At 38.7% G+C, this 57,671-nt stretch carries 57 protein-coding genes and 1 pseudogene (1 of these 58 running past the window's edge); 32 read left to right on the top strand and 26 right to left on the bottom strand.

Annotation, left to right across the window (positions count from 1 at the left end; all coding sequences use genetic code 11):
- Positions 1 to 287 carry the beginning of a hypothetical protein gene (locus AC5KOD_RS19225; RefSeq protein ID WP_496916213.1) on the bottom strand. 454 nt of this gene lie to the left of the window's left edge, so 287 of the gene's 741 nt are visible here — the first part of the coding sequence; its start codon is at positions 285 to 287; the stop codon falls past the left edge of the window.
- A gap of 102 nt (positions 288 to 389) precedes the next feature.
- Positions 390 to 752 (bottom strand): hypothetical protein, encoded by a 363-nt coding sequence (locus AC5KOD_RS19220; RefSeq protein WP_496916212.1) that lies wholly within the window; start codon positions 750 to 752, stop codon positions 390 to 392.
- Between the two features lie 171 nt (positions 753 to 923).
- Here AC5KOD_RS19220 and AC5KOD_RS19215 point away from each other — a divergent pair, with 171 nt between their 5' ends.
- From AC5KOD_RS19215 to AC5KOD_RS19160, 12 genes are all read left to right on the top strand, one after another.
- On the top strand, positions 924 to 1,232 hold the full coding sequence (locus AC5KOD_RS19215; protein WP_496916211.1) for a helix-turn-helix domain-containing protein: 309 nt from the start codon (positions 924 to 926) through the stop codon (positions 1,230 to 1,232).
- A 394-nt stretch (positions 1,233 to 1,626) separates the two neighbouring features.
- Positions 1,627 to 2,196 carry an antirestriction protein ArdA gene (locus AC5KOD_RS19210; protein WP_496916210.1) on the top strand — a complete coding sequence of 190 codons (570 nt, stop codon included), beginning with the start codon at positions 1,627 to 1,629 and terminating at the stop codon, positions 2,194 to 2,196.
- A gap of 269 nt (positions 2,197 to 2,465) precedes the next feature.
- A complete protein-coding gene (locus AC5KOD_RS19205) occupies positions 2,466 to 3,482 on the top strand; it encodes a DNA-binding protein (RefSeq protein WP_496916209.1) in 1,017 nt (338 codons plus the stop codon).
- A 1-nt stretch (position 3,483) separates the two neighbouring features.
- Positions 3,484 to 3,951: a type II toxin-antitoxin system death-on-curing family toxin gene (locus AC5KOD_RS19200; protein ID WP_496916208.1), complete on the top strand. Its 468-nt coding sequence runs from the start codon at positions 3,484 to 3,486 to the stop codon at positions 3,949 to 3,951.
- 362 nt (positions 3,952 to 4,313) lie between these two features.
- The gene (locus AC5KOD_RS19195) at positions 4,314 to 4,442 is read left to right on the top strand and encodes a hypothetical protein (RefSeq protein ID WP_496916207.1); all 129 of its coding nucleotides are present in this window, start codon (positions 4,314 to 4,316) and stop codon (positions 4,440 to 4,442) included.
- 275 nt (positions 4,443 to 4,717) lie between these two features.
- Entirely contained in the window at positions 4,718 to 5,617 is a 900-nt protein-coding gene (locus AC5KOD_RS19190; RefSeq protein ID WP_496916206.1) for a metallophosphoesterase, read from the top strand.
- A 100-nt stretch (positions 5,618 to 5,717) separates the two neighbouring features.
- Positions 5,718 to 6,749: a tRNA 2-selenouridine(34) synthase MnmH gene (mnmH, locus tag AC5KOD_RS19185; protein WP_496916205.1), complete on the top strand. Its 1,032-nt coding sequence runs from the start codon at positions 5,718 to 5,720 to the stop codon at positions 6,747 to 6,749.
- Positions 6,750 to 6,889: 140 nt separating this feature from the next.
- Positions 6,890 to 7,216, top strand: a complete 327-nt coding sequence (locus AC5KOD_RS19180; RefSeq protein ID WP_496916204.1) for a nitrous oxide-stimulated promoter family protein — start codon at positions 6,890 to 6,892, stop codon at positions 7,214 to 7,216.
- Positions 7,213 to 7,620, top strand: a complete 408-nt coding sequence (locus AC5KOD_RS19175) for a YbaN family protein (protein WP_496916203.1) — start codon at positions 7,213 to 7,215, stop codon at positions 7,618 to 7,620. Before AC5KOD_RS19180 ends, AC5KOD_RS19175 begins: the two co-directional genes overlap by 4 nt.
- Positions 7,613 to 9,331 (top strand): ABC transporter ATP-binding protein/permease, encoded by a 1,719-nt coding sequence (locus AC5KOD_RS19170; RefSeq protein ID WP_496916202.1) that lies wholly within the window; start codon positions 7,613 to 7,615, stop codon positions 9,329 to 9,331. The genes AC5KOD_RS19175 and AC5KOD_RS19170 overlap by 8 nt, the downstream gene beginning before the upstream one ends.
- Position 9,332: 1 nt before the next feature.
- On the top strand, positions 9,333 to 10,982 hold the full coding sequence (locus AC5KOD_RS19165; RefSeq protein ID WP_496916201.1) for an amino acid ABC transporter ATP-binding/permease protein: 1,650 nt from the start codon (positions 9,333 to 9,335) through the stop codon (positions 10,980 to 10,982).
- 43 nt (positions 10,983 to 11,025) lie between these two features.
- Entirely contained in the window at positions 11,026 to 11,502 is a 477-nt protein-coding gene (locus AC5KOD_RS19160; protein ID WP_496916200.1) for an HIT family protein, read from the top strand.
- 52 nt (positions 11,503 to 11,554) lie between these two features.
- On the opposite strand, the gene licT is transcribed toward AC5KOD_RS19160, so the two are convergent.
- The 3 genes from licT to AC5KOD_RS19145 all read right to left on the bottom strand — a co-directional run bounded on the left by licT (position 11,555) and on the right by AC5KOD_RS19145 (position 15,823).
- On the bottom strand, positions 11,555 to 12,406 hold the full coding sequence (gene licT / locus AC5KOD_RS19155) for a BglG family transcription antiterminator LicT (RefSeq protein ID WP_496916199.1): 852 nt from the start codon (positions 12,404 to 12,406) through the stop codon (positions 11,555 to 11,557).
- 75 nt (positions 12,407 to 12,481) lie between these two features.
- Entirely contained in the window at positions 12,482 to 13,924 is a 1,443-nt protein-coding gene (locus AC5KOD_RS19150) for a glycoside hydrolase family 1 protein (protein ID WP_496916198.1), read from the bottom strand.
- Positions 13,925 to 13,948: 24 nt separating this feature from the next.
- Positions 13,949 to 15,823, bottom strand: a complete 1,875-nt coding sequence (locus AC5KOD_RS19145) for a beta-glucoside-specific PTS transporter subunit IIABC (RefSeq protein WP_496916197.1) — start codon at positions 15,821 to 15,823, stop codon at positions 13,949 to 13,951.
- A gap of 524 nt (positions 15,824 to 16,347) precedes the next feature.
- On the opposite strand from AC5KOD_RS19145, the gene AC5KOD_RS19140 reads away from it, so the two are divergent.
- Positions 16,348 to 16,578 (top strand): helix-turn-helix transcriptional regulator, encoded by a 231-nt coding sequence (locus AC5KOD_RS19140; protein WP_496916196.1) that lies wholly within the window; start codon positions 16,348 to 16,350, stop codon positions 16,576 to 16,578.
- 339 nt (positions 16,579 to 16,917) lie between these two features.
- Positions 16,918 to 18,138 (top strand): cation:proton antiporter, encoded by a 1,221-nt coding sequence (locus AC5KOD_RS19135; protein WP_496916195.1) that lies wholly within the window; start codon positions 16,918 to 16,920, stop codon positions 18,136 to 18,138.
- Between the two features lie 180 nt (positions 18,139 to 18,318).
- On the opposite strand, the gene AC5KOD_RS19130 is transcribed toward AC5KOD_RS19135, so the two are convergent.
- From AC5KOD_RS19130 to AC5KOD_RS19120, 3 genes are all read right to left on the bottom strand, one after another.
- The gene (locus AC5KOD_RS19130; RefSeq protein WP_496916194.1) at positions 18,319 to 18,525 is read right to left on the bottom strand and encodes a PspC domain-containing protein; all 207 of its coding nucleotides are present in this window, start codon (positions 18,523 to 18,525) and stop codon (positions 18,319 to 18,321) included.
- A 148-nt stretch (positions 18,526 to 18,673) separates the two neighbouring features.
- Positions 18,674 to 19,009, bottom strand: a complete 336-nt coding sequence (locus AC5KOD_RS19125; protein WP_496916193.1) for a hypothetical protein — start codon at positions 19,007 to 19,009, stop codon at positions 18,674 to 18,676.
- Positions 19,010 to 19,018: 9 nt separating this feature from the next.
- A complete protein-coding gene (locus tag AC5KOD_RS19120) occupies positions 19,019 to 19,291 on the bottom strand; it encodes a hypothetical protein (RefSeq protein ID WP_496916192.1) in 273 nt (90 codons plus the stop codon).
- Between the two features lie 224 nt (positions 19,292 to 19,515).
- Between AC5KOD_RS19120 and AC5KOD_RS19115 the strand changes: the two genes are divergently transcribed.
- From AC5KOD_RS19115 to AC5KOD_RS19100, 4 genes are read left to right on the top strand one after another with little or no spacing between them, the layout of a single operon-like run.
- Entirely contained in the window at positions 19,516 to 20,598 is a 1,083-nt protein-coding gene (locus tag AC5KOD_RS19115) for a FecCD family ABC transporter permease (protein WP_496916191.1), read from the top strand.
- A 3-nt stretch (positions 20,599 to 20,601) separates the two neighbouring features.
- On the top strand, positions 20,602 to 21,366 hold the full coding sequence (locus tag AC5KOD_RS19110) for an ABC transporter ATP-binding protein (RefSeq protein WP_496916190.1): 765 nt from the start codon (positions 20,602 to 20,604) through the stop codon (positions 21,364 to 21,366).
- 32 nt (positions 21,367 to 21,398) lie between these two features.
- A complete protein-coding gene (locus AC5KOD_RS19105) occupies positions 21,399 to 22,418 on the top strand; it encodes an ABC transporter substrate-binding protein (protein ID WP_496916189.1) in 1,020 nt (339 codons plus the stop codon).
- Between the two features lie 56 nt (positions 22,419 to 22,474).
- Complete coding sequence (locus AC5KOD_RS19100; RefSeq protein ID WP_496916188.1) at positions 22,475 to 22,813, top strand: nucleotide pyrophosphohydrolase; 339 nt, start codon at positions 22,475 to 22,477, stop codon at positions 22,811 to 22,813.
- Positions 22,814 to 22,859: 46 nt separating this feature from the next.
- Here the strand turns inward: AC5KOD_RS19100 and AC5KOD_RS19095 are convergent, their stop codons facing one another.
- The 10 genes from AC5KOD_RS19095 to iolA form a co-directional block, all read right to left on the bottom strand.
- On the bottom strand, positions 22,860 to 23,270 hold the full coding sequence (locus AC5KOD_RS19095) for a hypothetical protein (protein ID WP_496916187.1): 411 nt from the start codon (positions 23,268 to 23,270) through the stop codon (positions 22,860 to 22,862).
- Positions 23,267 to 23,710: a LytTR family DNA-binding domain-containing protein gene (locus AC5KOD_RS19090; RefSeq protein ID WP_496916186.1), complete on the bottom strand. Its 444-nt coding sequence runs from the start codon at positions 23,708 to 23,710 to the stop codon at positions 23,267 to 23,269. Before AC5KOD_RS19090 ends, AC5KOD_RS19095 begins: the two co-directional genes overlap by 4 nt.
- Positions 23,711 to 23,917: 207 nt before the next feature.
- Positions 23,918 to 24,772, bottom strand: coding sequence for a class II fructose-1,6-bisphosphate aldolase (gene fba, locus AC5KOD_RS19085; RefSeq protein WP_496916185.1), 855 nt, complete (start codon positions 24,770 to 24,772; stop codon positions 23,918 to 23,920).
- Positions 24,773 to 24,791: 19 nt separating this feature from the next.
- Positions 24,792 to 25,805, bottom strand: a complete 1,014-nt coding sequence (iolG, locus tag AC5KOD_RS19080) for an inositol 2-dehydrogenase (RefSeq protein ID WP_496916184.1) — start codon at positions 25,803 to 25,805, stop codon at positions 24,792 to 24,794.
- A gap of 38 nt (positions 25,806 to 25,843) precedes the next feature.
- On the bottom strand, positions 25,844 to 26,737 hold the full coding sequence (gene iolE, locus AC5KOD_RS19075) for a myo-inosose-2 dehydratase (RefSeq protein WP_496916183.1): 894 nt from the start codon (positions 26,735 to 26,737) through the stop codon (positions 25,844 to 25,846).
- Positions 26,738 to 26,761: 24 nt separating this feature from the next.
- A complete protein-coding gene (iolG, locus tag AC5KOD_RS19070; RefSeq protein ID WP_496916182.1) occupies positions 26,762 to 27,784 on the bottom strand; it encodes an inositol 2-dehydrogenase in 1,023 nt (340 codons plus the stop codon).
- A 31-nt stretch (positions 27,785 to 27,815) separates the two neighbouring features.
- On the bottom strand, positions 27,816 to 29,732 hold the full coding sequence (iolD, locus tag AC5KOD_RS19065; protein WP_496916181.1) for a 3D-(3,5/4)-trihydroxycyclohexane-1,2-dione acylhydrolase (decyclizing): 1,917 nt from the start codon (positions 29,730 to 29,732) through the stop codon (positions 27,816 to 27,818).
- Positions 29,733 to 29,777: 45 nt separating this feature from the next.
- A complete protein-coding gene (iolC, locus tag AC5KOD_RS19060; RefSeq protein ID WP_496916180.1) occupies positions 29,778 to 30,746 on the bottom strand; it encodes a 5-dehydro-2-deoxygluconokinase in 969 nt (322 codons plus the stop codon).
- A 23-nt stretch (positions 30,747 to 30,769) separates the two neighbouring features.
- Positions 30,770 to 31,591, bottom strand: coding sequence for a 5-deoxy-glucuronate isomerase (iolB, locus tag AC5KOD_RS19055; RefSeq protein ID WP_496916179.1), 822 nt, complete (start codon positions 31,589 to 31,591; stop codon positions 30,770 to 30,772).
- A gap of 74 nt (positions 31,592 to 31,665) precedes the next feature.
- Entirely contained in the window at positions 31,666 to 33,126 is a 1,461-nt protein-coding gene (gene iolA / locus AC5KOD_RS19050; protein ID WP_496916178.1) for a methylmalonate-semialdehyde dehydrogenase, read from the bottom strand.
- Between the two features lie 351 nt (positions 33,127 to 33,477).
- On the opposite strand from iolA, the gene AC5KOD_RS19045 reads away from it, so the two are divergent.
- The 7 genes from AC5KOD_RS19045 (at position 33,478) to fumC (ending at position 41,347) form a co-directional block, all read left to right on the top strand.
- Positions 33,478 to 34,233: a DeoR/GlpR family DNA-binding transcription regulator gene (locus tag AC5KOD_RS19045; RefSeq protein WP_496916177.1), complete on the top strand. Its 756-nt coding sequence runs from the start codon at positions 33,478 to 33,480 to the stop codon at positions 34,231 to 34,233.
- Between the two features lie 306 nt (positions 34,234 to 34,539).
- Positions 34,540 to 35,496, top strand: coding sequence for a substrate-binding domain-containing protein (locus AC5KOD_RS19040; RefSeq protein WP_496916176.1), 957 nt, complete (start codon positions 34,540 to 34,542; stop codon positions 35,494 to 35,496).
- A gap of 34 nt (positions 35,497 to 35,530) precedes the next feature.
- Positions 35,531 to 37,042, top strand: coding sequence for a sugar ABC transporter ATP-binding protein (locus AC5KOD_RS19035; protein WP_496916175.1), 1,512 nt, complete (start codon positions 35,531 to 35,533; stop codon positions 37,040 to 37,042).
- A 29-nt stretch (positions 37,043 to 37,071) separates the two neighbouring features.
- Positions 37,072 to 38,088, top strand: a complete 1,017-nt coding sequence (locus AC5KOD_RS19030; RefSeq protein ID WP_496916174.1) for an ABC transporter permease — start codon at positions 37,072 to 37,074, stop codon at positions 38,086 to 38,088.
- A gap of 103 nt (positions 38,089 to 38,191) precedes the next feature.
- Entirely contained in the window at positions 38,192 to 38,575 is a 384-nt protein-coding gene (locus tag AC5KOD_RS19025; RefSeq protein ID WP_496916288.1) for a tautomerase family protein, read from the top strand.
- A 211-nt stretch (positions 38,576 to 38,786) separates the two neighbouring features.
- Entirely contained in the window at positions 38,787 to 39,980 is a 1,194-nt protein-coding gene (locus tag AC5KOD_RS19020; protein ID WP_496916173.1) for an NAD(P)-dependent malic enzyme, read from the top strand.
- A complete protein-coding gene (fumC, locus tag AC5KOD_RS19015; protein WP_496916172.1) occupies positions 39,980 to 41,347 on the top strand; it encodes a class II fumarate hydratase in 1,368 nt (455 codons plus the stop codon). The genes AC5KOD_RS19020 and fumC overlap by 1 nt, the downstream gene beginning before the upstream one ends.
- A gap of 89 nt (positions 41,348 to 41,436) precedes the next feature.
- Here fumC and nagE read toward each other — a convergent pair.
- From nagE to AC5KOD_RS19000, 3 genes and pseudogenes are all read right to left on the bottom strand, one after another.
- Positions 41,437 to 43,468, bottom strand: a pseudogene (gene nagE / locus AC5KOD_RS19010) (N-acetylglucosamine-specific PTS transporter subunit IIBC).
- A gap of 92 nt (positions 43,469 to 43,560) precedes the next feature.
- On the bottom strand, positions 43,561 to 44,406 hold the full coding sequence (locus AC5KOD_RS19005; RefSeq protein WP_496916171.1) for a PRD domain-containing protein: 846 nt from the start codon (positions 44,404 to 44,406) through the stop codon (positions 43,561 to 43,563).
- 335 nt (positions 44,407 to 44,741) lie between these two features.
- Entirely contained in the window at positions 44,742 to 45,191 is a 450-nt protein-coding gene (locus AC5KOD_RS19000; RefSeq protein WP_496916170.1) for a GNAT family N-acetyltransferase, read from the bottom strand.
- 92 nt (positions 45,192 to 45,283) lie between these two features.
- On the opposite strand from AC5KOD_RS19000, the gene AC5KOD_RS18995 reads away from it, so the two are divergent.
- Both AC5KOD_RS18995 and murB read left to right on the top strand, forming a co-directional pair.
- Positions 45,284 to 46,240, top strand: coding sequence for a TraB/GumN family protein (locus tag AC5KOD_RS18995; RefSeq protein ID WP_496916169.1), 957 nt, complete (start codon positions 45,284 to 45,286; stop codon positions 46,238 to 46,240).
- Positions 46,241 to 46,344: 104 nt separating this feature from the next.
- A complete protein-coding gene (gene murB, locus AC5KOD_RS18990) occupies positions 46,345 to 47,250 on the top strand; it encodes a UDP-N-acetylmuramate dehydrogenase (protein ID WP_496916168.1) in 906 nt (301 codons plus the stop codon).
- 54 nt (positions 47,251 to 47,304) lie between these two features.
- Here murB and chbG read toward each other — a convergent pair whose 3' ends face one another.
- From chbG to AC5KOD_RS18975, 3 genes are all read right to left on the bottom strand, one after another.
- The gene (chbG, locus tag AC5KOD_RS18985; protein WP_496916167.1) at positions 47,305 to 48,060 is read right to left on the bottom strand and encodes a chitin disaccharide deacetylase; all 756 of its coding nucleotides are present in this window, start codon (positions 48,058 to 48,060) and stop codon (positions 47,305 to 47,307) included.
- Positions 48,061 to 48,085: 25 nt separating this feature from the next.
- Complete coding sequence (locus AC5KOD_RS18980; protein ID WP_496916166.1) at positions 48,086 to 48,694, bottom strand: ECF transporter S component; 609 nt, start codon at positions 48,692 to 48,694, stop codon at positions 48,086 to 48,088.
- A gap of 93 nt (positions 48,695 to 48,787) precedes the next feature.
- Positions 48,788 to 49,798, bottom strand: coding sequence for a YhdH/YhfP family quinone oxidoreductase (locus tag AC5KOD_RS18975; RefSeq protein WP_496916165.1), 1,011 nt, complete (start codon positions 49,796 to 49,798; stop codon positions 48,788 to 48,790).
- 246 nt (positions 49,799 to 50,044) lie between these two features.
- Between AC5KOD_RS18975 and AC5KOD_RS18970 the strand changes: the two genes are divergently transcribed.
- From AC5KOD_RS18970 to AC5KOD_RS18950, 5 genes are all read left to right on the top strand, one after another.
- Positions 50,045 to 50,587 carry a helix-turn-helix domain-containing protein gene (locus tag AC5KOD_RS18970; protein WP_496916164.1) on the top strand — a complete coding sequence of 181 codons (543 nt, stop codon included), beginning with the start codon at positions 50,045 to 50,047 and terminating at the stop codon, positions 50,585 to 50,587.
- Between the two features lie 76 nt (positions 50,588 to 50,663).
- Entirely contained in the window at positions 50,664 to 51,755 is a 1,092-nt protein-coding gene (locus AC5KOD_RS18965; RefSeq protein ID WP_496916163.1) for an ABC transporter ATP-binding protein, read from the top strand.
- A gap of 7 nt (positions 51,756 to 51,762) precedes the next feature.
- Positions 51,763 to 52,572, top strand: a complete 810-nt coding sequence (locus AC5KOD_RS18960; RefSeq protein ID WP_496916162.1) for an ABC transporter permease — start codon at positions 51,763 to 51,765, stop codon at positions 52,570 to 52,572.
- Entirely contained in the window at positions 52,569 to 53,396 is an 828-nt protein-coding gene (locus AC5KOD_RS18955) for an ABC transporter permease (protein WP_496916161.1), read from the top strand. The genes AC5KOD_RS18960 and AC5KOD_RS18955 overlap by 4 nt, the downstream gene beginning before the upstream one ends.
- Positions 53,393 to 54,466, top strand: a complete 1,074-nt coding sequence (locus AC5KOD_RS18950; protein ID WP_496916160.1) for an ABC transporter substrate-binding protein — start codon at positions 53,393 to 53,395, stop codon at positions 54,464 to 54,466. The genes AC5KOD_RS18955 and AC5KOD_RS18950 overlap by 4 nt, the downstream gene beginning before the upstream one ends.
- 381 nt (positions 54,467 to 54,847) lie before the next feature.
- Here AC5KOD_RS18950 and AC5KOD_RS18945 read toward each other — a convergent pair whose 3' ends face one another.
- Positions 54,848 to 55,267 carry a MerR family transcriptional regulator gene (locus AC5KOD_RS18945; RefSeq protein ID WP_496916159.1) on the bottom strand — a complete coding sequence of 140 codons (420 nt, stop codon included), beginning with the start codon at positions 55,265 to 55,267 and terminating at the stop codon, positions 54,848 to 54,850.
- Positions 55,268 to 55,288: 21 nt separating this feature from the next.
- Positions 55,289 to 56,740: an isochorismatase family protein gene (locus AC5KOD_RS18940; RefSeq protein WP_496916158.1), complete on the bottom strand. Its 1,452-nt coding sequence runs from the start codon at positions 56,738 to 56,740 to the stop codon at positions 55,289 to 55,291.
- Between the last annotated feature and the right edge of the window lie 931 nt (positions 56,741 to 57,671).

Genomic DNA, 57,671 nt, shown 5'->3' with positions numbered 1-57,671 from the left:
TCATGAGCTTGGTTAACTTTTTGATTTAGTTTGATAGCTTGTTTCCCGTTTTTTCTTAAAATATAAGCAATAATAAAAAGAATGATTGCTGAAATGAATGAGCGTGCAAGCATAAAAATACCTGCTACAATACAACCCCTCTTAATCCACTTAAATAATGTTTGTGTTTCCGCTGTTTCTTTTTTCGCATTTTCATAACTATTAAAAGCTTCAATTCCTTGTTCCCAGTTCTCAAAAATAGGTTGTTCTGTAAAATCAAATAAATTCCATTTTTTTGGCAGTTCCACTGTGTAATTCCTCCAACATAATTTTTTTATAGATAAATAGTGTTCAAATGTTCCTTAATTGATGAATAGATGGCTTTAAACTAAAAGTTGTTTTCCGTCATGTTATTTTTTCTCTTTAGTAAATTTAATATTTTTGAGTAATGAACCTGCTTTACTAGTTGAAGACTTAATAGTGAATGATTTTTTGTCTTTTGAAAGTTCGGCTAGTGTAGTTGTTTCATCAGAATGAGTTATTTTTAATTCATTATCACTAATTTTATATGTTGCTTCATTCGTTTCATTTCCCTTATCATCAACCTCAGTTACTTTGTTTCCATTAAACCTTAAAGTTGCAGTTGATTCTGTAAAAAAAAGATTAATTTTACCAGTATAATCTCCATTTAATTTATTTGCGCCACAAGCTGATAATACGATTGTTAAACTGAATAGTAATAAAATTATTGCTCCACTCTTTTTCATTTTCATTTCTTTTTTCCTCCCAATTTATTTCTGTTTGTGCAATACCCACTAATTATAATTATAACGTCTTAGGATTCATGTGTCTATATTTCTTTTTATAAAAGGATTTATACGTTCTAACCGGATGAAGGAAATACCTTTAAACTTGAGTAAGAGAATAAAGGAGTGTGATAATGAGTGAAGTTGGAACTAGAGATAGCTAAACGTATTAGAGAGCTTCGTATTGCTAAAAATATGACACAAGAACAATTAGCTGAAAAAATAGGAGTTGATGTTTCCTTTTTAGGTAGAATTGAGAGAGGGAAATCAGCAAATATTCAAATAAACACGTTAGAGAAAATTATTCATGCTCTAGATGAAGGCTACCTTAGCTTTTTTTCTTTTGATGATACAGCGAATAGGGAAATGGTTCTTCTTCGTGAATTATCATTGTCAAAAAACAAAGATGAGTTGCTAGATATTATTGAAAAAATGATTAAATTATAAAGCAAATACCTGTTTGAAGCCGTCAATTCTGACGGTTTTTTATTTGGGCAAACAACAGGCAAAGAGCATTATTTTTCCAAACTTAACTTCATTTAGTGAAAGGTTCATTTTGCTTTTTCGCTTGGTCTAAGCAATCTAGCAATAACCTTTTTTCACTGCAAGGGTCGGGCAAGCCACTCAAATTTTTAAATTTGCCCCTTTCCGTTACAAAAGAACATTGCTTTGTCAATTGCACCGACGCGAAAAAGCAAAATGAACCACCATTTCAAAATTGAAACGAGATTTTTGAAAACTAAATTAAAAAAGCAAGTTCGTAAAGAATGCTTCTTTACAATCTGCACCTCGGCTCTAAACAAAATGGAATGGTTCAAAAAATAATAAGGAGTGGTCAACTATGACTCAACTAGTAACGGAACAAATGATGATGGCGTATGATGGAAAAAGAATGGGAGGAAAAAGTGATTATTGGATATATCTTACTAATTTAAAAGTGTATAATGAAGGATATTTAGTTGGTGTATATCTTCACTTTCCATTTTCTGATGAAGATTTAGAACAGGCATACAAACAAATTTTAGTTGGAAGTGAATTTGTGGATGAGTTTGGTTGTTCATATGAGGAATATTTTATCAGTGATTACGATACACCATTTAAAGTGGAGGAATATAGTTTTCCGCAAAAGTTATCAGAAACATATGAGAGCTTGAGGGCTTATGAGGACTATCCGAGAAATGTTCTTGAGGTAATAGCAGAATATGAAGGGTGTAAACCTAGCATATTTGAATTAGATGATAATGTAATGATGTCAAATGATGAGAAGCTAGGTTATGTTCTAATAGATGAAGCATTGATTACTGTTCCAGAACATCTAAGGAATTATCTTGATTATGAAGCTGTTGGACGAGATTATCAGTTAAACACGGTAAGTGCATTTGTTGATAATTATTTCATTGAATTTTTATAAAGTTGAAAGGCTGACTCATGCGTGGGTCAGTTTTTTTGATTGGGAATGGATTAAAATTTGGAGAAACACAATAAATAGTGGACATAGGATAAGTATTTTGAGAGTTACTTTAATTTATAAAATTTTTTGATATAATGGAATGAGTAATGTTTCAAACGATACGGAGAAACATATTAAAGTATACTGACCGACATTTTTGTCGGTCAGTTCAATTGAAATACTGCTAAATCAAGATTTTATAAACTTAAAACATGAAAAGAGATGAGAGAATGAGTAATGATTTGACAGAATCTTATTTAGATAGACAAAATATATTAAATAATAAGTTAGCGATTAATGAAGCTGAAAACATATATAAAATTAAAGGAGTAATGTTTCAAGGCGTACAAAGGTATTCTAATCAACAAATAGCCGATTTTTTTGATGTTGATTTAAGAACTATTGAGAGAATAATAGAGTTTAATAGAGATGAATTAGAATCTAATGGATTGACGGTTTTGAAAGGTAAGAGTTTAGCAGATTTTAAGAATAAAGTTTTGATTGAAGAGGATACAGATATTTCTATAGGTTCAAACTCACGCAGCTTTTCAATATCAACTTTTAGAACTATTCTAAATTTTTCAATGTTAATAAAAAACAGCGAGAAAGCACAATTAGTTAGGTCTAAAATTTTAGATATAGTTTTAGAAGTTTTAACCAATAAAACCGGTGGGAATATAAAGTATATAAATCAACGAGATTGTTCCTACTTAGATAGAGCTTTTTCTGAGGAATCAGAAAGGAAAAAGTTTACAGGAGCACTGAATGAATATGTTGATATGAATCAATATAAATATGCATTTTTCACAGATGAAATATATAAGCTAATATTTAGAGAAAATACAAAAGAATATAGAGAGATACTTTCATTAGCTAAGAAAGATAATGCTCGTGCTACAATGTATAGTGAGGTTTTATTAATAGTTGCTAGCTATGAGGCAGGTATTGCTTATGAGATTAAAAAAAATAGCGATAGATTAGGAAGAAAACTAACTAAACAAGAGACTATAGATATAGTTAAAGAATTTGCAGAGCACCCTTCGCAAAAGCCTTTAATAGAAGATGCAAGGTTAAAAATGGCAAGTAGAGACCATGGTTTCAGGAAAGCATATCATGATAAACTGTCAGAATATATCAAACCTATTTCAGAAGATGATTATGAAAAATTCCTTGGTGAACAGAGTAAAGCATTGGAAAAACAAATAGAAGAACATCGGGATATTTTCGAAAGATTGAAGGACAAATAGTATGGTTGAAGAGTATAATTATGTTGATATCGAACATGCAATTAAAACACATGATATGCTTCTAGCAAAGACTGGAGGCTTATCAGGTATCAAAGAAAAAGGATTGTTAGACAGTTCGTTACACCATATTCAAAATGATATGTACTATCCAACCTTTGAAGAAAAAATTACACATTTGATGTTTTCAATTGCGAAAAATCATGCCTTTATGGATGGAAATAAAAGAACATCAATATCATTAGGAGCATATTTTTTATTGATTAATGGCTACCCTAGTTGGATAGTTAGTAAATTTATTATAGATATGGAAGATTTAATTCTATTATTAGTTGAAGATATTTTATCTAAGGAGCAATTCGGAGAATTTTTAGCTTTAATTATTAGTGAGAATCCTATTCCGGATAAACTTCAGTTGTTATTAATAAATTCATTAACAGAGTTACAAAAAAGAGAAAAAGAACGTAGTTAGGCTATTTGAACGTTTACTATTTAAAGGGAATTCACTTAGCTAAACGGAATATAAATAACACCTATGACTCGCAGAATTTTAGTGTAAAATCCCCACCTTTGGGGTGAAACTTATTCAAATTGTATGAAATCCAGTGAATGGCGAGGGAAAGAAAACCCTTCGTATTACAGTGTTTTGAAACGTCATGAAACTAAGCATGACCAAACCAGGTCTTAAGAAAGCCCGTAAAGCTTCTCAATTCTCTAAGCGTTAAGAAACTTTATACAACTACTTGGACGTTTCGCACGATGTTGCGAAGCGTCTTTTTAATTGAAAGAAAAACAGCTGGTTTCGCAAGACTTGCTACAAAGGTGGGATGATGGATGAACTCAAAAGAGAAGATGTTAGAGATAATTAAAAATAAACAATCGGGCGGTCGCTCAAAACAGATGGATACACCAAAAAATGATCGTAAGAACATGCGTAAAGGACCAAAAATTTATAATAAATAGAGAAAAAATACTTAATTAGTTTGAGACATTTAAATGTTCTTTTTTGAATGAGTTTTGTGTAGCCATTCTAATTAGAAATTTATGTGTTTCTTTTTTTATCACACGTAAAGAATAGAGCTGATGGTCAGTATTGGTTATTTTGTGTGGTTTCGTTTATAATCTAAGGAAATGTCTCAAGGTCATGAGAACTATTTTTCTGTATTATTTGTTGCTATTTTTAGTAGATGTTATAGAGACGATAGCCATTGATCAAAGTAAGAAATGGAGGGGATATCATGAACAAATTAGCGGTTATCAGTGATTTACATGTGGATATAAATCAACTAGGAGAGGGAGAGCTATCTTTGTTAGTTGAAGTGCTGCAGGCAGAAGGGGTTGCCCATGTACATTTAGCTGGTGATGTTGCAAATAAGCTTGAGCGAGTGCTACATACCGTTGCTTTTATTGAATCTCATAATATTTCTGTGACGTATAATTTTGGCAATCATGAGATGCCTAGTTTGGAGACGGAGCAAGAGATGGAAGGTTATCCAGAGTCTCATTTTTTGAACCAAACGACAATGACGTTGAATGAAGATGTGGTTCTATTAGCGTTTAATGGTTGGTATGACTATAGTTTTGCGCTAGAAGATGATCATAAAAAAATTATAGCTGCTAAAAATCTGTATTGGTATGATCGGTTCATTCACCGAGCCCAGGATGATGTCAGAACTCAAGAGATTATCTTGAAAAAGCTGGAGAAAGTTCTGGATCAACTACAAATTCAAGAGAAGCAGGTGATTATTGCAACTCATTTTGTTCCTAAACGAGAATTTATTGTTTACCAAAAAGGGACATACGAACGGTGGAATCAATTGAATGCTTTTCTTGGTTCTGAAAGAACAGGGGAGTTGTTTGATCGCTATGATCATATTAAACAGGTAGTGTTTGGGCATACTCATCGTCGGTTTTCGGATCAGGTGTTAAACGGCACCCGCTATAGTTGTCATCCTTTTGGTTATTATTTTGAATGGCAGTTGACGCGAGAGTTTGTGTTAAGTCATAAGTTAATGAAGTCTTTTAATCCGATGAAAGTTCGTGGGGTGCTCAAAACATGTAAGTCAGAGTTTGAAGCGTATCGCAATGAGCATCTTAAGGATGAGTTTGCCCGAGGTATGACTATTATCACGTATTAAATAGGAGCAAGAAAGCAAAAATAATAGAGAAATCTGTTTTAAATTGGCGTATGATAGAAGAAGGTACATCAAATGAACTTAACAAGAAAGTGATGAAGAAATGAAACCAACTAAAAGCTATGAGGAGATATTGAATGAGAGTTCAAGTAAAAATATCCGCTTTGTAGATGTTCGTAGTCCGAGAGAATATAAACAATCGACGATTCCGGGAGCAGTTAATTTACCTATTTTGGATGATAAGACACGGGAAGCTATTGGTATTTTATATGTAAATGGGCAGATAGATGAGGCTAAACGATGCGGGATGGAGTGGGCAGCTAGTCAATTGCCGATGATGTATGAACAGTATCAGGCGCTTTTAGAAGCGTATGATGAACTAGTTATTTTTTGCAGTCGTGGAGGAATGCGTTCAAATTCTATTTATTCATTATTAAAGGCTTTAGGAATGCGTGTTAGTCGACTTCGAGGAGGGTACAAAGCCTATCGACATTATGTTATAGAGCATATAGATGACCAGTTAACAAAGGTGAACTTTATTACTTTATATGGCTTATCTGGAAGTGGTAAGACAGATATTTTAAAAGAACTGGCTAAACAAGGTGCTAAGGTATTGGATCTCGAAGCGTGTGCTAATCACAGAGGGTCTTTATTAGGGGGTGTTGGCTTAACTGAACCTCATACTCAAAAAATGTTTGAGAGTTTGCTTGTTGAGATAAGTCGTGAATGGCAAGAGGGTGAGACCGTTTTTATAGAGGGTGAAAGTAAGCGGATTGGTAAAGTAATGATGCCACCGAGTTTATATACAGCTATTCAAAAGGGGCAAAAAGTATTCATCGAAGCGAGTTTAGATCAGCGGATAGCGCAAATTCATCATGATTATATAGAGACATCAAATTTGGAGGAATTAACCACGACTCTTGGATTTTTAAATCGAGTCATCAAGCCAGAGCGTGTGGCTCTTATGCAGGATCAGCTCGAAGCAGGTCAGGCTGAGGCGGTTATAGAAAGATTACTTGTTTCATATTATGATCCCCAGTATCAATTCCATCAAACACACTATGACAATGTTTTTATTAATAACAACTGTCAGCACACAGCAACGGCAATTTTAAATTGGCATAAAGAGAATTAAATATATTATTACCATCTATTTGATCAAAGATGATTAGATAGGTGGTTTATTTTTAGGTTGATTAGCAATGAGAATCATTCTCAAATGCATCTTTTTGTGATATAATAAACAAGTGATTATTAACGGAGGTTAGCTATAAGATGAGGCAGAAAAATACAGGACCGATTATTCAGCAAGAAATTAGATTAATTGCTGGAATGATTCAGTTATATTACCGAAAACAAGGAGAGCAGGCAGCAATAGCGGAAGAAAAAATGCTAAATTATGCTCGAAAACGCCTAGAGGTTTGTCGATTTGGTGAAGCGAAGCCTACCTGTCAGCACTGTCCTATTCACTGTTACCAACGAGATTACCGAGAACAAATGAAAGTGATTATGCGTTTTTCTGGACCTAGAATTTTGTTTATCCATCCAGTTTTGTGCATCAAACATGCCTATCGAGGCTTTACAAGGAGGACGCAACAATGAAGAAAACCTTATACATTAGTTTAGGAGCATTAGCATTTGCTTTGGGTACTATCGGGATATTTGTCCCATTCTTACCAACAACGGTATTTTATTTGTTAACTGGTTTTTTCTGGTTAAGAAGCTCAGAAAAATTGCATACGGCATTTATTCAATCAGAGACGTACCACAAATATGTGGACGAGCCTTTGGTAAAAAAGAAAATGACCACAAAAAGCATGGTGAAAATGTTTATTGTGATGTTTATTGTTTTTTTGATTCCATGTTTATTAGTCGATAACATGATTATGCGTGTGACAATGGCGATGGTTTATGTGGCGCATGTTATCTTTTTGACATGGTATTTGAAAGGGAAGAAAGCAACGGCAGCTAAAGAGATGGTTGAGTTAGGGGAGCCAAATGATTGATAAGCGTTTATTTCAATTGATTGAAAAACGGTCATTGGTGCTGCTAGTGGCGGCAAGAGTAGTGAGTTTAAGTTTGTCTATTGGATTGTGGTTAGCTTTTGCACAACAATTAGCGGCTTATTTAGATGGAGAGAGTGTTAATTCGTGGCTCTTAATAGTAACGGTTTTTATAGCCTTATTTGGTAAAACATTATTAACGAAATTAGTCGAAAAACAAACGTATCAAGCTTCTGCAGATCTACGAATCGCTATGCGTCGAGCAGTGATGGAAAAAGCCTTTCGTTTAGGAAATAATCAAGGCCAGCTTTCGGGAGCTACTCTTACTCAATTAGCTGTGGACGGGATAGAACAATTGGAGATTTATTATGCACGCTTTTTACCTCAATTATTTTATTGTTTGATTGCTTCTTTGATGATATTTGTTTCCTTAGTTGGGTTTGCTTGGCAGCCAGCAGTTGTTTTGTTGGTTTGTATGCCAATTATTCCTACAGTCATCATGGCTGTTATGAAAGTTGCCAAACGAATTTTGGGGCGATATTGGTCAGACTATACAAATCTTGGAGCGAAGTTTCATGAAAATCTGAGCGGACTGAGTGTGCTTAAAGCCTATCATCAGGATGGTGAAAAACAAGATGAGATTGCGACCGATGCAGAGAAATTTCGTAAGGCAACGATGAGTTTATTGTCTATGCAACTCAACTCAATTACGATTATGGATATTATTTCCTACAGTGGTGCGGCTCTGGGGATTGGTTTGGCATTAATTGCGTATGCTAATGGAAGTATTAGCACGGTTGGGGTGTTGATGTTCCTTTTATTAAGTGCGGAGTTTTTTATTCCAATGCGTCAACTAGGATCATTGTTTCATGTGGCTATGAATGGTATCAGTGCTTGTGGTAAGTTATTTGCTTATTTGGAGCTACCTGAGCAAATCTATGGGACACAGACTTCTTTGTCAGAACCTCTGAATCAGATAGAGGTAAAAGAGTTAGATTATCATTATGAGGAGGGACAAGCGGCTGTTTTAAAACAGGTTTCAGCTATTTTTAGTAAGGGAAGTTTTTCAGCATTAGTCGGGAAGTCGGGTTCTGGTAAGAGTACGTTTGTTCGTGTTTTGTTGCACCAGTTATCAGGTTACCATGGAACTATTCTATGGAATCAAGTGCCGCTGACATCGCTTAGTGGTGATTTAATTCGACAACAAGGACTGTTAGTCGATAATCATGGGTATCTCTATCCTGAGAGTATTCGATACAATTTGATATTAGGTAATTCGGAGGCGAGTGAGGCCGATTTATGGCAAGTGTTGGAGCAAGTGAGTTTAAAGGAGTTTGTAGCAGGCTTACCAAAACAATTAGACGATGTCTTGCTAGAAAATGGTGCTAATTTATCTGGTGGTCAACGTCAACGCTTGTTGTTAGCTCGTGCGTTACTTAGACAAGCTACTGTTTACGTGTTTGATGAAATTACCTCTGGTGTTGATTTAGTTAGTGAAGAAATCATTTTGACAGTGTTACAGCAGCTAGCTAGAGAAAAAATTGTCCTATTCATCTCTCATCGGTTGTATAATGTTTTGAAGGCGGATCAAGTTCTTGTTTTTGATGGAGGAAGCTTGGTTGAAACAGGAACTCCGACAGAGTTGCAGAAAAATTCGACTTATTTTAAGAATTATTTTCTTGAAGAAGAGCAATTGTTAAAGGGAGGGAGATAGGATGATGCAGTGGCGGATTATTCGTTGGTTATTGTCTTTTGTTCGACCTTTAAGGGGGCGGATGACCTTAGCTATTCTTTTAGGAATTATTAGTAATTTATCAGTAATCGCTATCTCGTTAATGGGGGGGCATGGTGTCTTAGCTATTTTGCAGAAAGATTCTGTCAATCCTCGACAGATACTGCTTTTGATGATTGGCTGTGGAGTACTACGTGGGATTGCCCGCTATTGTGAGCAATATTTGAATCATGATATCGCTTTTCGGTTGTTAGCGTTGATTCGCGAGCAAATATTTGCTACCTTAAGGAAATTGGGGCCAGCTCGTTTATCTGGTAAAAAAAGTGGGGAATTAATCGCTGCTATTACAACAGATGTTGAAGCGTTAGAAGTCTTTTTTGCGCATACAGTATCTCCTGTTTTTATCGCAATTGGGACAACACTAGTAACAGTAGGCTATTTAGCTAGCTACCATTTGGGGCTAGGATTACTATTGTTGTTAGGTCAATTGCTTGTGGGAGTTGTTTTACCAGTTCTTAGTTATCGTCGTTATCAGCAATTAGGATCTGCTTATCAAAAAGATTTTATCACATTAAATCAGTATGTTATGGAGGATATTGCGAGTTTGTCAGATATTTTTCAATATCATCTGGAAGACCAACGTTTGTCGCAATTAGCAGATGGCGGCCGACACTTAAATAAGCAGTATCGGAAACGACTCAAACAGGGAAGTGATTTGCAAATTTTTAGCGAAATCGTTCTAGTTGCTACTGCAGCAAGTGTTCTTTTGTTAGGTAACTTTCTTGAGTTACCTCTAGAGACTGTTTTGATTGGAACGATTCTTAGTTTGAGTTCATTTGGGTCAGTTTTAGCTTTAAATGGACTGGGAAATGCGCTAGTAACTACATTAGCAAGTGGTCAACGTTTATATGATTTGACTCAGGAACAGCCATCAGTGTCTTTTGCTGAGAGTCAGACACAGGTGTCTGATTTTACTGAGTTATCATTGGCGGCTGTCGCCTTTGCTCATACCAATCAGCCACTGTTATTATCTAATTTGACCTTGAATATTGAGAGAGGCCAATGGCTAGGGATAGGCGGACAGAGTGGAAGTGGTAAGAGTACGTTAGTAAAGTTATTAATGCGATACTGGGACCCTGATCGCGGCAAAATCACTTTAAATCAACTTGCGCTGCCCATGATTCAGGAAAAATCTCTTCACCATCTGGAAGGAGTTATGGAACAGAGTACCTTTGTTTTTGAAGAAACGATTGCTAACAATATACGTCTTGGACGAAAAGAAGCCTCTCAAGAACAACTTGAGGCGGCAGCACGTCAGGCTTCTATTCATGAGTGGATTCAGGGATTACCAGAGGGTTATGAAACAGTGATTGGTGGCCAAGCGCGTACTATTTCCGATGGTGAGCGTCAGCGGTTAGGCTTAGCCCGATTATTTTTGCATGATGCTTCGTTGTTGTTACTGGATGAACCAACGAGTAACCTAGATTATGTTAATGAGCAAGCGATTCTTACTAGTTTACGCAATGGGTTGACTGATAAAACAGTTTTAGTTATTTCTCACAGAGAAACGACTCTCGCTTTAGCGAAGGACCGGTATTATTTGGAAAAAGGTAAGTTAACTAAAGTGCCTTAACACTTAATTTTGTTTGTTGTTGACTAAATGAGGGGGATTAAATATGTGTTCATGTGAAATTTGTCTAAGGATTTCCAAGATAAAAGCAGATCAAAATCCATGTTTTGTGATGGAATTAACGACAGGTTACGTGGTTTTTGGCGATCACCAACGATTTAAAGGTTATACCTTATTTCTCAGCAAAAGTCATGTTAGAGAGGTCTATGACTTAGGTCCAGGCATAAGAAATCAACATTTAATGGAAATGAGCCTAGTGGCAGAAGCTGTAGGAAGTGTGTTTGAAGCAGAGAAGATGAATTATGAATCTTTAGGTAATGGTATTGCTCATTTGCATTGGCATCTATACCCGAGACGAAAGAATGATATGCCTATCCCTGGACCAGTTTGGTGGATTGGAAAAGAAGAATTGTATCATGAGGACTGGTTGATTACGCCAGAATTTATTGCGATGTATCGTGATAAACTAATAGCTAAAATAAATCACTTGAGTGCGGAGCTTGCACCAGTTAATCCAGAATAATAATAAATCCCGCCACTTTTGTCGTTACTACGAAAAGTGGCGGGATTTATTATTAAGATTTTTGAGTATCCGAATCAAGTACGACTCGATTAATATGGATCACTAAATAGATCATTTCGGATTCTTTGACTTCAAGTGTTCGACTATCTTCTAAATAACTCTTGATACGTAACCCACACTTGAACGCTTTCGGATATTTACTTTGGACAAGTTCATAAAGAAAATCATCCTTTTCTTCATAGCTTTTATCCGTTAAAATTCGCTGTACGAAGTATTGTAGATGAGTGACCATTCGAGTGTAGCTAAGACTGGTCTCATCAAAGAGAATTCCGAAAAATTTACTGATAATACTAAGAATATCTCGAACGATTTCGGTACTTTTCATGGTGATTGCTAACCCATCAGGCGTGGCCATATTATTGGCGAGATGAAGCGCAATAAATGCTGCTTCACTTTCTGGGAAAGCAAGACCAAATCGGTTTTCAATCATGGTTAAAGCTTGTAGTGCTAATTTGTATTCTTTGGGATAAAATCGTTTAATTTCAAATAACAGGGGATTTGGAATGAAAATCCCTTCCCTTGCGCGTTCAATAGTGTAATGTAAATGATCAGTAAAGCTCAAGTAGATCGTATTAGAAAAGGGTCGTCCTAAAGCTTCCTCAGCTAATAAAATAATTTCTTTTGACAGCTCAATTTCCTCTAGGTCAATGTCTTGAATTAATTTCTTTAGCTGGAAACTTTCATCAGATTTTTCGAGAGTGAAAATTTTTTCAATAAGCTTCTCGTCAAGCTCGTCACCTTTCTGTTTTTGAAAAGCTAAGCCATGACCCATAGCGATGACTTCTTCCGCTAATTCATTGCGAGAGAGCACAATGTTATTATTATAAACTTTTTCAATAATCACGTAAATGGCTCCCTCGTCATCGTTTTTTTATGTTGTAATCTTATAATACTATATCTGTCAGTGTTTTGATATTATCTAAGCCAAATTTTCGCCATTTGTTGCAATCACTTGCTGATACCAGTTAAATGATTTCTTTTTATAGCGGTTGCCAGTTCCTTCGATGTTATCATCAAGATCCACATAGATAAAGCCATAACGCTTAGACATTTCACCTGTCGAGGCACTAACTAAATCAATACAGCCCCAAGGTGTGTAGCCCATTAAGTCAACACCGTCCTCAATTGCATGAGCCATTTCTTCAATGTGACTTCGTAAATAATCAATTCGGTAATCATCTGCTACATAGAAGTTGTCATCCACTTCGTCAATTGCTCCTAACCCATTCTCCACAATAAAGAGCGGAACTTGGTAACGACCATAAAGCTCATTTAAGGCAATTCTCAGTCCAGCTGGGTCAATTTGCCAGCCCCATTCGCTAGCTTCTAGGAACGGATTTTTGACACCACTTAAAAGGTTTCCCATTGATTTTGCTGCCTCAGGATCAGTTGCATTGACCACACTAGACATATAGTAACTAAAGCCGATATAGTCAACTGGGAATGCCTTGAGTAAGTCTAAATCACCATCTTCCATCTTAATAGACTCAATTCCGTACTTAGTGTGGAGTCGTTTAGTATAGGCCGGATATTCTCCGCGCACTTGGACATCAGCACAGAAGAAATTCATTTCTTGGTTCAATTCTAGATTTGCTTGTTGGTTGATAGGGTCAGTGTCCCAAGCATAAGAAGTACCGTAAATAATCATGCAACCCATTTTAATCTCAGGATTGACTTTTTTAGCAAGTTTAACAGCGAGACTACTTGCTAAAAATTGATGATGGAAGGCTTGAAAAATCACTTGTTTATCATTGCCACCAGTTGCTGGAATAATGCCTTGGCTTAATGCTGGAAAATGAAAAGCGGAGTTAATTTCATTGAAGGTCATCCAATAAGTTACTTTTTCCCCAAAACGAGTCAAAACAGCCCCTGCAAATTTTTCATACAAGCCAACAAGTCGACGATCTTGCCAGCCACCAAATTCTTTTGCTAAGTAAAGAGGCATTTCATAATGAGAGATAGTGATCACAGGCTCAATTCCATAACTTAAACACTCATCAACAATCGCTTCATAAAAGGCTAAGCCTACTTCATTTGGCTGCTCCTCTGTTCCAAGAGGGAAAATCCGAGTCCATGCAATTGAGAATCGGTAAGATTTAAAGCCCATTTCAGCAAATAGCGTAATATCTTCTTTGTAGCGATGGTAATGGTCAATTCCTTTATGATTTGGATAGGTATAAGTTGTTTCATCAATCGTCCAATCGAAATCTGAACTACTTAAGACTTCGAATCTCTTTTTACCTCCGGGCATGGCGTCGGCTACGGATAAGCCTTTACCGTCAACATCAAAAGCACCTTCCAATTGATTGGCAGCTGTTGCACCACCCCATAAAAAGCCTGCTGGAAATTTGTTTGTATGCATCTGAAAACACTCCTTTTTGTTAGATTATTTGATGATAGTTAAGCAATCTTCGCCAGTAATAATATCCTGTTGATCTAAGTCTAAAACATCTAAATAGTCATTAGCATTCGTGACAACAATCGGTGTAATGACAGGTTTACCTGCATTTTTAATGGCATCAATATCGAATTTAACTAATAAATCTCCCGCTTTAACACCGTCACCTTGAGCAACAAATTTTTCAAAACCTTGTCCTTCAAGCTCCACCGTATCCATGCCAATATGCATTAAAACTTCAATACCTGAGTTAGTTGTTAGTCCCACTGCATGACCTGTTGGGAAAATAGTAGTAATCGTACCATCAGCTGGTGCTCGTAATTCCCCGAGGCTAGGCTCGACGGCAATTCCTTTGCCTAGGGCACCAGAAGCGAAAACTTCATCAGGCACATCAGTCAATTTGACAATAGTCCCTGTTAGCGGACTGATTAATAATTCTGATTGTTGAGCAGCCGTGGTAGCTTGAGTTGTGTTCGTTACAGTTTGTTTCGTTTCAGGTAGTCCTTCATCAAAGCCAAGAACTAATGTGAGAACGAAGGCAATGACAATCGCTGCAAGAGCTCCAATAGCAGCAATAGCGACACTTGATTCTACTCCATCTATTGTGCTGATAAAACCAGGTAAGCTAAGAACACTGACTAATCCAAAGCTAAAGTTTTTGACTTGGGCAGCTGCAATAATAGCTCCCCCAACGGCCCCACCGATACAAGCAGAAATAAATGGTTTTTTAAGTGGAAGAGTTACCCCATAAACAGTTGGTTCAGTAATTCCAAAAATTGCTGTTAAGGCACCAGAACCTGCTAAGGCTTTACGTTTAGGATCTTTTGCTCGAATCATAACAGCAAGTGATGCACCAGCTTGAGCTACAACAGCTGCCAGTAACATCGGTACCATAGTATCGTAGTTTAACTCAGAGAGGTTTTGCATCATGATCGGTACAAAGCCCCAGTGCATTCCGAACATGACGAAAACTTGCCACATGCTACCCATAACCAACCCGGCAATCATTGGGCTGAAATTGTAGATACCGTTATAAAGACCACCTAAACCATTTCCAATAATTGTTCCAATTGGACCAAGTACGACAAAGGTTAAAGGAACCATAAGAGTGATAGTTAATAAAGGGACTAGGATAATGCTTAGGAAATCTGGAGAGATTTTTTTCGCTATTTTTTCAACATAAGCTTGAACAGCTACAGCTAAAATAATTGGAATAACAGTTGATAAATAACCACCACTGCCAATAATCACTGGAATTCCAAAGAAATTTAGTCCGCCAGCAGCTGCAGCGGCGTTGATTTCAGGGTGAACTAGTGCAGCCGCAATTGCTAAAGCAATATAGGGATTCGTTTTGAATTTCTTAGCAGAAGTAAAAGCTAACGCAATAGGTAAGTATTGGAAAAAACCGTCTGCTGCTGCAAATAAAATTTTATATGTGCCAGATTCAATTGAAATCCAACCAGCAACGGCAGCTAAGGTTAAGAACCCTTTTAATACCCCAACACCTGCCATAGCACCCAAAAATGGCGTGAAAATACTTGAAATGATATCAATCAAACGGTTGAAAATATTACCATCTTTAGCAGAGTCAGAAGAATCACTTCCTCCATCGCCCAAACCAGAGAGATCGGTTAACTCAGTGTAAACATCGTTAACATGACTGCCAATAACGACTTGATATTGGCCTCCACTTTGCACAACTTGAATCACCCCATCATGGTTTTTGATTGCCTCAGTTTTTGCAACTGACTCGTCTTTTAGTTTGAAACGCAAGCGAGTTGCACAATGGACAACACTAGTGACATTCTCTTTTCCGCCGACTAAATTTAAGACATCTTTAGCTAATTCTCTGTTTTTATTCATTTTTATTTCCTCCTGGCGATTAATTTCCAACAAAAAAAACCTAAACTGAAAGAAAGTCTCCATAGCCAGAGTCCTCACAAAAGAGCACACGGGTCCTATCGATAAATTTCTGTCAATTTAGGTTTTGCCTGCCGAACAGTTACAATCCTTAATTTACATTCTCATTGTAGCACATTTATTTCATTTGTAAACACTTACGTTTGATTTTTATTGGATTGAGTAAAAAGAGCTATCAACTGTATTTAGTAGGATTAGTTTAGTTATAGAAGGGCTGATTGTAGTTGTGTTAAGCAAATGAGACGGAATTATGTGGTAATAAAGATTAAATCGCGGGTAAAAAGTAATGGCGCTAATTGACAAAATGTCTCACAAATAACGAGTAAAGATATTAAGTTAAGAACTAGATAATTGAAATTTTTTGCGTATGTGAGTATCTATCGTCACTTAAAATTAGATAAAAGTAAATTTTTTTTTACTTTTGTCTTAATTTAGTTTATAATGGGTGAAGTAAGGAGATGAAATGAGTGAAGAGAAATCTTGGAGATTCGATTAAGAATCGTGTGTACGAATACAGAGTCTTACGTAGAATGTCGCAACAGGCATTGGCTGAGGCTGTAGGCGTCTCCAAACAAACCATTTTCTTAATGGAAAAAAATGACTGTTCGCCATCGCTGATATTGGCGTTTCGGCTTGCCCGTTATTTTGATGTTGATGTGACAGATATATTTAGTTATGTAGATGAAGAAGTGGTGTAGGTCTTGTTCTTACATAATTAAGTATCCGTTTGTTTATCAACAAGTCTAATGTAAATTATAGTGTGATAGTCACGAACAAGATGGTCATCTGATGGTCATTCATACTTAACTGCTCAACTGTTTGGTTCCAGTAGGAATATCAAAACTCGCGACTCTTAATATGAACGAATAAGAGCATACCATCTATTTTTTTAACTTTTTTTCTCATTATTTTTGTCATCAAGGGCTTTTCTTCAATTAAATGTTTACCAAGTGCTAACTTCATCCTTCTTCTAATTATGTTTTTTAGTGATTAGTATCCAATCTCCCTTACAATCCAATTATGGAAAGGAAGAGTTTATGGAATTTTTATTAACACTTGCGCTGATTTTGATTTTGACTAAATTAGCGGATAGCTTAGCTATCAAAATTGGTTTACCTTCAGTTTTAGGCAGTTTACTTGTCGGAATTGTGGTTGGACCAGCTGTTTTTGGTATTGTACAGCAAAGTGAAGGCATTCATTTATTTGCCGACATCGGGGTAATTCTTTTAATGTTCCTAGCAGGACTAGAATGTGATTTAAAAACCCTTAAAAAATACTTTACTCCTTCATTGATTGTCGGTTTACTAGGAGTGTTTGTCCCATTTGGCACATTTTTTGTTGCCTCAAATATTCTTGGTTTTTCGACCATGTCCTCGTTGTTCATTGGGCTTATTTTTGGCGCCACCTCTCTAAGTATTACGATTCAAGTATTGAAAGAGTTACATTTCGTTAAAACAAAAGAAGGAGCCTTGATTGTTGGGGCGGCCGTGTTAGATGATATTATTGTCATTATCTTGCTAAATATTGTGTTGAATAGTTCAGTTTCAGCAGGTGAAAGTAAGTCATTGTGGGTTATTTTATTTAGCAATGTCCTGTTCTTCATTATCATCTACGCTATTCACAAGCTGATTTTGCCACCTGTCTTGAAGCTATTTAAGCGTATGAAAGCTCCAGAACGTAATTTAGGCCTAGGTCTAGCGCTTTGTTTTGGTCTGAGTTATTTAGCTTATGCTATTGGGATGTCAGATATTATTGGCGCCTTTTTCGCAGGTGTAATCATCTCACAAACCAACATTGGTCATATGTTAGAGCGTAAGGTTGAAAGCTTGACCTTGTCATTGTTTGCCCCTGTTTTCTTTGTAAGTATTGGGTTAAATGTGAGTTTTTCAAGCTTTAGTTCAAATGTTGTGCTAATTCTTGTTTTTAGTCTGTTAGCTGTTTTAACCAAATTTGTTGGAGGCTATGTGGGGGCTAGAGCAAGCCGTTTTGATCGGGACAGTAGTTCAATCGTTGGAATAAGTTTAGTGTCTCGTGGGGAAATGGCTTTGATTTTGGTAAGTCTAGGATTAGAAAGTAACCTGATTTCATTAGACATCTATGGTGCTTTAGTTCTAGTCGTGATTATTAGTACTATCATTGCGCCAGTTTTATTGAAGGCACAAATCCAACGAGTAACAGCCAAGCGAGAAGCGAATGGAGTGCCATCTACCTCTCTTGAGGAGAACACACCGGAGCCGGAAGCAAGTTCAACTATGTAGAGATCTCATGAAAAGCAGTATGCTTTACGTCCTTAGCTCATTATGCGTAACGATATAAGGAGATAAAACATCGAATTTGGAGATATCGGGGTTGTTTGTAGAGGGCGTACGTCTCTAAAAGTACCATCGAATGACTAAAAAGAGCCCCTTTTCTATTTTAGAAAAGGGCTCTTTTTTTGATTATGCACTAACAGTATCTATTTGGTTTTCTTTTGGCATAAAGAGAGCGAATAGGATATAGGTACCTAATCCTATACCGAAGCATAGGAAAGCTGTTGCAAAAGCCACTCTAACAAGTACTGGGTCAATATTGAAGTAGTGACCAATACCACCACAAACCCCATTAATTTTTTTCTCATTTCCATTTGCTTTGACTAATTTTTTCATAATTAACAACCTCCGTATTGAGTTATTTATTTTTAAGGGGATTCCCTTTGACACTTATTACTATACCGAGGAAGGGTTAATAGTTTCTTAATCGATTTCTTAAATGATTATTAAGTCCTGAAAAAAGTAGAGGGCAGTGTTTTCTGAGCTACCAGTGGTCGAGAGTGACATAAAGGGATTGCCCAGGCGATAATTGGTTAATTGTTGTGTTATTGATTGTTAAAAAATTGGTAACTCGAATGCTAACAGAATGGATGCTTTCATTTTTCTCTAAACTAAACAAAAGTAGATGATCGGCTCTTATGGGAGGAATCATAGCACAACCAATGGGAATATTTTTACTTGTAAATGACCAGGCATGATAAGCAACATCATCAATGAATTTATTGTCAGCTGAAAGTCGCCTGAATTTTTTTGTATGTTTGGCTAAGTAGTTAGGCGCAAAAAAAGCGTCTCCAACAGCTATTTTTTGTATGAATTTCATTATTATTTTCTAGGCTTGCATGGCAAATGCCATTAAAAATGAAGTGGGATTTCTAATGGTCATTTTGTCGATGACTAATTGGTTATGCTTGCTGAAATGGCCAAAACAAGCAATTTCAGTCTGACCATTTTCAATGAATAATAGCTGCTGAGCCAGTTCCTTTTTAGTGACAATACAATTAATTTGTTCTTCTGATGTATTAAGAGTAAAACGAACGAGCATTTCTGGAAAGGTTTTAATTACTCTGATTTTATCAACGAGGCCAATCTGATTAGTTTTCATATCCTCACTCCTTTATTGTTTTTAATTATACGAACATACGTTCTTTTTGTCAACTGTTAAAGTGAAGAATGTTTTATTCTTACTAAGCAAGAGCCTTCTTTCAGAAAATTAAAAGAAAATGAGAAAATTACCAATTTTAGATTGTGTTATTTTATACTTTACTTTATAATTGAGAATGATTATCAGTATCAATTGATACTCATGAGAAAACGTGGGGGAAACGTATGAAAAAGAGTCAGCAAACAAGGTTTTTGCAAAAGAGTAAGTGGTATTATCTTTTTTTAGGCATATTAGTGTTATTAATCATCGTGTCGGCTATCTATTCAATTTCAGTTGGACAGGTGATGATTCCTTTTGAGGAGTCGTGGAAAATCATGCTTTATAAATTATCTGATGGTCAACTAGGATCGCTCGATCATATAGCTAGTCAAGCCTCTGTTAATATTATCTGGCAATTGCGTTTTCCTCGTGTGGTTTTTGCGTTGTTAGTTGGTATGGGCTTAGCAATTAGTGGCACAGTGCTACAAGCAGTTGTTCAAAATCCGATTGCTGATCCATATATTTTAGGGATCTCATCTGGTGCGTCACTTGGTGCCACCTTTGCGATTTTGGTTGGTTTGGGAACTAATGCAATTTTCTCGCAATTTGGAGTAGCTTTCGGTGCCTTCATCGGTGCACTGGCGGCATCCGTAGCAGTATTGGTGATAGCTAGTGTTGGCGGCCGTATTACCTCGGTCAAGTTAATTTTATCTGGAACGGTTATCAGCGCTTTGTGTAGCTCTTTTTCTAGTTTGATTATCTTTTTTGCTAATAATGCAGAGGGAATTAAGACAGTTACTTTTTGGTCTATGGGAAGTTTGGCTTCTGCAAGCTGGCAAAAAATTCCTATTTTAGCTGTCGTTGTTATCTTAGGTTGTGGGTTATTTTTATTTCAGCATCGTATCTTAAATACGATGTTGTTGGGAGATGAGGCCGCCATTACTTTGGGAATTGATCTTGGAAAATATCGTAGACTTTATATGATGTTAACAGCATTATTAACTGGAACAATTGTGGCATATGCGGGGATGATTGGTTTTGTTGGTTTGATTATTCCACATATCACACGTGGGTTTATTGGCTCGGATCATCGTCGCCTAATGCCTGTCGTACTACTAATTGGTCCGTTATTTTTAATCTGGTCAGATGTGTTGTCACGGACGTTGATTGCAACAGTCGAATTACCTATTGGGATTATTACCTCGGTTATTGGCGCACCACTCTTTATTTACATGATTGTGAAAAAATCTTACAACTTTGGAGGGTAGTAAATGGAACTTGCAGTAGATAGATTAAATGTGAAGATAGGCTCTCAGCGAATTGTGAATGATTTAACCTTACAAGTTAAACCTGGTCAATTTGTGGGAATTATTGGTGCCAATGGCTGTGGCAAGTCTACCCTACTTAAAAGTATTTATAAAAGCTTACCTGCAAGTGGGGGGACTGTTTTTTTAAATCAGTTGGATGTGCTCAAAGCACCAGCGAAAAAAGTATCACAGAAACTAGGTGTGGTGGGTCAGTTCAATGAAATGAGTTTTGACTTAACTGTTATGCAGATGGTGTTGCTTGGACGAACGCCTTATAAAGGTCTTTTGGAGCAAGATAATAGTCAAGATTTAGCGATTGTGGAGGATGCGCTGGCGAGAACTAATTTATTGGCGTACAAAGATCGTCATTTTTTATCCTTGTCAGGAGGGGAAAAACAACGAGTGGTTTTAGCTCGAACAATTGCTCAGCAGCCGAAATTTATGATTTTAGATGAACCGACTAATCATTTGGATATCAGGTATCAGTTGGAGATTCTTAATTGTGTGAAAGGATTGTCTATTACGGTTTTGGCTGCGCTTCATGATTTGGAGATGGCGGCGGAATATTGTGATTATATCTATGCCATGAAGGATGGTCAGGTATACACTCAGGGCACGCCAGAAGAGGTCTTTAATTCAGAGAATATTGAGGCTTTATATGAAGTGAAGTGTCAAACATACATTAACCCAATTACGGGTTATTTAAATTTTGTGTATCAAATAAAATAAGTGACAATAGTCACTTTTAAGGGAGACCAGCAATGAAAAAGAGAGTATTTGTTGTGGCGCTTGTCGCCAGTTTGTTGACATTAACAGCGTGTGGAGGGGAAGCTAAAAAGCAAGAAAACACGGCCAAACCAACGGCCACTTATCCGCTGACGATTAAGAATTATGGACGACCAGAAGCAACGGCGCAGTGGAAGGAGGTTGATCAAACCTTCGAGAAGGCACCAGAACGAGTTGTGGCGAATACACGGCCGGCAGCTGAATTATTGTTGCACCTAGGTTTAAAGGATAAAATTGTTGGAGTAGGAGCCGTTTTTGGTGCGCCAGATAAAGAAGTTGAGAAGGAGTTTGATCAGCTTCATTCTCTTGGTGAAGAGTATATCAGTCGAGAAATTGCTTTAAGCGTTGATCCTGATTTAGTTTATGGACGAGGCGGTTTGTTTGATAATGCCGAGTGGGGAAATGGCACGGTAAATACCTTAAATGACATGGGGATGAAGACCTTTGTTTTAGCTTCTTCGGTCACTGGTGGGACGTATGACTCCGTTTATGAAGACATTGAAAACTTAGGAAATGTTTTTGGGGTACAAGAGAGTGCCGCAGCGTTTACGAAAAAACTGAAAGCTCGTCAAAAGGAAATAGCGTCTAGTTTAGCAGCCATCAAGGAAGAAAGAGACTTTGCGTTGTTATTTATTTCGGATCCCAAAGAGGTCTCAGTTTATAGTGCAAAAGATGAAACCTTTTTTAACGATTTATTGAAGATGGTAAAATTGAACAATGTTTATGCTGAAACAGAAGGCGATATTAGTTTAGAAACGTTGATTGAAACAGATCCTGAGGTTTTAATTATTCCAGATTGGAAAACAACCGGTGGCGTGTCTGCCGATGAGATTCAAGAGGCGCTGTATGCGAATCCTAAACTATCTAGTTTAAAAGCAATCAAGAATAAGCAAATTTTTGCCGTAGATTATAACTATATGTTTGGTTACGGCTACCTTGGCATCGAGGGGATGGAGATTTTAGCGCAGGACATGTATCCTGAAGAGTTTAAGTAACCCACTCGTTTACTAATTATGATACACTTGATTCATTGTAAATGAGGAGGTAAAGGATGGAAGAATTACTTGCAGCGGTGAATGAGTTTAGAGATAATCGCAATTGGCGTCAGTTTCATAATCCCAAAGATTTAAGTCTGTCGCTGACACTTGAGGCGGCAGAACTACTTGAAAATTTTCAATGGAAGACCAGTGAGGAAGCAGTCGCAACAACGTTACCAAATATCAAGGAAGAGCTGGCTGATGTTTTTATTTACGGCATGATGTTGGCAACAGACTTAGATGTGGATTTGTCTGAGATTATTTTAGACAAGCTTGCTAAAAATGCAGAAAAATATCCTGTTGAAGCGAGTAAGGGCCATAAAGAAAAGTATGATAAATTAGGTGGAAGTTAACTAAAAACAGATTAGAAGGAGCAAGGCCACCTTCTAATCTGTTTTTTTATTTTAGTAATTGATTTAAGCGAGTAACCTCTTGATTGTTTTGGTGTTTGGCGTAGAAGTAAAAGCCGATAACATGCCCAATTAGAGAGAGCGCGAGCATACCTAGGGTCCAAGGGAAGATGAGTTGAAACATGATGGGGGAGAGTAACCAAACAGCGGTCATGCCACCTAAGAGATTTAAACTAGCTGAGATGATGATATTTAAAGAGGCCGGAAGTGTAAGATAATTCCACAGGCTATTGTAGATAACTCCGAATAAAAGGCCAGCAATTAAGGCAACAGCTATAATATGCCAAACAAAGGTGAGACTGATAGTTGTTTGACGGCTGAACAGACTGATTAAGAGTGTCACCCAAAGAATTGTTAGGCTAAAAACCTGAAAAAATTGATTTTTTAATGTACGAATCATAAGAAATTCCTCCTAAATTGTTTAATGTAATGACGGCTGACAAAATAAGTTAAATCATTGCGTAAATGAAGCTCAATTCGTGCATTAGTTGCTGAGACAAATTGTTCCACGTAGTCTAAATTGATGAGTGTCTGGTTGTTGATTTGCATAAAACGAGTCTGAGCTAGTTCTTCATTAATCACTTTGAGTCGTTGATTTAGCAAATACATCGCACCATCAATTGTCTGGACATTGCACATGTTTCCCTCTGTTTCAATAGCTAGTATTTGTGTGAGTTCTAACTTGACGTTGCGGTCATTTTTAGCATTAATCACGGTGAGTTGCTTTGATTGTGACAAAGCTCGTTCAATCTCAGGCCAGCTTTCTTGCCTAGTGGGATGGGTGGTGATTTTCGTTAGTTGAATCTCTTGTTCTGGATCAGTTGTAAATAATAATTTCACGTGTTCTCCTCCTTGAATTAACTATACCACGGAGAAATTATTGATAGCGATTGTTTTTTGTTACGTTGCATAAAAAAGGCAGTTTGTTACAAAAAAAGGAAGAGGAGACAAAAGTCTCATCTTCCTTTTTGATTAATGAATGTTGTATAGTAAACGCGCTTAGTGCAAAGCGACTTTATGTCCCAGTCTCTTAGTAAATAGCCGAAATCATGCTTTTCTAACGGAACCAAAAAGCCTCATTTTAGTACTGACAACCTCTGTAATGGCCTTTGTAGCAGGAGTCAGTAGGAGTCGTGGTTCGTGGTTGTTAGGTGTCGCTTGTAGCGACTGTTTGAGAGAGTTAAACCAAGCATGGTTAGCCTCAGTATTAATATTGATTTTAGCGTGACCGAGTTGAATCGCTTTTTTTAGTTGAACTTCAGGAATACCAGAGGCACCGTGAAGCACCAGAGGGATCTGACAAGCTTGAGTAATGGCTGCCATTTCTTTAAAACCTAGCTGAGGCGTGTCCACATAGTTACCGTGAACAGAGCCAAGAGCAGCCGCAAGAGCATCCACAGCTGTCTCATTAACCAGCCGTTGACAGTCTTCAAGCGTGGCATAGTGAATCCCAGAAATTAGACCATCTTCATTTCCTCCGACAGTGCCGACTTCAGCTTCAACTGAGACGCCATGTTTTTTAGCATAGGCTGCCACGCGTCTGGTAAGCCGACAATTTTCATTGATGGTTTCATGAGATCCATCAATCATAACCGAGGAAAACCCAGCATCAATCGCAGCAAAACAGCGTTCGGCTGTTTGCCCATGATCCAAATGAAGAACCACAGGAACGGAAATATTAAGTCGAGTTACATAGTGTTTGACAGCGACAGTAATGAAGTCGAAGCCACCTAAATAATCAACTAAGCGGTCGGAAGCAGCCAGAATAACAGGCGATTGATTAACTTCTGCAGCTGTTAAAATAGCTTCGATCCACTGGATACCGTTGAGATTAAATTGCCCAACGGCGTAGCCTTCTTTCTGTGCGCGAGGTAAGACCTCATTTAACGTGACAAGTGACATAGAGAGTTCCTAACACTTTCTATTGGATTTTTTTGACGGCAACAGGACGACCAGTTGTCAACGATTCCTTAGCAGCCGCGGCAATTCGTTGGGCCATGATGCCATCTTCGAACGTACATGGGACAGCTGATTCTGTTTGAATCGCAGTGAAAAATTGTTGCACCTCATCGATATACGCCTGATTATAGCGTTCAAGGAAGAAATGCAGTGGTTGATCCTGACTAACAGAGTCACTCGATGAAAAAGTTACTCGGGTTTCAGTCTCATTTCCACTTTCAGCACTCCCCTTTGATCCGAAGGCCTCAATTCGCTGATCGTAGCCGTAAACTGCTTGCCGGCTGTTATCAATAATTCCTAAGGCACCATTTTCAAAGGTTAATTGAATGAGCGCTGTGTCAACATCGCCAACGCTAGCAATTGCAGGGTTAACAAGGGCAGCACCTGTGGCAAAGACCTCTTTAACTTCAGAATTAGCAACAAAACGAGCCATATCAAAGTCGTGAATGCTCATATCCATGAAAATTCCGCCAGAGCTTTTGACATAATCTAGGCTTGGTGGCTCAGGGTCGCGAGAGGTGATTCTAAGAATGTGCAAATTGCCAATCTTACCTGTATCAACATAGTTTTTTACTCGCCCGTAATTAGGATCAAAGCGGCGGTTAAAGCCGACCTGTAGTTGAACACCTGCTTCTTTAACTAAGGCGTAAGCGGTCATCGTTTCTTCATCCGAGAAACTGATTGGTTTTTCGCAGAAGATGTGTTTCTTAGCCGCAGCCGCTCGTTTAATTAAGTCAACGTGGGTATCAGTTGGCGAACAGATAAAGACGACATTAATGTCAGGGTCATCAAATACATGATCTGGATCAGTTACTAAATGAGAGATATTGTGTTTGGTTGCCCAGTCTTTTGCTTGCTCTGCATAAGGATCAGCGATTGTTTTGACTTGTACGCCATCCATGCGTAGCATATTTTCAACATGCAATTTACCAATTCTGCCAGCGCCAATAACGCCGACTGGCATTAATTTTTTCATTGTGTTCCTCCTTGGTAGGTAGAATAATCAGAAGGGGATTATAATCCCCAAGTTGCTTTAAGATAATGTCGTGCCTTAATCGCGTATTCCAAAGGATTAGCTAAGGCTGGATCTTGCTCAGCTTCGACGACCACCCAGCCTTTATAATGACTGTTATCGATGGCCTCACAAATTGGCTTGAAGTCGATCATGCCATCCCCTGGAACAGTAAAGACACCTTTTCTAACGCCTGTCAAGAAGCTATCCTCGTTGGTTGTTACTTCTTTAGCAACTACTTCGCGAATGTCCTTAAAATGAATGTGTTTGATACGATCCTGGTGCTTCTGATAAACCGCTAAAGGATCTTCGCCAGAGAAAACTAAGTGGCCAGTGTCGAATAATAATGAGACTTTTTCAGGTTTCGTTTCCGCCATCAAACGATCGATCTCTGCAGTAGTTTGTACACCTGTCCCCATATGATGATGATAAACAATTGTCATCCCTTTTTCAGCGGCCAAGTCGCCAAGAGCATCCAGTCCATCTGTTAATTTTTGCCATTCTTCCTCGGTAAAATGTGGCTTCTTAGTGAAAACAGGTAGCTCTTGTCCTTGAATACTGTGACCTTGTTCAGATACAACAATCACTTTTGCCCCCATGGCATGGAGGAAATCACGATGTTTGTTGAAAGCAGCTGCGGTTTCGGCAAAAGGTTTGGTTGTTAAAAAAGCACTAAACCACGCACTGGCAACCTCTAAGTGACGTAACTCAAGATACGGGCGTAGCACATCAGGCTCTTTTGGGTATTTATTTCCAATTTCTGTTCCTGCGAATCCGGCCAAAGCCATTTCGCTAATGCACTGTTCGAAAGAATTTTCTTTCCCCAGCTCAGGCATGTCATCATTGGTCCAAGCAATCGGTGCAATCGCAAGTTTAATCGGTAAATCTGTTGTCATAAGTAATTCCTCCTTGTGAGTCAGTTAATCAAGTTCAACGAGACTAGCTGTATCGAATGATGTCTGGCAAGCGTTGGCAACCTCAGTTGCACGTAGACCATCCAGTGCAGTGACAGGTGCCGGAGTTCCCTCTAAAATACACGTACTGAAGGCTTTTAGCTCTGTGACGAAGGCCTCACCAAAGCGTTCTGGGAAATTTTGGCTAGTGGGTCTGACGACCCCTTGCTCATTAAACACCGTCACTAAATTTTTTTCAGGAGCTGCCCCAATTCGTAGCATTCCTTTAGTCCCAATTAATTCTGTTTCAACATGATAGCCATGAGCAGCATTGCGGCCAGTTACTAAAAGTGCCATTGTTTTATCGGTAAGCTGCATCATGGCAGTGCCTGTTTCTAACTCATTGACTTGATCCAGCTCAGGGTATGCGGCGTTTTTACCTAAGGCCCAAACTCGAGTGACTTCTTGGTTGCTAAACCAACGAATCAGATCTATGTCATGAATAGCCATATCAGCAAAAATCCCCCCACTGTGACTATTAGCGGCAAATTTTACAAAACTTTCCATACCACTACTCGGATCAATGCCGTAGCAGCGAATCACCGTCAGCTCACCTAATTCGCCAGCATCCACAAGACGTTTGGCATATTGATACGAGTCATCAAAGCGTCGCATAAAGCCGAGCATAAAGGTCTGTTTGGGGTGCTCTTCAAGAACGGTTAATGTCTGATTGATTTCAGTTAGCGACAAGCCAATCGGTTTTTCGCAAAAAACATGTAGACCAGCTTTGATTGCTAGTTGAATCTGCTGGCAATGAAGACCAGAAGGGGACACGATAACTACGGCGTCGATATTAGGACTTGCGATCATTTCTTGATAATCTAAATAGGTTTCTTTCACATTTAACTGTGCTTGTGCCTCTGTCAGTTCAATCTGATCAAGGCTACAAATAGCGACCAGTTCCATTTCAGGAATCTTAGTGGCAATATTTATAGCGTGAGTCATGCCCAGTCTACCAAGCCCGACTAAGCCAATTCTAATGATTGACATGGTGTTCACTCCTTAGAGAATAGAATAAGTATTAATATTTTTTTGCTTGTTGAAGATCGGTTGTTTTTTGTTCATATGCTACTTTAATTGAGTCTTTATCAGCTACTTCAGCTACACCTACATGCCACCAAGAATCGTAGCCATCAGTCATTGTTTTAGGTAAGACTTTAATATCAATCAGGGTAGTGACAGTTTGTTTTTCAGCGTCTGCCAAGGCTTCTTTTAACTCTTGATAGGTATGAACTTCGTAAGTTTTGGCACCATAACCAGCTGCTACTTGAGCGTAGTTGATGGTCATAGGTTTGTTGGTATCTTTAGCTTTTAATTCTGTATAGAAGCTACCGCCGCCATTACTCATTTGTAAGTTATTTATGCAACCATAACCGGCATTATCAAAGAGCAAAATAGTTATTTTTTTCTGATACTGTAGACTCGTAACTAGCTCGGTATGAAGCATCAAGAAGCTACCATCACCAACCATCGCATAGACTTCCTGTTTTGGATGTGCCAGTTTAGCGCCTAAAGCTCCTGCAATTTCATAGCCCATACAGGAATAGCCGTATTCCAGGTGGTAGGTATTAGGCTGATCGCTTTCCCAGACCCGCTGTAAATCCCCTGGAAGTGAGCCAGCGGCACCAACAATAATACCATCCTTAGGAATCAGTGAGTTAATCATCAATAACGCTTGTGTTTGAGTCATCTCTGTTTGTAAGGCATCAGCATAGTCATTTAAGTCTGCTTGTTTGAAATGATTAGCAACCTCTGGTGTAAATTTGTTGCGATTATACGTTACTGTAGCTAGTCGACGTCGCTCAGCTTGCCAGTTGTTTCGATACGTAGTTAAATCATCACCGTAATGAGTCGTATAGTCGCCTAAGCGATCAGTCAACAATCCCAAAGTTGCTTTGGCATCTCCAACCACTTGAAACGCATCCAGCTTATAGGCTTGTGTTCGGCTGATGTTAATGTTCACGAATGTCGCTGTCTCGAAGTTAAAAATGGATTTTGAGCCTGTTGTAAAATCGGTGTAACGTGTGCCGACGCCAATCACTAGATCGGCCGTATGAGCGGCTTGATTGGCTGCTAGATTTCCTGTTACGCCAAGACCGCCGAGATTATTCTTAAAGCTTGATTCAACGGTTGATTTTCCGGCTTGAGTTTCAACTAAGGGAATTGTATATCTCTCAGAGAGCTCGATCAGCTCTTCTCTAGCACCAGAATATTTAGCGCCACCACCCACAACAATTAAAGGACGTTGACTGTTTTTTAGAGCAGCAATTAAGCCGGTTATTTCTCGTTCAGTTGGTAGAGAGCGATCAAGGTAGTGAACCCGCTCCTCAAAGAAACTTAGAGGATAATCGTAGGCTTCGCCCTCCACATCTTGAGATAGACAAATCGTAACAGGACCCGCAGTTTCTGGATTAGTCAGAACATCAAAGGCCTTAATCAAGCTCGACATTAATTGTTCTGGTCGAGTGATGCGATCCCAATAACGAGAAACAGGTTTTAAAGCATCGTTAGTAGTAATACTTGCACTTTGAGCTTGTTCAATTTGTTGAAGAACAGGATCAGGCTGTCTTGTAGCAAAAGTATCTCCTGGCAGTAAAAGAACAGGTAAATTATTGGCCAAGGCGGTGCCGGCCGCAGTGACTAAATTGGCAGCTCCGGGACCAACAGAGGTTGTTACTGCATAAATTTTACGACGAAGAGTTTCTTTCCCATAAGCAATCGCAGCTAAAGCCATACTTTGTTCGTTCTTTCCTTGATAGATAGTCAAGTGGCCTGGATCTTGCTCTAAGGCTTGACCAATACCTAAGACATTGCCATGTCCAAAGATATTAAAAACACCTTCGACAAAGGGCGTTTTTTCACCATCAACTTCAATGGATTGGTGGGTAATAAATTTAATAAGTGCTTGAGCAGTTGTTAAGCGAATTGTTTTTTCCATATTAAGATCCTTTCTAATGGCATCGGGCAAGTGTATCAGTTGTTCTTAGAGTTCGTCTTGTTCATTGATTAGAGCTTCAATCTCAGCAACGGTCGGCATTGCTTCTGAGGAGCTATGTTTGCTGACGACAATGGCTGCCGAAGCGCTACCATATTTAAGCGCCATTTCAATTCCTTTGCCACTATTTAAGGCGTAGAGAAATGCAGCTGCGTAAGAATCACCAGCGCCAAAGGTTTTTAGTACCTTAGTTTTGTAGGCTTTTCCGTGAAAAACATCGCCGGCTTTAGTATACGCGTATGATCCTTGTACGCCGTGTTTAATGACAATTAATTCTGGGTGATGAGTGAAAAGTTGTTCAATAGTTGCTTCGTTCGTTCCGTTTTCCAGATTTTCCATTGCGTCGTATTCATCGCGAGTTCCAATGACGATATCCGCTTGCTGGGCAACTAAAGAATAATAAACAGCAATCTCTTCTTTATTTTTCCATGTGTAAGGGCGATAATCCAGCTCAAAAATTAATTTGACGTTTGCCTCACGAGCTAATGAGACGGCTTTTAAGGTTGCTTCCCGTGACGGGCTTTGCGCAAGAGCTGTTCCAGAAATAACTAAAGCATGACTGTCGGTTAAGTAGGCTTCATCGATTTCAGCTGGTTCAAGATAAAGATCGGCTACTTGATCACGGTACATTAAAATACTACATTCTTCTGGGCTTAGAATTTCAGTAAAGGCGAGCCCCGTTTTATGCCCCTCAGTATCTAAAATCATTTGACTGGTATCAACGCCAGCAGTTTTCATGTACTCTTGAATAAAACGCCCGTGCTGATCATCAGGGATTTTGCCGATAAAGCCAACCTTTTGCCCGAGCTTAGCCGAACCGATTGCAATATTGGCTGGTGAGCCACCGACGTATTTTGAAAAAGTCATCGTTTCTTCCATTGGTCGATTATATTCAACGGCATTGAGGTCGATACATGCTCTTCCAAGAGCAATCATATCGTAGGTCTTTGTTTGCATAGTAGTTTCCTTCTTTCCAAGTCTTATAATGTTCTATCTAAAATCCAAGCATGATCTGGGTCATTGTGGAACTGCCATTTGCGAGTAGGTCCCGCCATAATATTAAGGTAGTAGCTTGTATAACCATCTGGTACCCCAACAGGATGATAGCCTTTTGGAACGACTACTACCTGCCCATTTTCAACACTCATGGTTTCATCAAGAGAACGGTCGTCTGTATAGACACGCTGAAAGACAAAACCTTGAGGAGGATTGATTTCATGGTAGTAGGTCTCTTCTAATAATGATTCATGGGGAAGGTTGTCTTGATCATGTTTATGTGGCGGATAGCTTGAGAAATTGCCTCCATCGGTATAAACCTCAACAACTAGCAAGCTATCGGCAATTGAAGAGCTATCTGGTAAAATGTTGTGAACCAATCGTTGATTACTTAAAATACCTCGCTCCTCGATTGTGTTATCTTTAGCCGCAATGAGGGTTAAATCCTTGGTAACAGTGGTTGGTGAGTAGCAAAGCATCACCGTCGCAGCAGTTGAACTTGTCAGTTTAAAGGTACTTTGTCTTGGTAGATAAACACTATCAGTCGGAATTTTGTCAAAAACAGACTCACGAGTCCCAATATCATTAAAGTGGGTATTGCCTACTTGGATTGAAGCCTGTCCAGTTAGAATAACCGCACAGCATTCCATATCATTAAGCGTTTCTTCATAGCATCCATCACTGGTGAGGTCTAGTACCTTTAATTCAATATAATGAAGAGGCGCATTTTTAGCTGTGATTTCCTGACGCAGTGTCACGCCTGGGCTTAACTCAGTTGCTTGCTTCTTATATAAAAGATGATTCATTATTATTAGTCTCCTTTATGGCGTACTAACAACGAGAACAATTAGTTCTCGTTGTTAGCTCCCATCTAGTTAAGTTAAATTCGTGCTTTAGGATAGCGGGCAGTCACGACTTTTTTCCGTGTGTAAAAATCAACGCCGTCTTTACCGTTAGCATGTAAGGTACCATAGAAGGAAGACTTCCAACCAGAGAATGGGAAGAAGGCCATCGGAGCTGGCACCCCAAGGTTAATCCCTAACATCCCTGCATCAATCGTTTCTCTAAAGTAACGAACAGCAGAAGCATTATTGGTAAAGAGACAGGCACCATTGGCAAATTCAGATTTATTAGCAGTGGCAATTGCCTCTTCTAGGTTCTTAACGCGAATGATAGAAAGCAAAGGCGCAAAGACCTCATCCTTCCAAATAGTCATATCAGTGGTCACGTGATCGAAGACTGTTGGGCCGACGAAAAAGCCATTTTCTGGAAGATTGTTGCGTCCATCTGTAAGAAGTGTGGCGCCTTCAGCAAGGCCTTTTTCGATATAATTAAAGGTTCTTGTTTGATTTTCACGTCTAATAACAGGTCCAAGGAAGACACCTTCATCTAAGCCATTTCCCATCTTAACATTTTTAACCTCGGTGACTAGTTTTTCTATAAAGGCATCAGCAATCTCTTCTTCGACTGTGACGACTGCGGCTGCCATACAGCGCTCACCAGCAGAACCAAAGGCGGCTCCGATGATATTAGTAACAGTGTCGCCCAAATCTGCATCTTTAAGAACAATACTGTGATTTTTAGCGCCTGTCAGGGCTTGAACTCGTTTCAAATGTTGACTTCCTTTTTTATAAATATACTCACCAACTGTTTTAGAGCCAACAAAAGAAATGGCCTTAATTTCAGGATGCTCCAAAATACCGTTTACAATATCATGTGCCCCATAGACAACATTAAAAACGCCCTTTGGTAACCCCGCTTCAGTAAAAAGCTCAACTAATTTTTCGGTTAAAAGTGGTGTTCGTTCAGAAGGCTTTAAGATAAAACTATTACCACAAGCAATTGCCATCGGGAACATCCAGCAAGGAACCATCATTGGAAAATTGAAGGGCGTAATTCCACCGACGACGCCAATTGGATAACGATAATTAACCGCTTCCACGTCTGTGGCAATTGAAGACAAAGAGTCGCCCATCATCAAAGTAGGAGCACCAGCCGCAAACTCGACATTTTCTAATCCTCGTTGAACTTCACCAAGAGCCTCCTTAGTATTTTTACCATTTTCAATCGTAATCAAGCGCGCCAGCTCTTCAGCATTGCTTGCGATGAGCTGCTGAAATTTAAAGAGAATTCTTGCTCTACGGGGAACGGCAGTCTCTTTCCATAACTCAAAAGCTACCGATGCCGCTTTTGTAGCGCTTTCTAAATCTTCCTTAGTAGAGAGTGGAACTTGGCAAATAATCTCGCCAGTAGCAGGATTGAGAACATCTTCATATTGAGTGGTTGAACTGTCTACCCATTCGCCATTGATATAATTCTTTAGCTTTCTTGGTTCTGTCATATTATTTCCTCCTAATTTTTGATCGTAACAAAAGAGGTGTTGGTTCTCTTTTGGTTATGTCTTGGTTACATGTTATCTCTAAAAAGAAAAATAGTCAATCTTTTTTTGCACGAATCAATAAACAGTCATAGCGAAAGAAGAATAGAAGAGCAGACTTTAGTTACTTGATTCATCTCCCCATTATGAAGTGTTTAAAAATTAAGGTAATTAAAATAAGAATTACTATTTGATTAACTTTTGGTCATATGTTATATTTTAAACGGAATGAAGAAATCCATTGTAAATAAGAAAAATGATTGTCCAGTTAGTTATAGTATGGCTATACAACTGAAATAAGAAAGGAGGCGTGAGATGAAGGTTCAACGAATTCATGAAATCGAATCGTATGTAAAACGCCACGGAGCGGCATCTTTAAATGAATTATGTGAGATATTTGAGGTTTCTAAGAACACTATTAGGAGAGACACCAACTATCTAATAAAGAAAGGCTTTTTAGAAAAAGTCTATGGCGGCGTTATCCTCAAAGAAGATAATCTGATCTCATTTGAAAATCGTCAGATTAAAAACCAAGAAGAAAAGCGTTTGATTGGTCAGGAAGCGGCTAAATTGATTGAAGAGGACGATCTAATCTATGTTGATTCAGGGACAACGACCAAATACTTAATGGAATTTGTGCCGGCTGATATGAGAGTGACAGTGGTCACCAATAATTTAGACGTGATTAACACCGCCGCAGAGTTAGAAAATATAGAGTTATTAGTGGTAGGTAGTAAATATAAACGCAAGACGCGCTCGTTTATTGAGATGCAGAATCATCAAATTTTACAGAACTTCAATATTACGAAGGCTTTTATGGCTACCACAGGCTTGACTCTTCAAAATGGGTTAACTAACTCTGATATGCTAGAAACACAGATAAAAAAAGTGATTTGTGAGAAGGCACAACATATTTATGTGATGGCTGATGCGAGTAAATTTGGTCATTCCACACTGCTGACTTATGCTCAATTAGACGAAATTGATGCGATTATTAGCGGAGGCACTATCCCAAATGACTATTTAGCTTATTTTAATCAACAAAATATTGCGTTACATACTGCTTATTGAAAACTCAATGAGCAGTTTTTTTTCACTAAAAATAGAGAGAGAAGGGCTTTATCATAGGTTATTGCCATCAAAGTTGGTGAAAAAGTAAAAATACTTCTTGACTATCTTCCAAAATGCAACTAAAATGTAATCAATAGTTACTCAAATATTGGTAAAGTACACAAGCTCTTACCAATATGATGAGAACTAATAATTCTAGTGAAAGATGTAAGAGCTTACTTTTAGGAGGGGAGATAGTTTAAAAGTGACGAGTCAACAAAAATTGGATAATAACCTGTTAGATAAAAACATTAGGAGGAACAGAAAATGAAAAAATTGATTCAATTTATTGGTGTTGTAATGATGAGCCTGGTCTTGGTGGCATGTGGCAATAGCAATGGCAAGTCAGAGGATAAGTCAAAGGCGCAAATTGGTTATGCTATTAATAATTTAAATGATACCTTTCAAACCTATATTTTAGATGCGGCTAAGGCAAGCGCTAAAGAAAATGGCTATGGGATTCGCGTTGAAAATGCTAAAGAAGATCTGATTGCCCAGCAGGATCAAGTAAACACCTTGATTCAAAATGGTGTGAAGGCGCTCATTGTTGTGCCCGTTGATACGAGTGCAATGGAGCCGATTACGAGAGCTGCACAAGAAGCGAATATTCCCCTTGTTTATATCAACCGTAACCCTTATGCAGGGAAAGAAAAAGAGATGCCCAAAAATGTTTATTACGTTGGCTCAGAAGAAATTACAGCAGGGATCATGCAGATGGAATTTGTTGGTGAAAAGTTAAATGGTGAAGGGAAGATTGCTGTTTTAATGGGAATCCTTGGCAATGAAGGCGCAATGAAGCGGACTGAGGGAGTGGAACAAACGATTAAAGAAAAGTTCCCTAAGATGGAAATCTTAAACAAAGAAACTGCTGCATGGCAACGAGACCAAGCCTTGAGTATTGCTGAAAACTGGATTTCTACTTATGGCTCAGATCTAAAAGCAATCATCGCTAATAATGATGAAATGGCCTTAGGTGCTGTTCAAGCGGTTAAGAAAAATAAACGCTCGGATATTATTATTACGGGAGTTGACGCTATCCCAGATGCTTTAGATGCAGTTGAATCAGGTGAATTAGCGGGAACTGTCTTTCAAGATGCAGTTGGACAAGGCTCTGGTGCTGTTACATTAATCACCAAAGAGCTTGAGGGCGAGACCCCTGATGAATCTGTGACTTATGTACCGTTCAAACTTATCACAAGTGAAAATGTTAGTGAATTTAAGTAAGAGAGCAGATTAATTGGTAAGAAGGGATGAGGACATGAGTAATCAAGACTACCTATTAAAATTAGAAGATATGTGCAAAGAATTTCCGGGTGTAAAAGCTTTAGATAAGGTGCAGCTAAAGGTAAAGCCGGGAGAAGTTCACGCGCTGATGGGTGAGAATGGTGCTGGCAAGTCAACGCTAATGAAATGCATTATTGGAATGTACACACCGACATCAGGAAAAATTTGGTTTAATGGCAGATACATTGAGCATTACGATATCATTCAAGCATTGAACATGGGAATTTCCATGATTCATCAAGAGTTGAGCCCAGTTATGGAAAAAAGTATTATGGAAAATATTTGGTTAGGCCGTGAGCCGAAAACTAAATTAGGACTTGTTGATCATAAAAAAATGTATCAAATGACCATTGATGTTTTAGAAAGAATTGGTTTGACGATCAATCCTAAGATATTAATGAAGGAGCTGACTGTTGCCAATATGCAGATGGTTGAGATTGCGCGCGCGATTTCTTATGATGCAAAGGTCATTATTATGGATGAGCCGACCTCGTCTCTGACTGGAAAAGAAATCAATCAATTGTATAAGATAATCAGAAAATTGAAAGCGGATAATCGTAGTATTATTTACATCTCCCACAAATTAGATGAAATTCGTGAAGTGTGCGATCAATTGACCGTCTTTAGAGATGGTAAGTATATCACTCAGCGAGCGGTAGCTGATACGACAGAGCAAGAAATGATCAATTTGATGGTCGGTCGTGACATCGATCAGTTGTTTCCTAAAATGGAAACAAAGATTGGCGAGGTCAAATTATCGGTGAAAAATCTGTCTAATGGTAAGGATTTTAATGATATTAGCTTTGATGTTCGGGAAGGTGAGATTCTAGGCTTTGCAGGATTGGTAGGAGCAGGGCGTTCAGAGGTTATGGAAGCTATTTTTGGTGTAAGAAGTAAACGATTAGGTGAGATTCGCTTGAATGGTGAGGCATTGACGATAAAAACAGCTTCAGACGCGGTTAAAAATAAACTAGCTTTTCTAACAGAAGATCGCCGAAAAACAGGTATCTTTCCAATGTTATCCGTTAGCTATAATATTGTCTCGAGCTCGATTACTAGCTTTAGAAATAAGCTAGGTCTATTAGATAACAAACGATTAGAAGATGAGGCGTTAAATTATATTGAGACCCTGCATGTTAAGACGGCATCATCAAAAACCGCCATTAGAAATTTAAGCGGTGGGAATCAGCAGAAAGTATTAATTGCTAAATGGTTACTGACTAAGCCGGAGGTTCTGATCCTAGACGAACCTACTCGGGGAATTGATGTTGGCGCCAAAGCAGAGATTCATCGTAATATATCAACGATGGCTTATACCGGAAAAAGCATCATTATGGTGTCATCTGAGCTTCCAGAAATCCTCGGAATGAGTGATCGAATCGTCGTGATGCATGAGGGACGGATTACTGGAATTTTAGAAAATAAAGACCTTACTCAAGAGGACATTATGGCCTATGCCAGCGGTACAAAGAATGATTTTTCATAAAAACTACCTAACGTGGAGGAAACAATCAAATGGGAGAAACTAGTAATAAAGCAGTAATGAAAAAAAGCGCGCAAGCGACTCGTAAGGAATTTATTCAGAAATACTTAATTATTTTCGTTTTAATTGCGATGTTTATTATTTTAACAGGCATGAATGGCAACTTTTTAACGTTGAATAATATTTTAAATCTGCTGACCCAAACGTCGATTTATGGGATTTTGGCTCTGGGTCTGTTTATTGTATTAGTAGCCAAGGGGATTGACCTATCCGTCGGCTCCACTTTGGCTTTTGCTGGGATCATGGTAGGAACGATCAGTCAAACTAAAGACGCTGTCGATAAAATTTTTCCTTCATTGGGACAGGCTCCTTTTATTATCACGATATTATTGGCCCTTCTGATCGGTGGTATTATTGGCTTGATTAATGGTTCGTTGATTGCCTACACAGGTATTCCACCGTTTATTGCGACCTTAGGAACTCAAATTGCGGTACGTGGTGCAGCTCTGATGGTTTCTAATGGTAAGCCAGTTAGTAATATTAACCCGCAAATTAATTTTCTTGGTGACCGTCTGTTTGGTTTTTTACCGGTTCCTGTCTTAATTTATATTGCAGCGATCGTCTTTATGGCTGTTTTGATGAACTATACGTCATTTGGTAAGAGCGTCTATGCAATTGGTGGAAATATTGAAGCAGCGGAAATATCAGGTATTAAAGTTAAGCGAAACATTGTGTTAGTTTACGTTATATCAGGCGTTTTAGCTGGGATTTCATCATTGATTTATATCGGGAGAACAGGTGGGTCAATTCAACCAGCTGCGGGAACGATGTATGAAACAACTGCAATTGCAGCGGCGACTATTGGTGGAACGAGCCATAGTGGTGGAATCGGGACAGTTTGGGGTGTAGTGGTTGGTGCGCTGATCTTGGGAACACTGACAAATGGTTTCACTTTATTAGGGATTGATGCGTATGTCCAACAGGTAATTCAAGGGTTAATTATTGTTGGTGCAGTTGTCTTAGATATGAGAAAAAATAAAAAAGCTTAGTGAACCTAGTTGTTCGGAGCATCGCAAAGGAAGTGGTTCTATCTTCTTTTGCGGTGTTTCTTATGTATAGGGGAGAAATTAAAGGAGAGTGTTGGATGTGCCAATGATTCATTTTGATTTATATGAAGGAAGAACTGCTGCAGAAATTACACAGCTGTTAGAAGTTGCTCATCGTGTATTTGTAGAGGTTTTAGCAATACCCGAAGGTGATCGGTACCAGCTTGTTCACCAGCATGCCCCTTATGAAATGGTTATTAAGGATACGGGATTGGGTTTTAGTCGAAGCGATCAGGTCGTCGTAATATCTATTTTTAGCAAAGAGCGTATAGAGGAACAAAAGGTTCAGCTCTATCAGCAACTGGTCAAGGCGCTTCAAGTGAAATGTGGTATAGAGCCAGCAGATGTGATGATTTCTTTTTTTATCAATCAGGAGGCTGATTGGAGCTTTGGGTTCGGTCGTGCTCAATTTTTAACAGGTGAACTGTAAGTAAGTGTTTCTCAGTACTAGCGGCCAAAAATTAGTGGACTGCATTATGTCGTACGGAATAAGACATGATGTGGTTTTTTTGTTTGGCCTATAATAGGCGAGGATTTAAACGGACTCAATCAGCAACTATTTGCTATAATAAGTGGTAGAAAAAGATTTTTTTAACGTAAAAATTAAGCTGATGGACGTATTCGGAAAAGGAGCTGGGCAAATGGATGTAAAGGAAAAGGCACTAAAATTACACGCAGATAATAGAGGGAAAATTGCAATAGAAAGTAAAGTCGCAATTAAGACGAATGAGGATCTAGCTTTGGCGTACACTCCGGGAGTGGCAGAGCCTTGTAAGGTCATTCATGAGCAGCCAGAAGCGGTATATGAGTACACCGCTAAGGGGAATTTAGTTGCGGTGGTTTCTGATGGCTCTGCTGTTTTAGGACTGGGAAATATTGGACCAGAAGCGGCGATTCCAGTGATGGAAGGCAAAGCGATCTTGTTTAAAGAATTTGCCAATATTGATACAATGCCACTTTGCTTGGCTACTCAAGAGACAACTGAAATTATTAAGACGGTTCAATACCTAGCACCAACTTTTGGTGGCATTAATCTGGAGGATATTTCTTCCCCTCGCTGTTTTGAGATTGAAAAAGTGTTAGACGAAACCTTAGATATCCCGATTTTTCATGATGATCAACATGGAACGGCGGTGGTAGTAGCTGCGGGGATTATTAATGGGTTAAAGCTAACTCAGAAAAAAATAGGTGAAATTAAAGTTGTTTTAAATGGCCCTGGTGCTGCTGGGACTGCGATTATCAAGATGCTGTTGGCGATGGGGGTTCAGCATGCGCTAATCTGTGATGAGCATGGGATTTTAGCAGTTGACCGCTCTGCAGGCTTAGATGCTCACAAATGTGAACTTGCTCAATTAACTAATCCTGAGGGGATTCAAGGTGATTTGACTTCAGCGCTTCAAGGAGCAGATGTATTTATTGGCGTCTCAGTAGCTAATGTGTTAGCACCAGAGATGATTCAGCAGATGGCAGCTGATCCCTTGGTTTTTGCGATGGCTAATCCAGTGCCAGAAATTATGTATGAGGCTGCTAAAGCTGCAGGAGTTAAAGTGATGGGCACGGGGCGCTCAGATTTTCCTAATCAGATTAATAATGTCCTCGCTTTTCCAGGAATTTTCAGAGGAGCGCTAGATGTCCGAGCTACAACCATTAATAATGAAATGAAAATTGCTGCAGCAGAAGGAATCGCTGCGTTAATTAGAGAAGATGAACTGCGAGAGGATTATATTATTCCAAGTCCGTTTGATAAACGAGTGGTGGAGCAAGTCGCTAACTATGTGAAACGAGCGGCTGTGAAAACTGGGGTCAATCGTTTACCCTTTCAGGAGGGAAATTAATGGCGAATTATCGAATAGAAGCTGATTCAATGGGAGAAGTACGTGTCCCCAGTGACGCTTTATGGGGTGCCCAAACTCAGCGTAGTTTGGAAAATTTTGCGATTGGCCAAGAAAAAATGCCATCTGCCTTGATTAGAGGCTTGATCATGCTAAAAAAAGCTTGTGCTCAAGCTAATGCTCATGAAGGGAAACTCACGACTAAACAAACTCAGACGATTAGTTATGCCTGTGAGCAGTTGTTGGCCGATGAAGATTTTGAGCGCCATTTTCCACTGTGCTTATGGCAAACTGGCAGTGGCACGCAAACCAATATGAATGTTAATGAAGTGATTGCTAATTTGGCCAATCGTGGGACAGAGGAAGAGATCCATCCTAACGACCATGTGAATATGTCTCAAAGCTCTAATGATATCTTTCCAACAGCCATGCATCTTGCAGGCTATCATGCTCTGTATCAACAATTAATTCCTGAATTAAGAGCGTGGTTAGCAGTATTAGCTGAGATGGAAGTAGCCTACAAAGAAGTGTTAAAAATTGGTCGGACTCATCTTCAAGATGCCACACCTTTAACCTTTGGACAGGAGATTAGTGGCTGGAGGGGAATGATTGAACGAAGTCTCAAAGCTCTTGAAGAAAGTAGTCAAAGCTTGTTGCCCTTAGCAATTGGTGGGACGGCAGTTGGGACAGGAATTAATGCCTCAGAAAGCTTTGGTGAGACCGTTAGCCGGCTGCTTGCAGAGGCTTATGGATATGACTTTGTTAGCGACCCGAACAAATTTTTCGCTCTGACAAGTCACCAACCACTTTCCTATGTTCATGGTGCTTTACGTAGCTTAGCCAGTGATTTGATGAAAATTGCCAACGATATTCGCTGGCTAGCAAGCGGCCCTCGCTGTGGGATTGGTGAAATTACGATTCCGAGTAACGAACCAGGCAGCTCGATTATGCCGGGCAAAGTTAACCCGACTCAGGCAGAGGCTTTGACGATGATTGTTGCACAAGTTATGGGCAATGACACGACGATTCAAGTAGCTGCCAGTCAAGGGAACTTTGAACTGAATGTCTTTAAACCAGTCATTATTTCTAATTATCTACAAACGGTTCAGCTTTTAGCAGAGGGGATGACATCCTTTAGAGAGAATTGTCTTGTGGGCTTAAAACCGAAAGAAGAGACAATGGATCAACTGTTGCGGGACTCGCTGATGCTTGTGACGGCTCTGAGCCCTCATATTGGTTATGAGAAAAGTGCGGAAATTGCTAAGAAAGCTGCAACAGAGACGTTGACCTTAAGTCAGGCGACTCTAGCTTTAGGTTATGCGACAGAAAAAGAATTAGTGCTATGGCTAGACCCTCGTAAAATGTTATAGATACAAAAAAACACTGAGCGATCACGACAAGTAGTTACTCATCGTGGTGACTCAGTGTTTTACCCTATAATACATTAAAATCTGTTCTGTTAGACTTCGACTGTTAAAGCTTCTTCTGATGCTTTAACGGCCCTTTCTGTTACGTCAGAGATCTTTTTAACAGCATCCATGTTAGTAATGACAACCACAACAGTTGAGGTTGTATCAGTTTTAGCAAGTTCTTCTAAATCCATGTTCGCCAATTTGGTTTCAGGCGTTACTTCTTGACCTTCAGAAACGAAAATCTCAAAAGGCGCCCCTTTTAATTCCACTGTATCAATTCCCATGTGGACTAAAATTTCTAAGCCACTATCAGTGGTCATTGTAATGGCATGTTTAGTTGGAAACACACTAACAATTTTCCCTTTAACTGGTGCGTAGATTTCAGAAGAAGTTGGTTGAACAGCATAGCCATCGCCTAACATTTTTTCTGAAAAGACATTGTCTTCTACTTTGTTGATCGGAATTAAATTTCCTTCTGCAACCGTATGAAAGGTTGTTTTGTTATCTTTTTTTAAGAATTTAAACATGCGACGTTCCTCCGATAATTTATAAAATTGTAAAGTCCATTATACCATAGAATTTATATGTGGAAAGTATTTATATAACAAGATATATATAGCTAGCTTACTTTTTCAGCTTACTCATCTCATCAGCGACAAATTGGACTTCTGTTCCGACGATGACTTGAATATTTTGATCGTCGATTTTTTTCACGCCAGGTACATTAGTAGACTTGATTTTAGCTTCATCTACTTTGTCCATGTCTTTTACGACAAGACGCAGGCGAGTGGTACAGTTATCGATAGACACCACGTTATCGTTGCCACCTAGGCCATCAAAGATCCGAGTTGCCATAGCAGTGAATTTGTTCCCACCTTCAGTAACTTGCTCTTCGATTTCTTCTTCAAGCGTTGTTTCTTCACGACCAGGTGTTAACAAGTTAAATTTCTTGATTGCAAAGTCAAAGGTAAAGAAGTAAAGTGCTGCCATAACCAATCCTTGGATAATCAGCATGTATGGTTGATTAGCAATTGGGTTACGCAAGCTTAACACAAAGTCGACAAGTCCAGCACTGAAAGCAAAACCAGCTGTCCAGTGGAAGAACGCAGAGATAAATAGTGAAATACCTGTTAAAATTGCATGTAAGACATATAAAGGCCATGCAACGAACATGAATGAAAATTCTAATGGTTCAGTAATTCCAGTAAAGAAAGCGGCAAAGCCAGCAGCAATCATTAATGACGCTGTTGCTTTTTTCTTTTCTGGGCGTGCGTTACGGTAAATAGCGTAACCACCGGCTGGTAAACCAAACATCATCATTGGGAAGAACCCACCTTGGTACATCCCAGTAATTCCTTTTTCGCCTGCACCAGATAAGAAGTTACCAATATCATTAATACCAGCCACGTCAAACCAGAAAACAGAGTTCAAGGCATGGTGTAAACCAGTTGGAATTAGTAGACGGTTGAAGAACCCGTACAAACCAGCACCTACAGCACCTAAGCTAGAAATTGCTGTACCAAATGAAACCAATCCAGCGTAAACAACTGGCCAAATAAATAGAAGTAATACTGACACAACTAGCATAGCAAGTGATGTCATGATTGGGACAAGACGTTTCCCACTAAAGAACGAAAGCGCCATTGGCAATTGAACTTGGCTGAAACGATTGTACATAGCCGCTGCAATTAACCCAGATAAAATCCCGATAAAGGCATTATCAATTTTGCTAAACGCGACGTTTACTTCTTCAACTGGAATACCCTTCATAGCCCCAACAGCTCCAGTTGCTAAAAGAGTTGTTACCACTAAGAAAGCGACCAATCCACTAAGTGCAGCTGCTCCGTCTTTGTCCTTCGACATGCCCAAAGCAAGCCCAACAGCAAATAAAATTGGCAAGTGGTCAATAATCGCGCCACCCGCTTTAACTAGGAACACAGAAATAAAATTAGGATCTCCCATACCAGTCATAACATTTGGATCAATCCAATACCCAATCCCCATCAAAATCGCCGCAGCAGGTAAAACTGCTACTGGAAGCATTAACGATCTTCCCATTCTTTGTAAGTATGTTTTCAAACTACTTACCTCCTCTAATAAATTTTTATATGTCAAGCTCTCCATATGAAATAAATAAAAATAAGGTCAATCAAGAGCTGAATATACCTAATTTAGTTAGGGTTGCGTTTAAGTTGATCAGATAAGCGCTCGATATGCAAAGTGATATAACCTAACTCCTCTCCTGGGATGGTTAAGCCATAGTCAACTCGGGTCATTCGGGCGACCTTCTCGGCAACCGCATAACTGTGTTGATACTTCGTTTTAACTAATTGAAACACATCGTCATCCATCGAATGAAATTTACTTTGGTAAACCCGTTCCACAACGTAACGCAGATGGATAACTAAGCGGGAATAATTAAGTCCCATACTCATTTTTGTAAAATCGACATCAAGCTCCTCAGCGATTGTTGTAATCATGGCTGAGATGATGGTTACTTCACGGATACTTTTGTTGGTAGTAGCTTGACCAGAACTAGCACTGTGGAAATGAATGGCAATATAAGCCGCTTCATCAATCGAAAAATCCAGCTCAAATTTTTCGCGTAAATAGGTAATCGCCCATTCCGCTGCTCGAAATTCCTCAGGATAGAGAATCTGAATTTCATTTAGCAATTTATTTTGAATGACGATACCATCACGAATACGATCAATGGCGAAGGCGATATGATCTGCTAAAATCGAATGGATGTGCTCATTAAACTTTGTTTTCAACATCTCCTCAGCCGTATCAATAATTTCTTCAGAGGCGATGAAAAATTCTGGGTCAATGCTTTGTAGCACTTGCTCCATCTTACTTTTAGTTTCAGTCGCAACGTATTCTCGTTCAATTAAATTTTTCGGGACGATGTCGTTCTGCTTCTTACTAAAGCCAATACCTTTCCCAGTAACGATCTTATCTTGACCTTTATCTGAGACCAACACGGCGTTTTGATTAAATACTTTAATTATTTTCATCTTTCTCTCCCTGTCTCATTAAAAATAGGCATGGAAAAAGATGGCGCAAGTATTCACGCGTATCCTTTTTCCATGCCTAGTATGATCTAGTCACATGAATGAGTTATTCAATTTCATATCTATCATACATGCTCTTCTAAAAAAACGCAACCAAAAAGCTTAAATAATTATTAAAGGGACGTAAATAAGAAGAATTTACCTTTGTGTGACACTTATCCGAGACCTGATAATAAACTGTGGATAACCGACGGTTTTAAACAACGGATTGTGGATAACTCTGTGGATATGTGTATAAGTCGAAAGTTTGTTCGCCGAACAGAGACCGAAAATCTGTTCTAAATACCGGCGGTTAAAATGATTAGCCCCTTTTCCACAGAAAAATCATTTTTTTCGTAAAAGTACTGTGAGGGGAAGTTTTTCTCAGTATTTAGCATGATTGCTGAGTGATTGGCTAGACGGCATTCTTGTTTAATATGTGACATTAACTTAGTGCCCACACCTTGACGATGACAGTCAGTATCTACAAAAAAATCATCAATATAGTACTCCATTCCCCCAATCCAAGGTTTAGAAAAGCCGATACTTGCACCGACAATTTTTGTTCCCCTCTTAGCGACATATCCAATAAAATAATTGTTAATAAGATGGTTGTGGAAAAACTCAGAAATAGGTTGTGATGATTCCCAAGATTCATTCCAAGGCTCTTGTGCATAAACTTTTTGATACAGTGCCACCGTTTCTGGAATCATCGTGTCATCAAAGGGGAAAATTTCAATTAAGGTCATTTTTATTCGCTCATTTCTTTTGATAGTATGTCATAATAGTACCATAAGATAAGAAAACGATTATTAAAAAGTGAGTGGAAGGGTGTTATAGGATGAAACAAAGAGGATATAAAAAATGGCTATGGCTAGTTGGATTAGCCGCAGTTTTATTAGTGGGATGTAGTAAGCCGGCTGAAACCGTCAGCTCAACAAGTAGCCAAGAGACGACGGCTTCAACAAGTCAGCAAGTGGAAGAAATCGTTGTTGATTGGCCTTTTTATGAAATAAAAAAAGACACTAAAGTAGTGGGACATATACTCGGCACGATGCACATCGGTAAGAAAGAGATGTACCCATTTCCAGCTGAAATCTTAGAGCCTCTTAAAAAGAGCTCGTTATTGTTAACAGAGATTAAGATGTCAGAGTTGGAAACACCAGATCAGGAGTTGTTGATGACAGCCATTCAGGGAGACAAACCGATCACAGAGGGAATGAATGAGGAAAGCTTAAAACTTTTCAGAAAACGACTAAAAGAATATAAATTTGAAGAAGAGCAAATTAAGATGTTAAATCGCTTTGGGATTGATCAATTTCTTCAAACTAAATATATTTCCCCGATAGCCACGACTTATGGAGTAGAGATGCAGTTGTACGGTAAGGCTCGAAATAGTGATACGATAAAAAATGAAGGCTTTGAGACAGTTGCGGAGCAGTATGATTTGTTGCTAGAGGCGTATAAAGAGCCCGCAGATGTCAATGAATGGGTGGCATTGATTCCATCTTTGGAAGAAGGTAAAGCGTCTACTGTTGAATTATTAGAGGACTATATCGCTGGGGATGTCTTTAAATACTTTGAAAAGGAAGAGACTGAGGGAGCGATGAGTGCGATTCAACAAGAGTTACTTATCAATCGGCGGAATGCCAATTGGCTAAAGGTTTTACCGGCATACCTAGAAAAAGAACAGGGTGTTTTTGTGGCAGTTGGAGCAGGTCATCTGCCATCGGATAAAGGCGTCTTGAAGTTATTAGAGGAAGCGGGCTATCAGACAGAGAAGGTCTCTTTTAAGTAGTAGCGGATCTGTGATATATTGGTTAAAAATTGAGAGAGAGGCTAGTCTTTTCTTGGGGAAGCATGGTAGAATATAACGAGGTTAAAATTGAAAGGACTAGTGTCGTGAATAAAGAAAAAATTATGGCAGATTTGCCAACAATCAAGATGTTGTTTGACGAACCACTGACTAATTACACCTTTACCAAAACTGGCGGACCAGTAGATGTTTTATTATTTCCGAAAACAAAGGAAGAAGTTAAAGTAATTGTGGATTATTGTACAGCTGAATCTCATCCGTGGTTAGTTTTAGGAAATGCGAGTAATTTGATCGTTCGTGAGGGCGGTATCGCTGGATTCGTCTTAATGCTGACGGAGATGAATCAACTGGCGGTTGAAGGGCAAACGATTGTTGTCGATGCAGGGGCTAAATTGATCGATACGACTTATTTTGCTTTAGAGCACGAGCTGACAGGCTTGGAATTTGCCTGTGGGATCCCTGGCAGCATTGGCGGAGCCATTTATATGAATGCTGGTGCCTATGGCGGGGAAATTGTGGATGTTTTTGAGTCTGTGGACGTGATTTGGGAAGACGGTCGCTTTGAGCGGTTAACGAAGGATCAGATGGACTTTTCTTATCGCCATAGTTTGATGCAGACACGTAAAGGAATTGTCTTGACCGTTAGATTTGCTTTAGAGACAGGAAATAAAGAAGAAATTTCAGCGAAAATGAAGGAACTGACAGCTTTGAGAGAAGCTAAGCAGCCATTAGAATATCCATCATGTGGCAGTGTCTTTAAACGTCCCGAGGGGCATTTTACAGGACAGTTGATTCAAGAAGCGGAGTTGCAAGGCTTAATCTGGGGCGGTGCTCAAATCTCAACGAAGCACGCTGGATTTATTGTGAATATCGACCATGCGACTGCAACTGATTATGTGGAATTAATTAAGTATATTCAAAAGGTTATTTTTGAGAAATTTCAAGTTAAATTGGAAACAGAAGTACGGATTATTGGTCGTGAAAAGGCGTAAATAAAAAAAGATGAGGGGGAGCTGTGATCACGTCACAGCTCCCCCTCATCTTTTTTATAACTCTTTGAAGTTGATAAGTTCAATTCCAAGGCGGGCAATTTCCGCTTTGGTTTTTGCTGAGTTAAGCACCTCAACTTCTGTGATGCGTTCATTTAAGTAAGAGGTCCGCTTCAAAAGTTCAGGATCTAAGTAGGCAGGATGGCACATGATTTCCCAAATCTCATCCGTCCCTGTAGGCAGAGTTTCAAAGAAGTCGGTTGCTACTTTTTCTTCATAAAATTCACTAGAAAAATAATCAGCGCGCTTTAGCCCTTTAAGATGAGTGGCCACATCGGCGATGTCTCCCCAGCATGGATGAAATCGGACTGCTAAGCCGTAGTCATGAGCCAATTGAGCAAAAATTGGAAAGACTAGAGGTAGCATGTGTAGATGGTGATGGGAATCAAGGTGGCTCGGCTGAACACCATGCTTAATAGCTGTATCAATCTGATTTTTCCACTCAGCGTAGATTTCATCTGTTGGAACACTTGTGGCTTCAAGCCAATAACTATAGGGCCTAAAGTCGCCATTTTCTTGAATCAGATTCGACACCTGAGCTGTAGCCAATGTAGGACGCCCTAAGTCGATCGTAAGATGAATGCCAATGTCGAGTGTAGGATTTTCCTTCGCAAGCTCAAAAGCATGGTGAGCACCTGGCATTGTTGTTAAAAGGGTAGTCGCTGTAATAATCCCATCTTTAAAACTGTCAACAATTCCGTGGTTAACTCCTTTTGAATAGCCGAAATCGTCGGCATTAACGATTAATTTCATGTGTATGACTCCTTCTTTTTATTAGTTAAACCCGCGTTTCAGGGGTCAATTTAGTTGCGGCAAATAATGCCCGAACTATTAATGGTGTGATGATGATTGCTGCAATAATTTCAGGAATGCCATTAGTTCCAACAACTACCAGTAAAACCGAAAGCAGTCCTGCTGAGGTCGTGCCGTAAGCTTCGGCGACAGGCCCTGTATAAAGAAGCCCCATCAATCCGAGAACTAGGACGGTGTTCGTTAAGGTAGCAAGTGCTGCGGCGATGATTGTTGGCAAGTAAAATTGCTTGGTGCGTTTATAAAGAACAGTAAAGACAGCTCCTGCGACAAGCCCAACGAGAACCCGTGGTAAAACAGAAACGATGGGATTTGTAAAAATTAATGTGTCTATTGGAGTTGTTGGAGCAGTCCACGCCCGAATCATAGTCATAACACCCCAGATTAACCCAATAAACATGCCGTCCTTCGTTCCTAAGGTAATGGCCGCAACAATCACGGTAATATGGATGATTGTCAGGCTAGTTGCTAGTAGCGGAATATACCCTAAAAAAGGAATCATGGATTGCACGATAATGATTGCGATTAGCACCCCTCTGATTGTGAGACGATAGGCTTTGCTTTTAGTATCTGTCATTGTTTCTCCCCATTTCTTACTGCGTCAAAGTATTGTTTATATAATATGAAGATAGTGGCCTAAAGTCAAGTTAAAAAACCGTTCAGTTAAGGCTTATTGCGGTGTTAGTCTAACAAGGTTACGTCCTGTCATAGTTCCAGCTAGAAGCTGCTCAAACGCTTGAGGTAACTCAATTAGGGACAGTTCATTTTTGGCAAATTGTTCAACATTAGCTGGCATCATATCCGTTGCTAAACGATTCCACATATAGAGACGACGTTCGTTAGAGATGTTGACAGAATCAATTCCCAAGATATTGATACCGCGTAAAATATAAGGAAGAACAGTAGACGAAAAAGTAATCCCACCAGCGTTGCCACAAAGGGAAATACTGCCGTCGTAGGCAATTTGTGGAATAATCGCTTCTAGCTGATGCCCACCTACAGTATCTAAAACATAATGATAAGTTTGCTTCATTAAAGGGCGTGGTTTTTCTGGTGAAAGTTCGTCAGCAGTTACGACATGCTTGACTCCCAGCTCAGAAAAATAAGCAGCTGATTGTTCTTTTTTGCGAGATAGAGCGGTTATGTTGTGATAGCCAAGATTTTTTAAAATACCAATAGCTAGACTGCCAACGCCCCCAGAAGCTCCTGTTACTAGAATTTCGGCGTCTTTCTTTTGCCGAAGTCCTTGTTTTTCAAGGGCATTGACTGATAAAGCAGCTGTTAGACCGGCAGTTCCGAAAATCATCGCAGTTTTCATGCTTAGATCGGCTGGAAGTGGAATCACCCAACTCGAAGGAACACGTGCCATTTCACTATAGCCTCCAGAATGGCTTACACCAAGACCGTAGCCGGTTACAAGGACCTCTTGACCAATTTTAAAAGCCGATTCACCTGGGTCAATAATTGTGCCACTTAAATCAATTCCAGGGATAATCGGGTAATTGCGAACAACTCCCGATTTCTCTTGCGTTGCTAAAGCGTCCTTGAAGTTGACGCTAGAGTAGGCGACACGGATGATGACATCGCCAGCTGACAATTCGTCGATCACCGTTTCACGGCAATATGGGACGAGTGTTTCTGCAGTTTCTTTTTCTAACCATAGGGCAGTAAATTTTTCCATAATTAGGCTCCTTTAGCAAAAAGGTGGAAGAAAAATCAGGTGTCTCTCACCCTTGCTTGCTAGTTTTATTTGACATACTTTCAGTATAGGTAAGATAGTAAAAAAAAGCGACTAAATCTCGTTATTTTTCTTGAAATTTCTGGCAGATGGCTGTATACTAGCTCTTGTTTGTAAACATAAAGTTTACTTATACAACACTTTTATCTTTTGAGTTTACTTATACTATACTTACGAAAGAGGTTCAACATGGATATCGGCAGTAAAATTAAAAATTTACGGATACAAAAAAATTTAACCCAAGAAGAATTAGGTGAGCGCACAGATCTTACTAAAGGCTATATTAGTCAGTTGGAACGCAATCTCAGCTCACCTTCAATGGATTCTTTTTTCAATATATTAGAAGTATTAGGTACGACCCCTCGTGATTTTTTTAACGAAGAGGCTAAGGATCAGAAGGTTGTCTATGATGACAGCGAGCGAACTATTTATTACGATGAGGAAAAGCATTACCAAGTCGAATGGTTAGTTCCCGATTCCAATGAGAATGACATGGAGCCGATTTTTTTAACTTTAGAAAGTAAAGGGGAATTTAAGGAATTTGCTCCCTCATTATCGGATACCTTTGCCTATGTGCTAGAGGGTGAAGTCTGTGTAGAAATTGGTTTACGTCGTTATTTTGCTAAAAAAGGCGAAACCATCTATTACCGGGCAACCGATAGCCACCAAATAAAAAACAATGCCCCTGAGCAGAGTCGCTTGCTCATCGTAGCAACAGATTCGTATTTATAGCACAGTGATGAACTGACTGTCAAGAGGTGAGATAGTAGAGGACAACGGTCCCCATTAAGTAAAAGGAGTGGAAAAAATGGCACAACATATTATTACTTTTGATAATGTAAAAAAGACATACGATGATACGGTGGTCTTAAAAAATGTTAGTTTTGAAATTGAACAAGGAAAGTTTTACACCTTGCTTGGACCATCGGGTTGTGGCAAAACTACTATCTTACGTCTGATTGCTGGATTTATTGAGGCGGATCAAGGGGATATTCGCTTAGAGGGAGAGCGAGTAAATGATATTCCAGCGAATAAGCGGAAGGTCAACACGGTATTTCAGGATTACGCGCTATTTCCGCATTTAAACGTTTTTGATAATGTGGCGTTTGGCTTAACGATTAAAAAAATGCCTAAAAAGGAAATTGAAGCTAAGGTTAAAGAGGTTTTACGGATGGTTCAGCTATCTGGCTTTGAAGACCGTGAAATTAGTGAGATGTCTGGAGGTCAGCGTCAGCGTGTGGCTATCGCTCGGGCACTTGCCAATGAGCCAGAGGTTTTACTTTTAGATGAGCCTTTGTCAGCTTTGGATTTGAAATTACGAACGGATATGCAGTATGAGCTACGTGAATTGCAGCAACGTTTAGGGATTACCTTTATTTTTGTTACTCATGATCAGGAAGAGGCCTTGGCAATGAGTGATGAGATTTTTGTTATTAATAAGGGAGAAATCGTTCAAAGTGGTACCCCTGTTGATATTTATGATGAGCCGATTAATCGATTTGTGGCCGATTTTATTGGGGAAAGTAACATTGTTGACGGCTTGATGGTAGAGGATAACTTGGTTCAGTTTGTTGGGCATCAGTTTGAATGTGTTGATGGTGGTATGCGTCCTAATGAGTCGATTGAAGTCATGATTCGACCTGAGGATATGGCGATTACGTCGGTGGAACAAGGGAAATTGAAGGTCAAGGTAGACAGTCAGCTTTTTCGCGGTGTCCATTATGAGATTGTGGGCTATGATTCTGAGGGCAATGAGTGGGTCGTTCATTCTACTCGGAAAGCGAAGGAAGGGACAGAGGTTGGTTTATTTTTTGAGCCAGCAGATATCCACGTCATGCGCTTCAACGAGTCAGAGGAAGACTTTGATGCCCGTCTAGAAAGCTACGAAGAGGAGGTGTAAATCAATCATGACATCAACTAGAAGGATTTATTCGATTCCTTATGTTTTGTGGCTAGGCTTGTTTGTCATAGCGCCTGTCATGCTAATTATCTATCAATCATTTAAAGGGATTGATGGTAACTATACGTTGGAGAATTACCGGATTTATTTTTCATCAGCCACCTACTTAATGATGACACTCAACTCGGTTTTGTACGCCTTTATTATCACCTTGATTGTTTTGCTGATTAGTTACCCAGCAGCTTATTTTTTGAACCAATTAAAGCATAAGCAGTTGTGGTTGATGCTGATTATTTTGCCGACATGGGTGAATTTATTATTGAAGGCTTATGCGTTTATTGGGATATTTAGCGCCCACGGCAGCATTAATCATTTTTTAGAGTTTGTTGGTATTGGCGGGAAGCAGATTCTTTTTACAGACTTTAGTTTTATTTTTGTGGCTGCTTATATTGAGATTCCTTTTATGATTATGCCGATTTTTAATGCGTTAGAGGAAATGAATCCATCGCTGATCAGCGCTAGTAGAGATTTAGGCGCTAACTCGTTTGAGACCTTTCGAAGAGTAATTTTTCCATTATCGATGAATGGGGTAAAAAGTGGTGTGCAAGCAGTATTTATCCCATCTTTGAGTTTATTTATGCTGACACGTTTGATTGGGGGCAATCGGGTGATTACCTTGGGAACAGCGATTGAGGAACATTTTTTAGTGACGCAAAATTGGGGGATGGGCTCGACTATAGGAGTTATTCTAATTATTGCGATGGTGTTAATTATGCTACTGACAGGTGAGAAGAAAAAGAGAGGACGAGCAAAATGAAAAAAACAGCGGTTTGGTCCCGTATTTATTTGGTAATGGTATTTGTTTTGCTGTATGTACCGATCTTTTATCTGATTTTTTATTCTTTTAATGCTGGGGGTAGTATGACGAGCTTCACAGGCTTTACTTTAGAGCATTATCAAGCCGTGTTTGAGGATAAACGCTTGATTGGGATTGTGATTAATACCTTTATGTTAGCTTTTTTATCAGCGTTGATTGCGACGACAATCGGTACCTTCGGGGCGATGATGATTTACTATACTCGTAAACGAAAGAGTCGCAACGCGTTGATGAGCTTGAATAATATTTTGATGGTGTCACCAGATGTTATTATTGGTGCTAGCTTCCTAATTTTTTTTACGGTGCTTGGGTTGAGTTTGGGCTTTTCATCAGTCTTACTGTCCCATGTGGCATTCAGTATTCCGATAGTTGTGTTAATGGTCTTGCCTAAGCTAAAGGAAATGAATGACTCGATGATTGATGCTGCTCGGGATTTAGGGGCAAACAATTGGACGGTTATTCGTAAAGTTATCTTGCCTTTTATTACACCGGGAATTATTGCGGGGTATTTTATGGCATTCACTTATTCTCTTGATGACTTCGCTGTGACCTTTTTTGTGACGGGGAACGGTTTTTCTACCTTATCAGTAGAAATTTATTCGCGAGCTCGTCAAGGAGTAAGCTTAGAAATCAATGCTCTAAGTGCGCTACTATTTTTATTCTCGCTCTTCTTAGTGATTGGTTATTATTTTATCAGCCAAGGAAATTTATCAAAGGGGCAGAAGCGAAATCGCAAAGAGCATGAGGCGGTGAGCGGGCTATGAGAAAGTTGAAACCATTGCTAGTGGGAATTTTGGCGATTGTGGTGATCCTGTTTATTGCCAACCGTCAGTTGGAAAAGGCACAAGGCTTTTCTGGTACGAACACACTAACGATTTATAACTGGGGAGACTACATTGATCCAGAGCTACTGAAAAAATTTGAAAAAGAAACCGGCTATAAAGTGAGCTATGAAACCTTTGATTCCAATGAAGCCATGTTTACCAAGATTCAACAAGGTGGTACCGCCTATGATTTAACGATTCCAAGTGAATATATGATTCAAAAAATGATGAAGGAAGAAATGCTAGTTAAACTGGATTATCATAAAATTAAAGGGATTAACAACCTTGATCCACGCTTTTTGGATAAGGAATTTGATCCCGGTAATCAGTATTCAATCCCTTATTTTTGGGGGACTCTTGGTATCATTTATAACGATAAATTTGTTGGAAAAGAGGCCATTAAAGAGTGGGATGATTTGTGGCAGCCAGCGTTAAAAAATAATTTGATGCTGATTGATGGGGCTCGAGAGGTTATTGGTTTAGCATTAAACAGTAACAATCAATCACTAAACAGTCGAGACTTAGAACAATTGGCAGCAGCAGGGAATAAGCTAAAGGGATTAACACCAAACGTTAAGGCGATTGTGGCAGATGAAATTAAAATGTATATGATCAATGAAGAAAGTGCCGCAGCAGTTTCTTTTTCAGGGGAAGCAGCCGAGATGCTGGCTAATAACGATCATTTGCATTACGTTATTCCGAGTCAAGGAACAAATTTGTGGTTTGATAACATTGTTATTCCTAAAACAGCCAAAAATGTTGAGGGTGCCTATGCGTTTATCAATTTCATGTTAGAGCCAGACAATGCAGCTCAAAATGCGGCTTATATTGGGTATTCCACGCCCAATAAAGAAGCGATGGCGCTGTTGCCAAAGGAGATCACAGAGGACGAGCAATTTTATCCGAGTGATGAGACGATGGCGAATTTGGAAGTTTATGAAGATTTAGGCCCAGAGTTTTTAGGGATTTATAATGATTTGTTTTTAGAATTTAAGATGCATCGTAAATGAAAGAGATGTGAAGTTTTATAAATTATTCCAGTAGCAAGAAAAAAATTCATTATACAAACTTGGCAGGGATTGTAGAAAATGATGTGTATTATTTAGTGAAGAAAGCCTAACTTTTTATCAAATATTTTATGCTGAGACGCCTTGCGTAAAGGCGTCTTTTTGTCGAGTTTAAAATTCGATAAAAAATGCAGTCCCGCCAATTTTATAAGCTTTCTTATATCGGAGAGGCCGTATAAAAAACAGAGCATGTCAGTTTTATAGCGTACGCAGTTTTGAAACAGCTAAAAAAGATTGAACCAAACGATACAACTTTGATTATTTAACTTTTTCAGCAGCTTCCTCCCTTGGGGGTGGACTATTTGGTATAATTGAGATCAGTTACTATTTTATTTGGTCGTATAATTGATTCATTAAAGAAATGGTTGTTTCTTTCTTCTCTTCAATATTATCAAAATGATTCATCAAAGGTAGATTTTTAATAATATTAATGACATCTGTATATTCTTGAATTTTGTTATTCAACTCAGTTATTTTATTGTTAAAAAATAATTGTGCATCATAAATTGTTTCCTTATCTTGATTTTCTTTTAAGTAATTATTGAAGATATTTTTTATTTCATCAACAGTGAAACCATATTTTCTCATTATGATTGCAAATTTTAAAATTTGCATATCAACATCTGTATAATAACGATACCCGTTGTTGCCACGTGCAGGTGTTATCAAACCATTTCGTTCATAATAATGTAAGGTTGAAATTGGCAAATTTAATCTCTCACTTACTTGTTTGATTTTATACATCTAGCCATCTCCTTTTAACGTTTAATTTATTAGCTCTATTATGTCGTTATTATTCAGTGTTGGATAATGGTACCTTATCTCTTGTTGTTTCTTATGACTCATAGTTGCTGTACATTCATCAGCTATGAAACACTGAATACCTTGTTCATACAAAGAATCAAACGTTTCTTTGACACAATGATCTGTAGTAAATCCACAAATCAACACACGTTCAATTTTATTTGTTTTTAAAATTTCCAATAAATTACTATCTATACAGGCATCATAACTACTCCTCCCGCTTACGATGATATCATTTGGGCTAGCGATTCCACTTGTTATGTCACTTTTCCATGTATTAGCAGTTAGCTGTTTGAATAATCTGGCAGGAAATGGCGCTTTTTGGTAACGATATTTATCTTTCTTATCTAGAATTAAAGGAGCATGCACAATGGGAATATTTTCTTTTCTACATTCTGCTAGCAACGAGAGGGTCTTTTTAAGAACGTCACGTTGATTATACTCTTTTTTAATCAGTTGATAAAAGAACCCTTTAGTTGTCCAGCTATTTTGGTATTCAATTGTTAAAATTGCCGTTTTTTTAGGTTCCGTACTTGGATTTGTAAATCCTTTTTCAATAAATGAAAATACTTTATCAGGTTCCTTTTCCACTACATGGTAAGAATCAAAACGTTCTCCTTTTAATAATATAAATTGCTTATAGCTATTTATAACTGAAAAGACTTTTTTTATATCAGCTACATTCGCAATCATGTCTGATTCTGAATTGATAATTAGTAATGGGGATGTTACTTTTGAAGCTTCTTTTGTAGGATTAATTGTTATATTTGGATTAAAACCAATGATATCCTCAGTTGCTTTTGATAGACTTGGAATAAGCCATTGCGGGAGTTTAGTGAAATATTTTAAACTATTTGGAAACATTTTAGCGTACCAATAAAGATTAGAAAGAATACCTACTATTTCTACATTTGCAATTTTTTCTAGTTTTTCAATTGCAATTAACGTGGCATTGGCACCGGATGAGAAGCCAAGTAACACAAATTGATTTAATTGATTATTTTGTGATGAGACTTTATTTTCTCTTATCCAGTGAAAAGCCGCTTGAATATCTAAAGCCTCTTTTTTTCCAAAATAAGTGAGATGGCCTTCACTTTCACCACATGCACGGTGATCAAAGACTAAAACATTGTATCCTTCTTTGATAAATAGTTGGATACTTGGTACCATATCAATGATATCATCTTTCCCACTTTCCTCCCAACCATATCTATTAGATCCAAAACTATGTGAGATTAATACCGTACGATCATTGGTTCCTTGATACCAACTGCCGATAATCTTAATATTATCTTCTGTTTGAAACGAGACTTCTTCTCCTTTTGATATTCTTCCTTTTAAAATTGTATCACAACTAATTCTTTGTGGAATTAGTGTTTGTTCCACATTTTTTCTCAATATTCTTGATAGCATACGTAACATCACTCCTATATATTTTAAACTAACTAAATCTTATCACTCAACCTAAGTTTAGAGTCAAGTGCTAGTTGGTAGTTAAACTCACTAGTGTTGCGATAAGATAAATAATGAAAAAAATTAATTTTCTGATTTTAATATCTTCTATAAAATTAACAAAACAGCCAATACATACGTAACAGATGCCTTTTTTCAGTCATTTAGTTTTAAAACAAGTGTGACAAAGACTGGCTTCACCCAACAGTTTATCGGGCCACCCCCTAAATAGTGAAACATAGATTCTTAATTCCAGTTTAATTGTTCAGACTAAAAGGGCTGTAATTAATGTCAGAATAACTTGATTGACGGCACCCAACTTGTCTAGGGAGTAGAGCTCCTAGATGGTTAAATTTTGCTTCAAATGTGTAAAAAAAGTTAAATAGTTGCTGACTATCGAGAAGAACTAGTATAAAAATACATGAAATCCGATAGGAGAAATAGTGAGTTTGAGTTCTTCTAAGAATTATGGACTTGATTCATATTTACATAGGTTGAGTTTTTTGATTTTTTAGTCATCCACTACCATGTTATATAATCGGAGTAACTATTTAACAATCAACAATTACCATGTGATAGATTATTTTTGTATAAAGAGGCACGTCTATCCGAGAAAGATATGAGACAACCAAAGTATGGGTGGGAATCAGGTACGAGACAATGTGTCAGTACTGCTCCTTTTACTCCATAAAAAAATTCCCCTCCGCACGAAAAGTTGTGCGGAGGGGGAAGTTATATAAACGATGTTATTTAATAAAAAAAGTATTGACAGCGTTTTCGTTTAATTGTACACTGTGGGCGTTAGGAACGACCCAGACAATTACATACAAACCATTGGCTACTATCTCCGGGGTTGGCGCCCCAGAGCTAGTATGAAGCCTTGACCAATCAG

This window comes from Vagococcus sp. WN80Y (assembly GCF_059621045.1).
Note: the sequence above shows the minus strand (reverse complement) of the source record. Positions and strands in the feature narration are given on the sequence as shown.

Excerpts from the sequence above, each read along its gene's own strand:
- AC5KOD_RS18955 (WP_496916161.1), top strand. The coding sequence starts at position 52,569 with ATGAAAAAAACAGCGGTTTGGTCCCGTATTTATTTGGTAATGGTATTT.
- AC5KOD_RS18950 (WP_496916160.1), top strand. The coding sequence starts at position 53,393 with ATGAGAAAGTTGAAACCATTGCTAGTGGGAATTTTGGCGATTGTGGTG.
- mnmH (WP_496916205.1), top strand. The coding sequence starts at position 5,718 with ATGAAACCAACTAAAAGCTATGAGGAGATATTGAATGAGAGTTCAAGT.
- chbG (WP_496916167.1), bottom strand. The coding sequence starts at position 48,060 with ATGAAATTAATCGTTAATGCCGACGATTTCGGCTATTCAAAAGGAGTT.
- AC5KOD_RS18980 (WP_496916166.1), bottom strand. The coding sequence starts at position 48,694 with ATGACAGATACTAAAAGCAAAGCCTATCGTCTCACAATCAGAGGGGTG.
- AC5KOD_RS18960 (WP_496916162.1), top strand. The coding sequence starts at position 51,763 with ATGACATCAACTAGAAGGATTTATTCGATTCCTTATGTTTTGTGGCTA.
- AC5KOD_RS19000 (WP_496916170.1), bottom strand. The coding sequence starts at position 45,191 with ATGACCTTAATTGAAATTTTCCCCTTTGATGACACGATGATTCCAGAA.
- AC5KOD_RS19005 (WP_496916171.1), bottom strand. The coding sequence starts at position 44,406 with ATGAAAATAATTAAAGTATTTAATCAAAACGCCGTGTTGGTCTCAGAT.
- AC5KOD_RS19170 (WP_496916202.1), top strand. The coding sequence starts at position 7,613 with ATGATTGATAAGCGTTTATTTCAATTGATTGAAAAACGGTCATTGGTG.
- AC5KOD_RS19135 (WP_496916195.1), top strand. The coding sequence starts at position 16,918 with ATGGAATTTTTATTAACACTTGCGCTGATTTTGATTTTGACTAAATTA.
- AC5KOD_RS19150 (WP_496916198.1), bottom strand. The coding sequence starts at position 13,924 with ATGCATACAAACAAATTTCCAGCAGGCTTTTTATGGGGTGGTGCAACA.
- iolA (WP_496916178.1), bottom strand. The coding sequence starts at position 33,126 with ATGACAGAACCAAGAAAGCTAAAGAATTATATCAATGGCGAATGGGTA.
- AC5KOD_RS19160 (WP_496916200.1), top strand. The coding sequence starts at position 11,026 with ATGTGTTCATGTGAAATTTGTCTAAGGATTTCCAAGATAAAAGCAGAT.
- AC5KOD_RS18970 (WP_496916164.1), top strand. The coding sequence starts at position 50,045 with ATGGATATCGGCAGTAAAATTAAAAATTTACGGATACAAAAAAATTTA.
- iolD (WP_496916181.1), bottom strand. The coding sequence starts at position 29,732 with ATGGAAAAAACAATTCGCTTAACAACTGCTCAAGCACTTATTAAATTT.
- AC5KOD_RS19130 (WP_496916194.1), bottom strand. The coding sequence starts at position 18,525 with ATGAAAAAATTAGTCAAAGCAAATGGAAATGAGAAAAAAATTAATGGG.
- AC5KOD_RS19095 (WP_496916187.1), bottom strand. The coding sequence starts at position 23,270 with ATGATTCGTACATTAAAAAATCAATTTTTTCAGGTTTTTAGCCTAACA.
- AC5KOD_RS19180 (WP_496916204.1), top strand. The coding sequence starts at position 6,890 with ATGAGGCAGAAAAATACAGGACCGATTATTCAGCAAGAAATTAGATTA.
- AC5KOD_RS18975 (WP_496916165.1), bottom strand. The coding sequence starts at position 49,798 with ATGGAAAAATTTACTGCCCTATGGTTAGAAAAAGAAACTGCAGAAACA.
- AC5KOD_RS19190 (WP_496916206.1), top strand. The coding sequence starts at position 4,718 with ATGAACAAATTAGCGGTTATCAGTGATTTACATGTGGATATAAATCAA.
- AC5KOD_RS19165 (WP_496916201.1), top strand. The coding sequence starts at position 9,333 with ATGATGCAGTGGCGGATTATTCGTTGGTTATTGTCTTTTGTTCGACCT.
- fumC (WP_496916172.1), top strand. The coding sequence starts at position 39,980 with ATGGCGAATTATCGAATAGAAGCTGATTCAATGGGAGAAGTACGTGTC.
- AC5KOD_RS19115 (WP_496916191.1), top strand. The coding sequence starts at position 19,516 with ATGAAAAAGAGTCAGCAAACAAGGTTTTTGCAAAAGAGTAAGTGGTAT.
- AC5KOD_RS19125 (WP_496916193.1), bottom strand. The coding sequence starts at position 19,009 with ATGAAATTCATACAAAAAATAGCTGTTGGAGACGCTTTTTTTGCGCCT.
- AC5KOD_RS19110 (WP_496916190.1), top strand. The coding sequence starts at position 20,602 with ATGGAACTTGCAGTAGATAGATTAAATGTGAAGATAGGCTCTCAGCGA.
- iolB (WP_496916179.1), bottom strand. The coding sequence starts at position 31,591 with ATGAATCATCTTTTATATAAGAAGCAAGCAACTGAGTTAAGCCCAGGC.
- AC5KOD_RS18965 (WP_496916163.1), top strand. The coding sequence starts at position 50,664 with ATGGCACAACATATTATTACTTTTGATAATGTAAAAAAGACATACGAT.
- AC5KOD_RS19025 (WP_496916288.1), top strand. The coding sequence starts at position 38,192 with ATGATTCATTTTGATTTATATGAAGGAAGAACTGCTGCAGAAATTACA.
- AC5KOD_RS19035 (WP_496916175.1), top strand. The coding sequence starts at position 35,531 with ATGAGTAATCAAGACTACCTATTAAAATTAGAAGATATGTGCAAAGAA.
- AC5KOD_RS19020 (WP_496916173.1), top strand. The coding sequence starts at position 38,787 with ATGGATGTAAAGGAAAAGGCACTAAAATTACACGCAGATAATAGAGGG.
- AC5KOD_RS19145 (WP_496916197.1), bottom strand. The coding sequence starts at position 15,823 with ATGAATAAAAACAGAGAATTAGCTAAAGATGTCTTAAATTTAGTCGGC.
- AC5KOD_RS19175 (WP_496916203.1), top strand. The coding sequence starts at position 7,213 with ATGAAGAAAACCTTATACATTAGTTTAGGAGCATTAGCATTTGCTTTG.
- AC5KOD_RS19205 (WP_496916209.1), top strand. The coding sequence starts at position 2,466 with ATGAGTAATGATTTGACAGAATCTTATTTAGATAGACAAAATATATTA.
- iolE (WP_496916183.1), bottom strand. The coding sequence starts at position 26,737 with ATGACAACAGATTTACCGATTAAACTTGCGATTGCACCGATTGCTTGG.
- AC5KOD_RS19030 (WP_496916174.1), top strand. The coding sequence starts at position 37,072 with ATGGGAGAAACTAGTAATAAAGCAGTAATGAAAAAAAGCGCGCAAGCG.
- iolG (WP_496916182.1), bottom strand. The coding sequence starts at position 27,784 with ATGTCAATCATTAGAATTGGCTTAGTCGGGCTTGGTAGACTGGGCATG.
- AC5KOD_RS19040 (WP_496916176.1), top strand. The coding sequence starts at position 34,540 with ATGAAAAAATTGATTCAATTTATTGGTGTTGTAATGATGAGCCTGGTC.
- iolC (WP_496916180.1), bottom strand. The coding sequence starts at position 30,746 with ATGCAAACAAAGACCTACGATATGATTGCTCTTGGAAGAGCATGTATC.
- AC5KOD_RS18995 (WP_496916169.1), top strand. The coding sequence starts at position 45,284 with ATGAAACAAAGAGGATATAAAAAATGGCTATGGCTAGTTGGATTAGCC.
- AC5KOD_RS19045 (WP_496916177.1), top strand. The coding sequence starts at position 33,478 with ATGAAGGTTCAACGAATTCATGAAATCGAATCGTATGTAAAACGCCAC.
- AC5KOD_RS19105 (WP_496916189.1), top strand. The coding sequence starts at position 21,399 with ATGAAAAAGAGAGTATTTGTTGTGGCGCTTGTCGCCAGTTTGTTGACA.
- iolG (WP_496916184.1), bottom strand. The coding sequence starts at position 25,805 with ATGAAAAAATTAATGCCAGTCGGCGTTATTGGCGCTGGCAGAATTGGT.
- AC5KOD_RS19210 (WP_496916210.1), top strand. The coding sequence starts at position 1,627 with ATGACTCAACTAGTAACGGAACAAATGATGATGGCGTATGATGGAAAA.
- AC5KOD_RS18940 (WP_496916158.1), bottom strand. The coding sequence starts at position 56,740 with ATGCTATCAAGAATATTGAGAAAAAATGTGGAACAAACACTAATTCCA.
- AC5KOD_RS19220 (WP_496916212.1), bottom strand. The coding sequence starts at position 752 with ATGAAAATGAAAAAGAGTGGAGCAATAATTTTATTACTATTCAGTTTA.
- AC5KOD_RS19100 (WP_496916188.1), top strand. The coding sequence starts at position 22,475 with ATGGAAGAATTACTTGCAGCGGTGAATGAGTTTAGAGATAATCGCAAT.
- AC5KOD_RS19200 (WP_496916208.1), top strand. The coding sequence starts at position 3,484 with ATGGTTGAAGAGTATAATTATGTTGATATCGAACATGCAATTAAAACA.
- AC5KOD_RS18945 (WP_496916159.1), bottom strand. The coding sequence starts at position 55,267 with ATGTATAAAATCAAACAAGTAAGTGAGAGATTAAATTTGCCAATTTCA.
- AC5KOD_RS19120 (WP_496916192.1), bottom strand. The coding sequence starts at position 19,291 with ATGAAAACTAATCAGATTGGCCTCGTTGATAAAATCAGAGTAATTAAA.
- fba (WP_496916185.1), bottom strand. The coding sequence starts at position 24,772 with ATGTCACTTGTCACGTTAAATGAGGTCTTACCTCGCGCACAGAAAGAA.
- AC5KOD_RS19195 (WP_496916207.1), top strand. The coding sequence starts at position 4,314 with ATGAACTCAAAAGAGAAGATGTTAGAGATAATTAAAAATAAACAATCG.